We start from the raw sequence: 47514 nt of genomic DNA, 5'->3' as shown, positions 1-47514 counted from the left end.
TGCGCGGGACCGGATTCGAACCGGCGGACCCCTACGGGACAGCGTCCTAAGCGCTGCGCCTTTGGCCTGGCTCGGCAACCCGCGCGCGGACCACCGTACTCCCATGACCCAAAAATAGCTGTCGCTACCGCCCGGCGCGGTCCCGGATGCGTGCGATGAGCCCCTCGAAGTCGTCTCTCCGTTCGAGCACCGACACCTCGTCGCCGACGCTGATCTCGCCGGGCGCCTCGACGCGGGCGCAGATCCCGCCGCGGCCCTCGCCGAGCGCGCGCATCAGGCCCTCGGCTCCGGTCAGCTGTTCGATGTACCGACACGGCGGCCGCGGGCGGGTGCCGACGAGGACGGCGCCGCCGAGGGCGAACCGACAGTCCAAGAGGTCGTGGACGTCGCCGCCGCGGACGACGAGGTTCCGGCGGTGTCGGCCCTCGGCGAGGTCGATCCCGGCCTCCCGTTCGATCGCCTCGATCGCCTCGGCCCGGACGAGCGTGATTTCACAGACGTCGTACGGCGAGTAGTGTCCGTCGCCGCTCCGGTAGCGGTCGCCGGCGAGCCCGCCCTCGAGGGCGTCGATCGAGTCGTGTCGCCGCATGGGTTCCCCGCCCGCCGGCGCGGTGTAGACCTCCTCGAGACGCATACGCGATTGAGAGCCCCGAGGGACAAAAAGACTCGACACCAAGACATATGCCCGAGGGCGGGCCAGATCCGGTATGTCACCGAACCACGCCTCCCAGCGGGTCGCCGTTCTCGCCGACTCCCAGAACCTCTATCACACCGCGCACACGCTGTACTCCCGGAACGTCGATTACACCGAGATGCTCGCCGCCGCCGTCGGCGATCGGGATCTCGTCCGGGCCATCGCGTACGTGATCAGGGCCGACTCGCCCGCCGAGGAGGAGTTCTTCGAGGCGCTTCACGACATCGGCTTCGAGACGAAGATCAAGGAGATCAAGACCTTCGCCGACGGGTCGAAGAAGGCAAACTGGGATCTGGGGATGTGTCTCGACGCCGTCACGCTTGCCTCGAAGGTCGACACCGTCGTGCTCTGCAGCGGCGACGGCGACTTCGCGCGGTTGTGTACGCACCTCCGACACGAGGGCGTCCGGACCGAGGTGGTCGGGTTCGGCTCCTCGACGGCCGAGGAACTGCTCGGGGCCGCCGACTCGGCGCTCGATCTCAGCGAGGACGAAGAGCGCTTTCTCCTGTGACCGGGCGGTCCCCGTCGGCTCGGGGCGCCCGACGCGCCCGGCGTGAATAAAGAGTTTTGCGCCCCCGGCGCCCAGAGTGACCATGACCACGTTCGAGTACGACGTCGCCATCGTCGGGGCCGGGACCGCCGGCTGTTACGCCGGAGCCACCGTCGCCGACGCGGGGTACGACGTCGTCATCGTCGAACGGAAGACCGAGTCGGAGGCCGGACACATCGCCTGCGGCGACGCGCTGAAGGGCGCCGACAAGTTCCCGGAGTCGATCCCGAAATCCCACATCGAGGGCGCGTTCACCAACACCGACGTCGACCACGGCCAGTTCGAGATCCCCCGTGAGGGGGCCGTTCTCGACATCCCCGTGCCGGGCGAACTCGCCGTCATCGACCGTCTCGAGTACGGCCGGCGGCTGATCGACGGGGCCGAACGCGCCGGCGCGGAGTTTCACTACGACACGGTCGTTCAGGACGTCCTCCAGGGCGACGACGGTCGGGTGTTCGGGTTCGAGGCGACGACGGAGGGCGATCACCGCCGCTACGAGGCCGAGATCGTGCTCGATGGGGCCGGGGCGCTGTCGCTGCTGCAGGACAAAGCCGACTTCGCCGGGACGACCTTCGACACCAACGTGCGGTACTCGCAGTTCTCCTCGGCGTACCGCGAGGTCATCGAGGTGGACGAGCCCGTGTCGTGGTCCGACGCGTTGGTGTTCAAGCCGACGAAGCGCTCGGCGGGCTACCTCTGGTACTTCCCGCGGACGCCGACCGAGATCAACGTCGGGTTGGGCTTTCAGATGAACGAGGAGCCGATGCAGCTCGTCTCCGACCTCCGGGAGGACGTCAGCCGGCGGCCGGAGCTGAAAAACGCGACCGTCACGGACAAACTCGGCGCGGCGCTGCCGACGCGACGGCCCTATGACTCGGCGATCGCGCCCGGATACATGGCCATCGGCGACGCCGCCGCCCACGTCAACCCCTGTACCGGCGGCGGGATCGCCGGGGCCGCCTACGCCGGTCAGTACGCCGGCGAGCAGGCGATCGAGGCGATCGAGGACGCCGACGTCGGCGAGGACAGCCTCTGGCGGTACAACGAGCGCGTCATGGAGCACTACGGCGGTCGCTACGCCGCCCTCGACGTGTACAACGTCTTCTCGACGGCGTACGACATCGACGAACTGCTCGGCCTGCTGGCCGCCCTTCCGGCCGAGAAGCTCTCCGACGCGCTGTACTCGGGGTCGGCGAGCATCGATTGGGGGCTCAAGCTCCGGGTGCTGATAAAGAGCTTCGGCCACTGGGGGACGTTAAAGAGCCTCTACGAGACGAAGTCCCTCGCCGACCGCCTGCTCGAACACTACGAGTCGTACCCCTCGACGCCGGCGGCGTTCCCCGAGTGGCAACGCGAGCGCGACGCGATCATGGACGACATCTACGCCGAGACCGGCGCGGACCCGAAGTACTGACCGCGACGCGTCCGTATAAGATATCCGGTGGGCCGGACGATCAGTTGCCGACGTCCATCGCCCGATCGACGACGTCCTCGTCGTACAGCTCCGCGAGGCCCTCGTGTTGGTCCGGGCGGTTCTCGTAGACGTCCTGGAACAGCGTAATCGGCGTTTGTAACGCCTGGTAGGTCGCCTCGTCCCACATCCGATCGGTGCTGACGTCGACCCGGACGCCGTCGATCTCGACTGTCGCCGACCGCGTCATCGCGATCGCGCCCTTGCCGGCCTCCTTGGCCGCCTCGAACTCCTCCATGGAGTCGACGATGTCGTCGAGGCTCGGCACGTAATCCAGCAGGTCGAGCAGCTCCTCTCTGAGTTCCGCCTCGTCGAGTTCGAGGTCGTCGTTCCCGACCGAGAGGACGTAGCCGTCGTCGGTCTCCACAAGCGAGACGCGGTCGCCGCCGTAGACCTCGACGCCGTCCCGACGGTCGAGTTCGACCTCCCGTCCGTCGGCGTCGAAGAGCCAGTACCCCTCCTGGGGCGGGAGCGGGGAGGTGTTGGCCTCGACGACCTGTCCGGGCGTCAGCGACCAGATGCCGAGCATCCCCTTGGCCTGGTTGTCCGTCATCCGCTCGTGGTAGCCCTCGACGTCGCGGATGTCGTCGTATGGGCCATCAACGGCGATGAGCCCCGCCGCGCTCGCGGCTCGGGAGGTGTTGTGACGGAGCTCGGGCCACGGCGGGAGCGCGCCCGTCGGCGTGATCGCGCGGGCGTCCTTCGTGTAGTCGACCTCGCCGATCACGAGCATGAACAGCCGTTCGAGGTTGTTCGTCGGCTTGCCCATCTCGTCGCGGAGCTTCTCCATGGCGAGTTCGGACTGACCGCTCTCGACGATGACGGACATCTTGATCGAGCCCTCGTCGAAGCCGTACTCGTTTTCGATGATCGTCAGGAACTCGTCGGCCTTCTTCCAGTCGTCGATGTCGCCGACCTCGGGGATGACGAACCCGTCGATGTACTCGATGGCGCCGTTGTCGGGGTCGGTGATCTCGAGCATCCGCTGAAAGCCCTGATATCGGGTCTGTGGGCTGTCGCGGTGCCAGACGACGCGAGGGTGGATCTCGCCGGGGTAGTCGGCGCCGTGCTCGGAGACGACGTCGATGATGTTCTGTGCGCCCTCGTCGCGCATGTTCGGCGCGGTGGCGTCCTCGTTGTCGGGCACCCAGACGTCCGGCGCCTCCATGCCCGAGAGCCCCGCGGCTCCCTCGAGCATCTTCGCCGAATCGTCCTCGCCCTCGACCGCGGTCGGGGTGGTAAAGAAGGTCCGAACGAACTTCCGCTCGTGCGTACGCTTGTCTATTTCCGTCATATAGTCACTAATACGGTCGGTTCGGGGCGTCTTAAAGGTGGCCGAATCACCTCACGGCTCGGCGTATCGCGGGCTCCGCTCGGCGTAAAACCCCGAGGCGGCGCTCCGTCCGGCTCCGCACGTCTCAGAAAAATACCGGCGTCGGCCCCGCGTTTGGGAGCTCCGAAGCTCCCGGTCTGTGGGTCTCGTCTCAGTCGTCGTCGCCCGAGGTCAGCGGGTCGCTCTCCTCTTCGGTGAAGCCCGCGGACTGCTCCATCCGGGCCTGCGCTTCGGGGTCGAACTGCGCCTCGATGTCCTGGAACCGCGAGACGAACGAAAGCTCGTGGTGGCTCTCGGTCTCGTGGCCGAGGTAGCGGTCCTCGAGGTCGAACTGCGCGCGCTCGTCGTTGTCGGCGATGTTCTTCATGTCCTCGTACACCGCGTGAGCGCCGGAGTGAAGCGCGTACAGCGTGATGAAGATGTACTGGTACCCGAGGTCGCCGAGCTCCTGGAAGGTGAGCGGGTCCTCCTCCTCGGACCACGCGAAGGAACTCGAGTAGTTGAACGCGAGATCCAACTCGGGGTGGGTCTCGTGGATCGTCTCGGCGTACGCGACGGCGTCCTCGCGGGAGGGGTCGGGCATCTCGGGCCAGACCAGATCGACGCCGGCGTCGGCGTAGATCCGGCCGCGCTCGAGGTGTTCCTCCCAGTCGCCGTTCGCGGAGCCGTAGGCGTCGGTTCGGGCGATGACGATCGTGTCCTCCGATTGCTTCGCGTCGACGGCCGCCGAGAAGCGGGCCTTCGCCTCCTCGCGGGGGACGATCTGCTTGCCGGCGATGTGCCCACAGCGCTTCGGGGTTGTCTGGTCCTCGATGTGGACGGCGGCGACGCCGGCCTTCTCGTACTCCCGGACGGCGCGGCGGACGTTGTGGACGCCGCCGTAGCCGGTGTCGCAGTCGGCGACGACCGGCAGGTTCGTCGCCTCGACGATCCGCTTTGCGTTCTCGACCATCTCGGTCATCGTGACCATCTCGAGGTCCGGGAAGCCGAACTGTCCCAGGACCGTCGAGTAGCCGGACATGTACGCGGCGTCGAGGCCCGCCATCTCGGCGAGGCGGGCGTCGAGGGCGTGATACAGGCCGGGCGCGAAGGTGAAGTCCTGCTCGTCGAACTTCCGTCGGAGTTCGCGGGCGGCCGGGTTGTCGACGTCTCTGGTGATCGATTCGGTGTTCTGGACGCGGCTTGCGACCTCGTCCGTCTCGTCGTTGTCGTGTGCCATAGTTAGGTAGTGAGCGTGCCGTCTTCGACGGGAGATCCGTTCGGTCCGACGGCGGTGGTTCCTGAGTGAGAGCGGACGACGGCGCCGACGCCGCGTCGGGCGCGGGTCGGGCCGTTCGTCGTGTCACTCGTCATGCGCGTGTGGGGGGAGTGCCGACTGGTACAAAACTGTTATGAATTATAATGTTAATATCGGGTATACTGTTTTCAGTCATTAATGGAGAGTGAGTCTCTAGCAGGTTCCGGGTCACAACGCGCCCGACGCGCCGGGTCCGGGGCGGGACCGACACCCCGATTTATGTCGCTGGCGGGACAGGGCCGTGTATGGGAGACACCACAGACGACACGACCGATGGACCGTCGCGGCTCGGGCGGGCGCTGTTCGGCCTCGGCCTCGCGCTTCAGGCCTCCGAGGACTTCCGCGACATGGAGGACACCGTGGCGTACGCCGAGTCGGCCGGCGTGCCGCTGCCCGGCGTCGCCGCCCCTCTCGCCTCGGGGATGATGGCCGTTGCGGGACTCGGGGTGGCGCTGTGGCGGTTCCCGAGGGTCGCGACCGGCGCGGCCGTCACCTTCCTCGCCGTCGTGACCGCGACGATGCACGACTTTTGGAACGCCGATCCCGACGACCGGGACGGCGAGCGGCTCGCCTTTTTCGGGAACCTCGCGATGTTCGGGGCTGCGCTCGTGTTCCTCAGAGAGGCGTACGACTGACCGGACCGCGGCGTCCGAACGGCGTTATCGACGCCGCGTCGGGCGCGGTCGGGCCGTTCGGCGTTCGGGGAGACGGGCGGTACCGGCAGGTCTTTTAGGAGCCGAAACCCACCACAACGCATGGTAGCGCTCGGACTGGTGGTCGCGCAGTTCAACAAAGAGCGGCCGGTGACCCACGAGATGGAGACCCGGGCTCGGGAGGCGGTGGCCGGGGCCGGCGCCGACGCCGAGATCGTCGAGACGCTCGAAGTCCCGGGATCCTACGACGCGCCGCTCGCGGCCGACCGCCTCGCCCGGCGCGACGACGTCGACGCGGTTGCGGCCCTCGGAGCCATCGTCACCGGCGACACCGAACACGACCGCGTGATCGCCGACGCGGCGGCACAGGGGCTCACCGACGTCTCCCTGCGGCGCGATACGCCCGTGACCCTCGGCATCACCGGGCCGGGGATGAGCCACGCGGAGGCCGAAGAGCGGATCGAGAAGGGCGCGAGCGCCGTCCGAAGCGCTATTGCACTCGCCGAGGAACTCGAACAATCATGACACGACAACTTGACTTTGCGGACCGCGTCGAACGGGTCGAACCGAGCGCCACGCTCGCGATCAGCAACCTCGCCTCGGAACTGGAGGCCGACGGCGTCGACGTCGTCGATCTCTCCGTCGGGGAGCCGGACTTCCCGACCCCGGAGAACGTCGTCGAGGCCGGCAAGGCCGCCCTCGACGCCGGCCACACCGGCTACACGCCCTCGAACGGGATCCCGGAGCTGAAACGCGCGATCGTCGAGAAACTCGAGGGCGACGGCCTCGGGTACACGACCGACGAGATCATCGTCACCCCGGGCGGCAAGCAGGCGCTCTACGAGACGTTTCAGGCGCTGATCGACGACGGGGACGAGGTCGTCCTCCTCGATCCGGCCTGGGTCAGCTACGAGGCGATGGCGAAACTGGCCGGCGGGAGCCTCTCGCGGGTCGATCTCTCCGGGTCGGACTTCCAGCTTGAACCGGCGCTCGGCGAGCTCGCCGCGGCGGTCTCGGACGACACCGAGCTGCTCGTCGTCAACTCGCCGTCGAACCCCTCGGGCGCCGTCTTCACCGACGCCGCGCTGAAGCGGGTCCGCGACATCGCCGTCGAGCACGACGTGACGGTGCTCTCCGATGAGATCTACGACGCGGTCACCTACGGCGTCGAACAGACCTCGCTCGGCGCGCTCGAGGGGATGGGCGATCGGACGGTCACCATCAACGGCTTCTCGAAGGCGTACTCGATGACCGGGTGGCGGCTCGGCTACGTCGCCGCGCCCGAACCGCTGATCGAACAGGCCGGGAAGCTCCACTCCCATTCGGTCTCCTGTGCGGCGAACTTCGTCCAGCACGCCGGCGTCGAGGCGCTGCGGAACACCGACGAGGCCGTCGCCGAGATGCGCAACGCCTTCGAAAAGCGCCGGGATATGCTCGTGGACCTGTTCGCCGAGCACGGCACGGACGTTCCGGTCCCCGACGGCGCGTTCTACATGATGCTGCCCGTCGACGACGACGACCAAGCGTGGTGTGAGGGCGCGATCGAAGAGGCCCACGTCGCGACGGTCCCCGGGAGCGCCTTCGGAACGCCCGGCTACGCGCGGCTGTCGTACGCGGCGAGCGAAGAACGGCTCCGGGAGGGCGTCGACCGACTCGCCGAGGCCGGCTACCTCTGAGCGGTCCGAACAGGGGTTTTTTCAGCACTCGCCGGTGTAAAAAAGTTCGCCCGGAACGGGGCCTTACTCCTCTAAGGCGTCAGCGATCCGCTCGATCTCGCGGCGGATGTCGTGCAGTTCGTCGCGGACCTTCCGGACCTCTCGGACGACCTCCTCGTTGTCGCTGCTGTCGCCCTCGGCGGGCGGGCCGCCGCCCATGCCCGGCGGGCCGCCGCCCATACCGCCCATGCCACCCGGGCCGCCGCCACCGCCGCCGCCCATCATACCGCCCATCATCTGCGCGAAGGGGCTGCCGCCCATGCCGCCCGGGCCGCCACCGCCGCCCATCATCTCTTCCATCTTCTCCTCGCGGCTCATCCCCTCGCCGTCGCCGTCGCCCTCGCCCTCACCGCCTTCGGCGCGCTGTTGTCTGATCTCCTCGACGCGCTCGCGGAAGGACTTCTCGTCGCCGTCCTCGGCCTCGTCGTCCGGTGTCTCTTCGTCCGTCATGCACCCTTCTTTTGGCTTCCGACGGAAAAGTTCACAGGTTCTGCGCCCCGGGGCGACTCAGCCGAACGAGCCCAGACTCGACTGGAGGCGTCCGGAGTACGCGCCGCTGGTCAGTTCGTGGCCGACGAGCGAACGCATGTCCACGGCGATGGCCTGCCCGCTGCGTTCGAGGACCAACACGCGGCCTTTCGTGCCGCGGACGGTGCCGGCGGCGAACGTCTCCTCGACCGGTGCGGCCTCGAGGCCGAGCCCGTACTCGAAGGGGCCGGCCGGTTCGGCGTCGAACTCCGACAGCAGCCGCCGCCAGGCGTCCTCGTCGACGGACCGCCCCATCCCCTCGATCTTCCGTGCGACCCGGACGGAGTCGGGGATCGGCGTCGCGCTCGCGATCTCGGCCTCGATCTCGCGCGCGATGCGCCCGTTTGCGACCCGGCGGACGATCGCCCCCCGGTCGGCCCCCTGTTCGCGCAGGCGGACCGTCGGGTCCGCCCGCTTCGTCACGCCGACTTTGAACGTCGCCGGCGCGAACGCCGCGAGGTAGATCGCGTGTTCGTCGTAGCAGTCCATCTCGCGTTTCAGGCACGTCCCGGTGCAGCGCGCGCAGATCCACGTCCGGTCGTGGTCCTCGCAGTACGGGGCGGCCGGGCGCTCGCACTCGCGGTGTTCGTCGCCGTCGACCGTCCCGGCACACCGGCGATCGCCGAGCGCGTAGGCCAACTCCCGGCCGGCTCTCAGGGGGATCCGCTCGACGGTGCCCTCCCGGGCGACCGAGAGCGCCGGCTCGGCCGACGCTTTGACGCCCGTGTCGTAGCCGACGACCTGCACACGACGGCGTAGTGCCCCGGTCGGCTTAGGGGTTACTACCGGGCGAGCGGGCGTCGAAACGGGGCGAGAGGCCCACAGCGGGCACAACTGTTTTGTTACGCAACGCCAAATGACGGTATGCTTGAAGCGGCGCTCGAGGTGACCGTCGGGGACGACGTCGAGTTTTCTTTCTCCGTCGTCAACGCCGGCGATACGCCCGTCGAACTCACCTTCCGGGACGCCTGTCGGGCCGACTTCGCGGTCTCGGACGACGCCGGGGAGCGCTGGCGGTACAGCGACGGGCGGGCGTTCGCACAGACGCTCTCGACGGCGGAGTTCCAACCCGGCGAAACGGCGACGTTCGAGGCGGGTTGGCCGGACCCCGAACCCGGCGGGTACACGGCCGAGGCGACCCTCCGCGTCAGCGAACGACGGGTGAGCGCGCGGACGCCGTTTTCGGTCTGAACACCGCCAGCCGGGTCGCCGCCGACCGTAACGCCCCTAACGCGGGGCGACGAAGCGAGCGCATGAACGACCGACCGGAACTCGCCGTCCTCCGTTTGGGTCACCGACCCGGGCGGGACAACCGGATGACGACGCACGTGGGGTTGACCGCGCGCGCGCTCGGCGCCGACCGGGTGATCATCGCCGGGGACGCCTCGGAGCCGAAAGCCACCATCGAGGACATCACCGCCCGGTTCGGCGGCCCCTTCGGGGTCGAACTGACGGACGACCACCGGCGGGTACTCCGGGAGTGGCCGGGGGTCGTCGTCCATCTGACGATGTACGGCCTTCCGGTGCAGGAACTCGAAGGCGAACTCAGAGCCGAGGGCCGCACGGCGCCGGTGCTCGTCGTCGTCGGCGCGGGGAAGGTCCCCTTCGACGTCTACGAGCGCGCCGATTACAACGTCGCCGTGACGAACCAGCCGCACTCGGAGGTGGCGGGGCTGGCCGTCTTCTTGGATCGGTTCTTCGGGGGGTCGGAACTCGACCGCGAGTGGCGAAACGCCACGCGGCGGGTCGTCCCGAAGGCGACCGGCAAGGAACTTGAGCCGATCGACCGCGAGTAGGCCGGCGGTCGCCGCTCAGATGTAGCCTTCCTCGAGCAGCAGTTCGCCGTTGAGCACGCTCGCGCCCGCGGCCCCCCGTATCGTGTTGTGAGCGAGGCAATTGAACTGGACGCCGTGGGTCGTCGTCTCGACGCCGCCGGCGGCGACGGCCATCCCGTCTCCGAGGTTCCGGTCCAGTCGGGGCTGGGGCCTGTCGGGGGCGTCGAACACCTCGATGAGCCGCTCGGGCGAGGAGTGGAGATCGACGCCGCGCGAGGACTCGAAGGCGTCGACGACCGCGTCGGCCGTCGGGTCCTCCGAGAGGTCCGCCCAGACGTTCTCGAGGTGGCCGTCGAGCGTGGGGACGCGGTTACACGAGGCGGACACGTCGGCGTCGTGAAGAGAGACCTCCGCGCCGTCGAAGGAGCCGAGCAGCTTCCGGGACTCGGTCTCCATTTTTGACGCCTCACCGCCGATGTGGGGGATGACGTTGTCGATGATCTCCATCGACGCGACGCCGGAGTACCCCGCCCCCGAGACGGCCTGAAGCGTCGAGACGTCGACCCGCTCGAGGCCGAACCGGGTGAGCGCAGCGAGGGTCGGCACCATCGTGATCGTCGAGCAGTTCGGGTTCTTGATAAGCGCGCCGTCCCACCCGCGCTCGTCGCGTTGGACCTCGATGAGCCCGAGGTGGTCGGCGTTGACCTCCGGGATCGTCAGCGGGATGTCGGCGTCCATCCGCCCGTTCGAGGAGTTCGAGGAGACGACGTAGCCGGCCTCGACGAACGCCGGTTCGACCGCCGCGCCGACGTCGGAGGGGAGCGACGAGAAGAGCAACTCGACGCCGTCGGGGACCGCCTCCGGATCGGTCTCGACGACGCTGATGTCCGCGACGTCGTCGGGGATCGGCGAGTCGATGCGCCACTTCGCCGCGTCGCTGTAGGGCCGACCCGCGCTCGACGGTGAGGCGGTGAGCGTCGTGACCTCGAACTCCGGGTGCGGTACGAGCAGTTGGACGAGTCGTTGCCCGACGGCACCGGTCGCGCCGAGGATACCCACGGTAGTAGACATTGACACCGATACGTCGAGACAATAAAAAACGGTTGTGGAAAACGACTGCCGTCGCGGGCGTCGTTACGGACGGATGTCGGGTTCGCCCGGAGCGAGGCCGACGGAGGCGAGTCCGAGGAGGCGGCATCGGCCGGAGCGATCGGATAGGAGGCCGCTGATGAAAAAACGGGGCTCGAGAGGACGCCCGGTGTCGGGCGGGCGCCGCCTACGCCGCCTCTTCGGGGACGCGCTGCTTGCTGGTGACGTATCCCGCGATCCGGTTGCGGACGCCCTTCGACTCGACGTTCGTCAGCTCCGTGACGACCTCTTTGTTGTGCTCGAAGTCGTCGCCGAAGGCGTCGGGATACCGTTCCATCAGCAGCGCGGCGGTCTTCTTGACGTAGGCGGGTTTGATAGCCATCGTTACCGTGTGATACCGCTGTAGCACTCAAAAAAGGTTCGAATCGGTCGGCGAGGGGTCCCCGGGGCGGTCGGGCCCACCGGCCCGTGGGAACATTTAGGGTCCTGTGTCGTTCCCGTAGGGGTATGTCACGGCTCGACGGAAAGGCGGCACTCGTCACGGGCGCAAGCAAGGGCATCGGGCGCGGTATCGCGATCGGCCTCGCCGAGGCCGGCGCGACGGTCGCGGTGAACTACCCCCCGACCGAGGGCGAGGCCGGGGCCAGGGAGGTCGTCGAGTCGATCGAGGCCGACGGCGGATCGGCGTTCGCTCTGGGGGCGGACGTGAGCGACGAGTCGGACGTCCGGGCGATGATCGAGGCGTTCGAATCGGCGGAGGGGGCGGTCGACGTCCTCGTCAACAACGCGGGGATCCTCACCCAGTCCGAACTCGCGGAGATGCCGGTCGAGATGTGGGACGAGACGATGGCGGTCGACCTCCGCGGCGTCTTCCTTGCGACCCGCTTCGCGCTGCCCGGGATGCTCGAACAGGGGTCGGGCAGCGTCATCAACGTCGCCTCTCAACTCGGGATCAAGGGCGCCGAGGAACTGGTCCACTACTCGGCCGCGAAGGGCGGCGTGATCGCGATGACCCGCGCGCTCGCCCGCGAGGTCTCGCCAGAGGTCAACGTCAACGCCATCGCGCCGGGACCGATCGAGACGTCGCTTCTCGACGACATCACCGAGGAGTGGCGCGAGCGCAAGGAGGCCGAACTGCCGATGGATCGCCTCGGATCGGTGTCGGACGTCGTCCCGACGGCCGTGTTCCTCGCGAGCGAGGAGAGCGACTACTACACCGGCCAGACGCTCTCGCCGGACGGCGGCGACGCGATGCACTGAGCGTCGGAGGTTCGCACTGAACGAACGTGGTCGAATCCCCGAACGACACCCGCGTTCGTTCGGATCGATCGGGGATCGGGTTCCGGATCGTCGCCGGAGTATTGCTCGGTAGGCAACTAATAAGTACCACGAGCGCAAGCGGGCATTGTATGGAGGAACCCAGCAGAAGAAACTTCGTAAAGTACGCCTCCGGTGCGGCCGCAGCGGCGATGCTCGCCGGATGTTCCGGGAACGGAAACGGAAACGGCGGTAACGGCGGCGGCAACGGCGGCGGTAACGGTGGCGGCAACGGCGGCGGCGACGGCGGCGACGGCGGCGACGCCGCCAGCCCCGTCGAGTGGATCGGCCCCGCCTGGGCGGCCCGCGAGACGCAGGGCGATCTCTTCGAGAGCGTGACCGGTCGGGAGATCAACATCACGACGGCGACGATCCCGACGACACAACAGCGCATCCTCGGCGGCGAGAACGAGACGATCGACGCCATCTCGGTCGACACCGCCGGCAGCGGCGCGATGACGATCGACAACGACGTCACGGAGCCGGTGCCGGTCGATGACCTCGAGAACTGGGACACGGACTCGATCACCGACGCGCTGCTCAACCCCGAGGAGCGCCTCAGCCACCTCGGCCAGCAGGCCGCCACGCTGACCGAACAACTGTGGGAGGACGACGAGCGGACGCAGCTCCGGTTCCCCCCGCACGTGTACAACTTCGACGCCATCGGGTACAACCCCGGCTTCGTCGACGACGTCTCGCTTTGGAGCGCGATGTTCGACGACCAGTACGAGGGCGAGACGATCATCGGCGAGACGGCGGCGATCACGATCCCGGAGGTCCTGATGCACCTCCTCGACACCGACCAGCTCGACGCCGAGGTCGGCGGGCTCAACAACCCGACGCAGGACCAGATGGACGCCGCGATCGACTTCCTCATCGAGGAGGCCGAGGCGGGGCAGTTCCGGTCGTCCTGGGAGGCCTACGGCTCGTCGGTCACGACGATGTCCAGCGAGGAGGCCGTCCTCGGGGACGTCTGGCAGCCCGCGGCGATGGACATCCGGCGGGACGGAACGCCGTGTACATACGCGACGATGTCCGACGGTATCCAGGGGTATCGGTTCTGGTACGGCGGCGTCGTCCCGACCAGCCCCGGCGCGTCGAGCCGGGGCAACCTCGAGGCCGTCAAAGACCTGATCGACGTCCACTACGGGGCGGCCTTCCCCGGGTTCATCCAGGGCTACGGCTACTCGGTGCCGCACTACGAGAACACGGAACTCGTCCGCGACGGCTCGGACGACACCGGCGAGGGCATGGGTCCGGAGTACTACGACTGGGCGTACAACGGCGAGGCGACCTACCAGGCCGTCGAGGAGCCGGCGCTGTTCGATCCCCAGGAGTACGAGTGGGCCGACGAGGAGGGCGAGCCCTCCTCGGACGGCGGCGTCCGCGACAGCGGCCCGATCGACGAACGGTTCGATCGGAGCGGGTTCTTCCAGATCTGGCCGGACGAAGCCGACTACATGACCGACCGCTGGCGGGACTTCCTCTCGGCGTAACCGCCGACCCCGCCGCGTCCCGCTTTCGGTTGACGCTCGTACAGTGATCCGACGGATCGCCGATCGATCCACACGTTTCGGCGCCGTCGTTCACCGGATCGGAAGGTATAAACCGAATCGCTAACATCTTACGCCCGAATGAGTACCGAAACCGAGTCGAACGAATCGAGCCCGACCGCCGGCTCCCGCTTTTCGGGGGAGAGTTGGTTCGGACTACAGGAAGCGCATCTGCTGTCGGTGCCGACCATCGTCTGGTTCCTGGTGTTCCTGATCGCTCCGCTGGGGGTCGTCGTCGTGTACAGCTTCATGAGCTACTCCAATTTCAACGTCGTCTTCGAGTTCACGCTCGATCCCTGGACCGAGGTCGTCTTCTCAGGGACCGTTCTGCAGGTCTTCGCGCGGACGCTCGTGGTCGCGCTGGCCGTGACGGTGATCACGCTGATCTTCGGGTACCCCCTCGCGTACTTCCTCCGGTTTTACACCGGCGAGATCACCGGGATCATCCTGCTTCTGTTCTTGGTTGTTCCCTTCTGGACATCGGGAACGATCCGGACACTGGGGTGGTTCCCGATCCTCGGCACGAACGGGGCGATCAACTATACGCTTTTGAGCCTCGGGCTCACCTCCTCGCCGGTCGAGTGGCTGCTGTTCTCGCCGTTCTCGCAGATCGTCGGCTACCTCCAGAACTTCATCGTGTTCATGGCGGCGCCGATCTACATCTCGCTGTCGCAGATCGACAAGGACCTGTTGGACGCCTCGAACACGCTCCGGGGCGGCCCCCTCGAGACGTTCAGAAACGTGACGCTCCCGTTGAGCGTCCCCGGGGTCGCGATCGGCTGTCTGTTCACGTTCGTGCTGTCGGTTGGTAACCTGACCATCCCGCAGTTCCTCAGCGGCGGTGAGCGGACCGTCAGCATGCTGATCAACGAGGAGGTCAGCCGGGGGCTTCAGTACCCGAACGCCTCGGCCATGTCGGTCGCGCTGTTGGTCGTCATCTTCGTGTTCGTCTTCGCGCTGCTCAGGTTCGTCGACATCACCGACATCGCACAGACCTAACGCCCGACGGACATCGATCGAAGGGGAGATCCGAGTCGGACGCGGCACTGATCGGTTTTGGTTTTCGTTTTAGAACGGACGTCCCGAATGTGGCGGCGCTACGTCTCCTCGGCCATCTCCATCTGTTTTTTCTTCCGATCCGGGTAGATCGACTCCTCGGGATCGACGGGGTCCTCGGAGAACTCCGCGTCCAGGGCGTCGTCGATCCGCAACACGAGCGACGCGACCTGGACGGCCTTCTGGTACGAGGTCCGGCGGCGATCCGTCGGGTCGAGGACGCCCGCCTCGAGGGCGTCGCCGACCGCGCCCGCCGGGAGGACGAACCCCGCGGCGTCGCCCCACGTCTCGGCGCCGGCGCGGACGTCTGCGGTCACGCCGAGCGGGTCCGCGCCGGCGTTTTTCGCCAGCGCATGGACGATCGTTTCGGCCGCGTCGGCGAACGCCTCGACGGCGAGTTGCGACCGGCTGTCGAAAGAGGGCGCCGCGTCGCGCACCTCGCGGGCGATCGCGGCGTCGATAGCGCCGCCGCCGGGGACGAACCCGGCCCGCCGGTCGGCCTCGCCGCGGGCGATGGCGACGGCGGCCGCGGCCTTCCGCAGCTGTCGACTCGCCTCCTCACCGATCTCGCCGACGGACCCCGAGAGGTGGACGGTGACCGAATCGGGGTCGGGACAGTCCTCGAAGACGACGATGTTGCGGTGCTTCCGGCGGTGCTGGCGGCGCTGGATCCGGCGCTGTTCGACGCGCCCGGCCGTTCCGGCGTGTTCGGCCCGGATATCCCCGGAGTCGTTGACGATCGTCGCGCCGGTCGCCCTGGCGAGTTGCCGGAGCTTCAGGCGGTTGACGCCTCTGATGCCGGCGATCCCGCGCTCGGAGAGCAACTCCAGAAACTCGTTGGAGATCCCGAGCCGCGTGGCGACGACGTCGATGTCGGCCTCGACGATCGAGGCGACGATCTCGTCGCGCCGGGAGCCGTAGAGCTCGTCGAAGGCCTCGATGTCGGCGGGGGACTCGACGTCGAGCGTCGCGTCGACGCCCAACTGCGGGTCCCGGAGGCCGCCGCTTCGGCCGTCGCTCGCGGTGTCGCGTTCGTACCCGCCCAAGACGAGCACCGACGCGTCGTCGATCGCCGTCGGCATGTGGTCTCTCGCGATCTCGTTGCGGTCGAGGATCGTCCCATAAACGAGCCGCGAGTCGTCAAGCGAGCCGTGTTTGATCCGCCGAACGGCGAGGGAGTACTGGTTCGGCATCCCGACCTGATCGACGGCCTCGACCGCGAGCCGCGCCCACGCGTCGCGGTTCCCGCCGACGTCGTTGCCGGTCATCGCCGTCCGGGCGATCGCCGTCTCGGGTTCCCGGTCGCGGTCGGCGTCGTCGGGGAGTTGCCGCGTGGCGTCCGTGAGGGTCTCGAGGGCGATCGAGAGGGCCTCGTCGTACCCCGAGACGACGTCCGTCGGGTGGAGGCCGCGCTCGATGAGCGTCACGGCCTCGTCCAACAGCGCCGCGGTCAGGAGGGTCGTCCCGACGACGCCGTCGGGGATGTCCTGTCCCTCGACGTCGGTCCGCCCGGGGCGTTCGGGACCGATCAGCCCCTCGACGAGCGGCGCGATGGGGTGTTCCAAGGGCATCTTCTCGAGTATCGTTCCCCCGTCGTTCGAGACGATGTAGTCGTCGATCGCGACCTGTTTCGGGTCGGGTTTCTCGGCGGTCGAGACCTCCGTCACGACCAGTTTGTCCATCGACACCGGGCCGTACGTCGTGGCCAACGCGCCGGCCAGCTGTCGGACCGCAACGACGTTCGCCTCCGGAAAGCTGATGTCGTCGCCGACATCGTCACCGCCCTGTAGCGACATACCGGCCGTTAGCCGACCGGCGCATATAACCGATTGGATACGGCCGCCCCGACGGCGCCCGGCCGTCCGTAACCGCCCGCGGGTGCAGTAATGTCCACCTCGGGTGTGCGATCGTCCATCACAACGTTTTATATTGTACCGTTATCTAAGAGTGCCAATGGCAACGCAGCAACGGACGGACAGGTCGTTCCTCTCGGGACTGACAGAGCGCGTCACGCTGAAGCGCGCGCTGGTCGTGTACTTCGGGATCGGCGCGCTGTACATCTACGCGCCGATCATCTCGCTCATCGTCTTTTCGTTCAACGAAGGCGGTATCACCGCCCCGTTCGCCGGGGTCACCTTCGAGGCGTACGCCGAACTGTTCAGCAACGAGGCCGTCAGGGAGTCGATCGTTCGCTCGCTGCAACTCGCGCTCGTCGTCACGGTCATCACCACGGTGCTCGGGACGGCCGCCGGCCTCGCGTACCGGTACGACTTTTGGGGCCAGCGCGGGCTGCTCTATCTCATCATCCTCGGCATCATCACGCCCGGCGTCACGTACGGGATCGGCTCCCGGCTGTTCTTGGCCGAACTCTTAGGCTTCTCCAGGGGGCTGTGGCTCGCGATCCCGGTCCACGTCGTCTGGACGCTGCCGTTCGCGGTGATCGTCATCCTCGCCGGGTTCCCGCCGAACCTCAAACAGAACGAGGAGGCGGCCCAGGTGATGGGCGCGAGCACGCTCACGACCTACAAGGAGGTCGTGCTCCCGCAGGTCCTCCCGACGGTCCTCGGGGCCGCCGTCTTCGCGTTCACCCTCTCGTACAACGAGGCCGAACGGGGCCTGCTGTTGGTCGGCCAGGAGACGACGATGCCGATTCAGGTGTTTTCGGCCGCCGCCTCCGACAGGCCCGAGCCGGAGCTGTTCGCGCTCGGAAGCGTCACGACGGTCTTTTCGACGCTGCTTCTCGTGATCGCCGGGCTGATCGTCCTCAGGGCCGTCCGGAAGTAATCGCCCGACCCCGCGGCCGTTGGGGTTGGGATTCGGTCCATCGCAAGGACTATTCGGGCCTGCGTCGCAGTTGCCCCATGACCGACACGATCAGAGTTCTCAGCACGGGCGGCACAATCGCGAGCACCGGCGGCGAGGCGGGCGCGTCGCCGAGCAAGCGCGGCGAGGAGCTCGTGGCGTCGGTTCCCGAGCTGGGGGACCACGCCGACCTCTCAGTCGAGGAGATCGCACAGATCCCCAGTTTCGACATGGGCTGGACGACGATAGACCAGGTCATCGAGGCCGCCGAGGCCGCCGGCGAGGAGGCCGACGGCGTGGTCGTCACGCACGGCACCGACACGATGGAGGAGTCGGCGTACGTGACCGACGTGACCTTCGACGGCGACGTTCCCGTCGTGTTCACCGGCGCACAGCGGCGGCCCGACGAGCCGAGCCCGGACGGCCCGTCGAATCTGCTCACGGCCGTCCGCGCGGCGGCGGACGACCGGTTCCAGTCGGCCGGCGCCGCCTACGTCGCGTTCGACGAGCGGGTGCACGCGGCCCGGGACGTCACGAAGGCGCACACGAGCGATCTCGGGACGTTTCGCTCCCCCGATAAGGGTCCCGTCGCGGCCCTGACCCGATCGGACGTGCGGATCTACCGCTCGCCGGGGAGTCGCTCGGTGGATCTCCCTCGGTCGGTCCCCGAGGCGACGGTCCGGGTGGTAAAGAGCGGCCTCGGCGTCGCCGGCGAGTCGCTCCGGGAGGCCGTCGACGCCGGGGCCGACGGGATCGTCCTCGAAGGGACGGGGCTTGGCAACGCGACCGCGGCGCTCGGCGATGCGGTCGCCGAGGCCATCGGTTCGGGCGTTCCCGTCGTCGTCACCTCTCGCTGTCAGGGCGGGGCGACGGCCCCGGTGTACGGGACGGGCGGGGGCGGCGAGACGCTGAGCCGACACGGCGCGGTCTTCGCCGACGACCTGCCGGCACACAAGGCGCGTCTCAAACTCGCGCTCGCGCTCGAGGCGGCGGGCGACGGGGACGGCGAGTCGGTCGCCGAGCGGTTCGGGTCCTACCGGTAGCGGCCGACCGTAGCCGACCGGGACCGACCGCGGCGGCGCCGGTAGCTATTTGATCTCGCCAGACGGACCGTCGAGCGGTATGTCAACCGAGCGCCTCGCCGGGCGGACGGCACTGGTGACCGGAGCGAGTTCGGGGATCGGCAACGCCATCGCGGCGGCCTTCGGCCGCGAGGGTGCGAACGTCGCGGTCGCGGACATTCGGCGGGAGCCGAAACTCGACGACGAGCGGTCTGTCTTCGATCGGCTCTCGGCGGTCGACGCGGAGAGTCACTTCGTCGAGACCGACGTCAGCGACGACGGCTCCGTCGAGGCCGCAATTGAGAGCACCGTCGACCGCTTCGGCGGTCTCGATGTCCTCGTCAACAACGCCGGGATCTACTACCAGAACCGGGCCCACGAGACGCCGACCGAGGAGTACGACGAGATCCTCGACGTCAACCTCCGGGGGGTGTTTCTGTCCAGCAAGGCCGCCGTCCCGGCGCTCAAACGGAGCGACAACGGGAAGATAATCAACCTCGCGTCGATCTACGGGCTCGTCGGCGGCGAGAACAGCGCCGCCTACTGCGCCTCGAAGGGCGGCGTAGCGAACCTGACGCGGCAGATGGCGTTGGACTACGCCGAGGACGAGATCAACATCAACGCCCTCGCACCGGGGATCATCAAGACCGCACAGAACGTCGAGTGGCGCGAGAACAACGAGGAGATACTCGAAGCGTGGCATCGGGACACGCCGTGGCCCCGCTTCGGCGAGCCGGACGACGTCGCCGACGCGGCGCTGTTCTTGGCGAGCGACGAGAGCGACTTCGTCACGGGAACGGTGCTGTCGGTCGACGGCGGCTGGACGGCGCGGTGAGACGCGACGAGAAAACCTCGGGCCGAACCGACGGGCCGGCTACTCCCCGAGGACGTCCTTTTCGAGGTCGATGTCCGGGAGGACGCTCGTCCGTTCGAGCATCGTCGCGTGCTCGGCGTCCCAGCCGATCGTCACCGTGTCCTCGTCGAAGGTCGCCTGCTCGGTCAGCTTCACCTGGAGTTCGGAGACGGCGCCGTCGGCCCCGTTTGCCTCCAACAGCAGTTGGGTCCCCGACCCCGGCTGGTTGATCACGTCCAGGATGTCGCACTCGAGGGTGTTCTCGGCCGCGTCGTCGATCCGGATGTACTGCGGGCGGACCGAAAAGGGGATCTGCTCGCCGACGACGTCCGCCGGGGCCGACTCCAGGTTGGCCGTCGACGCCTCGAAGCGCCCGAAGTTGGTGTCGATGCGGGCCCGCGAGCCGTCCTCGGAGATCTCGGCGACCTCGCCGCGGAAGATGTCCGAGTCGCCGACGAACGTTGCGACGAACGCCGTCGCGGGGGCGTTGTACACGTCGTAGCTGCTGCCGGACTGTTCGACCTTCCCGTCGTTCATCACGACGATCTGATCGGCCAGACGCATCGCCTGCGTCTGGTCGTGGGTCACGTAGACGAACGTCGTCTCGAACTCCCGGTGGATCCGGAGAAGCTCGCGCTCCATGCGTTTCTGGAGCTTGTAGTCCATGTCCCCGAGCGGCTCGTCGAGGAGCAGGAGCTTCGGTTCGAGGACGAGACTGCGGGCCAGGGCGACCCGCTGTTTCTGTCCGGCCGAGAGCTCCTCGGGGGAGCGCTCGAGCATGCCGTCGATCTGCATCGTCTCGGCGAGCTCCGAGACCTTGCGGTCGATCTCGTCGCCTGGCCGTTCGAGCCGTTCGAGCCCGTAGCGGATGTTCTCCTCGACGGTGAGATGCGGGAACAGCTGGAAGTCCTGAAACACCAGCCCGATGTCGCGTTTGTACGTCTCGGTGTTGGTGATGTCCACGCCGTCAAGGAGGACCTCGCCGTCCGTGATCGGGAACTTCCCGACGAGCGAGTGCAGCGTCGTCGACTTCCCGCAACCGGAGGGGCCGATCAGCACGCAGAAGTCCCCGTCGGCGATGCTGAAGCTGATGTCCTCGACCGCGACCGTCCCGTCCGGATAGACCTTCGTGAGGCCGTTCACGTTGAGGATGTCCTCGGTCGCCGGTGCGCCGGTCGGTTCGTCGGTCGGTTCGTCGATCGTCTGTGTCGTTTCAGCCATTGTTAGATCTCCAGTAGGTCGTCTATCTGTACGGTGTCGGTCACGCTCAGCTTCTCGAAGAACTGGGTGTCGGCCGCGTTCCAGCCGACCAGGACGGTCTCGGAATCGGGGAGGGTTCGCTGCCCGGGTTCGGTCGCGAGCAGCTGCCGGGAGAGCCCCGGGATCTCGACGGCCATCTCGGTCTCCTCGCCCATGTACGTGCTACCCGCCGGCGTCGCCTCGAAGGTGTTGTCCGCGTCGGCGGCGTCCTCGCCGATCGCGACGTTCTCCGGCCGGACGGTCGCGATGCCCGTCGCGTCGACGCCCGAGCCGTGCATCGGCGTTGCGAGCATCTCGCCGACGTCCGTATCGAGCCGGACGGCGTCGCCGGTCGTCCCGGTGACGGTGGTCTTGAAGGCGTTGCTGTCGCCGGCAAAGCGGGCGACGAACGCCGACGCCGGTTGGTGGTACACCTCCGACGGGGTGCCGATCTGCTCGACGCGGCCTCCGTTGAGGATCACCAGTTTGTCGGCCAGCTTCAGCGCCTGGTCCTGGTTGTGGGTCACGTAGACGAAGGCGCTCTCGAGGTCGGCGTGGATCCGCCGCATCTCGATCTCCATGCGCTTTTGAAGCTTGTAATCGAGGTCGGCCAGCGGGTCGTCGAGCAGCATGGTGTCACAGCGCCGAACGAGCTGTCTGGCGAGTTCGACGCGCTGTTGTTGTCCGCCGCTCAGTTCCGGCGGGGCGTCGTCTTTCGTGTGCGCGATCGCGAGCAACTCGAGCATCTCGTCGGTGCGGCGCTCGATCTCGTCGGCGTCGACGCCCTGCCGTTCGAGGCCGAAGGCGATGTTCTCGCCGACGCTTCTGTGCGGGAACAGCGTCTCCTCGAACTCCTGGAAGACGAAGCCGACGTCTCTGTCGGCGACCGAGAGCCGCGACGCGTTCTCGCCGTTGAGAAACACGTCGCCGCTATCGGGTGTCTCCAGGCCGACGATGCTTTTCAGGAGCATGCTCTTTCCGGAGCCGCTCGGGCCCATGATGACGCAGAACTCCCCCTCCTCGACCGTCAGGTCGACGTCCCGAAGGACGGTCTCGTTCCTGAAGGAGAGATCGAGTGAGTCAACTGTGATTGCCGCGGCCATTATGTGATGTGAACTGTCGTGGGGCTACATAGTTCTGTTTACTCGGCGGACCGATGGAATCCCGAACGAGCGTCGAACCGGCGCGTCTGGGATGATAAAACGTGCTATTCCATGCCGATCGTACACGGGACGTCAACCGAACGGAGCACGGACCCAGAGACGCTTCCAGTGACAGCCTTTGTGACGGGCGCCCGGCGGCGTCCTCCGAGGACGACATGGTCGATCCCGTCGGTCTCGACGCGGTCAGTAATCTCTGCCGCTGGATCGCCGGTTTCGCCGACGACATCCGGGCGGACACCGCGGTCAGCAAACTCCGACGCACACGCTTCAACGACCTCGTGTCGCCTGGCGACGTCATCGGGGTCGCTCGAATCATAATCCATTCGATCGAGGTACTCCTCGAACTCCTCGCGACCGTAGACGTGAATCAAGACCACGTCGGCGTCGAGAGCACCCGCCATCTCGGCGGCGTGTGATGCCAACGGTACCATTCTGTCCCTGTTATCTTCGACCGCAAAGAGGATCTTATCGATCATCGCGTGTCCCTATCGGGTAGGAGGGCCCAGTTCGTCTAAGTCTCACCGGTTCGCGGCGGCGGCGGCTACTGCGGGGGCGCCTCGAGGTACGTTAGGACCTCCTCGAGTGGCCGGACGTCGCCGTACTTCGAGTGGATGTCGAAGAGGTTCGCCTCGTGTGGCCCCTCGGCGCGGTCGCCGACGCCCTCCTCCGGGACGATCGGGCGGTAGCCGTGCGAACAGGCGTCGACGGCCGACGCCCTGATGCACCCGCTCGTCGTACAGCCGCTGACGACGACGGTGTCGACGTCCCACGCGGTCAGCATCGAGTCGAGTTCGGTCTCGTGGAACGCGCTCGCCTGCTTCTTATCGAGGCGGTAGTCGCCGTCGGCCCGCGGGAGTCTCTCGTCCAACTCGGCCCACTCGCCGCCGGCGGCGAGGACATCGAGCGTGGGGATCTTCTCGATCCAGATCCCCAGGTCCGCGCCCTCGGGGTGGTCGGTGACGATGCGCGTGAGGACGACCGGCACGTCGCCGGCGTGTGCGGCCTCGATCAGTCGGCCCGCGCGCTCGACGACGGCGGTCAGATCGCCGCCGAGGGCGCACTCGGGGTCGGTAAACCCCTTCTGGAGGTCGACGACGACCAGCGCGGGGCTGTCGCCGTAGCCGATCGCGTTGTCCATCCCGGCCCGCTCGTAGATCCGCTCTCTGTCGTCTGACATGGCTCACCACTCGGGGATGTCCCGCTCGACGAACTCGCCGTAGCCGGCGTCGCCGACGACCGCGCCGTCCTCGGCGACCACCTCACCGCGGACGAACGTCTTTGTCGGTCGGCCGGTGACCGAGCGGCCCTCGTAGATGCTGAACTCCGCATTGCCGACGTTGTCCTCGGCGGTGATCGTGTACTCCGCGTCGGGGTCGAACAGGACGATGTCGGCGTCGTTGCCGGGCTCGAGCGTCGCCTTCTCGGGCATGCCGAAGATGCGGGCGGGGTTGGCGCTCATGTGCTCGACCACGAAGGAGGGGTCGTGCCCGCGGCGGTTGACGGCCTCGTCGTAGAACACCGGCAGGCTCGCCTGGAGGGCGTTCGCCCCGAAGGCGCTGTCCCACCAGTTGTCGACGTTCTTCTGATCGAGGCGGTACGCGCAGTGATCCGTCGAGACCACGTCCAGTACGCCCGAGCCGAGCTGTTCGAACATCGCTTCGACGTCGTCTTCCGCGCGGATCGGCGGCGCGATCATCGGCTTGTTGCCCATCTCCGCGTAGATCGAGTCGTCAAGCGTCGTGTAGTGGGTGCAGGTCTCGGCCCTGACGAGGCCCTCGCCGTACTCCTCTTGGAACTGTTCGAGGACGTCCGCGGACTTCCGGCAGCTGGTGTGGATGCCGTAGTACTTCATGCCGGCCTCGGTCGCCATCCGCACGGCGTCCTCGGCGGCCATCGCCTCCGCGTAGTCCGGGCGGGACTTCGGGTACCACTCGGGGTCGCCTTTCCCCTCGGCCTGGAACTGCTCGGTCAGGGCGTCACAGACCGATCCGTCCTCGGTGTGAAACACCCCGACGGCGTCGTTCGCGGCGATCTCCTGCATCACCGTGTTCATGAAGCCGTTGCCGAGCCCGATCTCGTAGGCGGTGAACATCTTAAAGGAGGTGACGCCGGCGTCGATGACGTCGGGGATCTCCTCGAGGACGGCGTCGTCCTCCCGCGTGATCGCGCCGTGAAGCGAGAAGTCGACGAGCGCGTCCTCGCCCTTCTCGATCTTCCGTTCGACGCCCTCGAGGAGCGTTCCCTCGCCGTCGAAGATGCTCAACTCGCCCTCCCAGGCCTGCCAGGCGAAATCGACGTAGGTCGTCGTGCCGCCGACCGCGGCTGCGCTCGTCGCGGTCTCGTAGGTGTCCTCGGAGAACATGTCGTCGATGTGGACGTGGACGTCGACGGCCCCCGGCATTACGAGGTGTCCGGACGCGTCGACGCGCTCCTCGGCGTCCGGAAGCGACCCCTCGTCGGCCACCGCGGCGATCTCGCCGTCGTCGATGGCGAGTCCGGCCTCGAACTGCCCGTGTTCGGTAACGATAGTTCCTCCCTCGATGACCGTGTCGACTGTCATACGTACGGCGGTCTCCGCAGACGGTATTAAAGATTCCTCCGGGAACGCGGGGCCCTCGCGGTCCCTCTCCGAGCGCCGACGTCCTCGGGAGACCGTCCGCCGGGGAGTCGGCGCTTGCATCGGTGTTTATGGTTGCGCGCGAAACAGCCTTCGACGGAGCGTTCAGCGACGGTCCACCCCAAAACCCAGAGATGACAGACACGAACGAGGACGCGGACACCGGAGCACAGCGCCCGAGGCGGCTCGCGGAGGGCTGGCACGGGCGGTACTTCGAGGACTTCACCGTCGGGGACGTGTACAAACACCCGTTCGGACGGACGGTGACCGAGACGGACAACGTCTGGTTCACCAACCTGACGATGAACGCGAACCCGATGCATTTCAACGAGGCCTACGCCGCCGGCACGGAGTTCGGCGAGCGCCTCGTCGACGGCACCTACGTGATCGCGCTGGCCGTCGGGATGAGCGTCATCGACGTCTCGGTCAACGCGACGGCGAACCTCGGGTACGACGACATCAGACACCACGCGCCGGTCTTCCACGGCGATACCCTCTTCGCCGAGAGCGAGGTGCTCGACACGCGCGAGAGCGACTCGAGGGACCACGTCGGCATCGTCACGACGGAACTGCGGGCGTACAACGAGTCGGACGAGCTCGTGCTCTCCTTGGAGCGGACGCCGATGGTGCTGAAACGCGAGTACGCCGAGCCGAGCGCGGCACAGCCGCCGGGATGGCCGGAGGGAGTCGGCACGCAGCCGGCTGATCTCGAGTGACGACGACGCCCGAGTCCCGGATCGCGGGGCGGGTGCCGGAGCTCTCCGCGACCGAGGCGGCCGAGTGCGTTCCGACCGACGGGACGGTCCTGACGAGCGGGTTCGGCCGGGTCGGCTACCCGAAGGCAGTCCCGACCGCCATCGCCGAGAGCGACCGCTCATATGGGCTCACCGTCGTCAGCGGGGGCAGCGTCGGCGAGGAGATCGACACCGCCCTCGTCGAGAGCAACAGCGTCGATCGCCGGTTCCCATACCAGGCGACGGCGGCCGCGCGGGCGGCGGCGAACGACAACCGGATCGCGTTTCACGACCGCCACATCGCGGGGCTCGCCGACGAGGTGCAGTTCCGCCACCTCGCCGATCCCGACGTGGCCCTGATCGAGGCCGTCGCGGTCGGCGAGGACTGGCTGATCCCCTCGACGTCGATCGGGCAGACGCCGGCGTACGTCGAGGCCGCCGAGGAGTTGATCGTCGAACTCAACCGGGCACAGCCGCGCTCGCTCGCCGCGTTCCACGACGTGTACCGCCCGGCGCCCCCGCCGCGACGGGGGCCGGTCCCGCTGACGGCGCCCTGCGAGCGGATCGGCGACCCTCGGATCCGCTTCGGTTCGGAGACGCTGCTCGGCGTGGTCGAGACCGAACAGCCCGACTCGCCGTACGAGTTCCGCGATCCGACCGGGACGGACGAGGCGATCGCGGCGAACCTCGGCGCGTTTCTCGAAGAGGAGATCGAGCGCAACCCCGCGCTGGCGTCGGCCGTGCGCGTCCAGTTCGGCGTCGGGAGCCTCGGCAACGCGCTTGCGGGCGCGCTGTCCGACGTGTCCTTCGGCGACCGGACCGTCACGTACTACGGGGAGGTGTTTCAGGACGGCCTGTTGGATCTCGTCGAGGACGGCGACATAGCGGGCGCGAGCGCGACGTCGCTCGCGCTCAGCAGGGACGGCCAAGACCGGCTGTTCGAGGACGTCGAGCGGTACGCGGAGGACGTCGTTCTCCGGCCGGCTGACATCTCGAACCGCGCCGAACTCGTCTCGCGGTTCGGCGTCGTCTCGATAAACAGCGCCCTGGAGGTCGACGTGTACGGGCACGCGAACTCGACGCACGTCGGGGGCTCGCGGCTGTTGAACGGCGTCGGCGGAAGCGGCGACTTCGTTCGGAACGGGCTCGTGTCGATCGTTGCGCTCCCCGCGACGGCCGTCGAGGGATCGGTCTCAACGATCGTCCCGTCGGTCCCGCACGTCGATCACACCGAACACGACATCGACGTCGTGATCACCGACCACGGGGTCGCAGACCTCCGGGGGCGGTCGCCGATGGAGCGAGCGAACGCGATCATCGGGTCCTGTGCCGCGCCGAAGACGCGCGAGGCCCTCGAGGCGTACCTCGAGTCGGCCGGCTCGTCGGGCGGGCACATCCACCACGATCCCGAGGCGGCGGCGGGGTGGGAGTGGCGATGACGCGACCCGATGCCGACGCCGAACTCGCCGCGTTCGTCGAGGAGCTCTCGTTCGAGGAGGTGCCCGAAGCGGCCGTCAGGACCGCCGAGCGCGCGATCGTCGACACGGTCGGTGTCACGCTCGCCGGCGCCGAGGAGGGGGCCGGCGACGTGGCCGGTCGCGTCGCCGCGACGCTCGGCGCCGGCGGCCCGGCGTCGCTCTTCGGGGACCGTGGAACGGCGTCGGTGACCGATGCCGCCTTCGCGAACGCGACCGCCGGCCACGCGCTCGATTACGACGACGTCGCGTGGGGGGTCTGGCACCCGAGCGTCCCGATCGTCGCCCCCGCGCTCGCGCTCGCCGAACGCGAGGGCCTGTCGGGCCGCGACGTGATCGCCGCGTACGTCGCCGGCTACGAGACGCAGGTGTATCTGGCCGAGGCGCTGTTGCCCGCACACTACGAACGCGGCTGGCACGCGACGGCGACGTTCGGCGCCTTCGGGGCGACGGCGACGGCCGCGAGCCTGCTCGGGGTGGACGCCGCGCAGGCGAGACACGCGTTCAACGTCGCCGCGTCGACGCCCGCCGGGCTGAAGCGGAACTTCGGAACGATGACGAAGCCGATGCACGCCGGACAGGCGGCGCGGTCGGGGACGACCGCCGCGCTTCTCGCCGAACAGGGCTTTACCGCGGCGGCGGGGTCGGTCGACGGCGAGGGCGGGTTCTGTGACCTCTACGGCGGCGGCCAAGCGCCGTCGGTCGGGGCGCGACACCGCCTCGGCGAGCGGTGGGCGCTCCTCAAGGACGGCGTACAGATCAAGAAGTACCCGTGCTGTTACTTCACGCACCCGGCGATCGCGGCCGTGCGGGCGATCGTCGAGGCCGAATCGCTCGCCACGGAGGCGATCGCCTCGATCACCGTCGTCGGATCACAGGGCGCGGCCGACGCGTTGCACTACGACGATCCGACCACGGGGCTCGAAGCGAAGTTCTCGATGGAGTACACCGTCGCCTGCGGGGCGGTTCGCGATCGGGTCGGGCTGGCCGCCTTCGACGACGAGGCCGTCGACGACCCAGCGGTGCAGGCGCTCCGAGAGCGCGTCTCCTTCGAGATCGACGCCGACAGCGAGTACGACCCCTACGAGACGACGGTGCGGGTCCGAACCGAGGACGGCCGGACGTTCGAGCGGGTACAACAGGAGCCGCCGGGAACGCCGCAAAACCCCCTCAGCGACGAGGAACTCGAGGCGAAGTTCCTCGGGTGCGCCCGGCGGGCCGGCACCGAAAACGGAGAGGAACTGTACGGACTGCTGAACGACATCCGAGAACTCGGCGACGTCGGGGAGGTCTTCGATGCGGTCTGAGACCGCCCTAGCGCGGACCGCCGCCCCGACCGCGAGAACCGCGGGCGGAGCCGACAGCCGACGCCGAACGCACGGAGAACTCACATGACACTCACGCTCGAGACCGACGAGTACCGGTTCGAAGCCGAACTGCACCCCGAGGCGGCCCCCGAGTCGGTCGCCGCGCTCGAGGAACTGCTCCCGCTCGAATCCGAGTTGATGCACGTCCGCTGGAGCGGCCACGCGACGTGGATCAACATCGACGAGATCGACCTCCCGGAGATCCCCCGCGAGAACCACACCGTCTACCCCTCTCGCGGCGACATCCTGCTGTATCCGGGTTATAAGAACGAACAGGAGATCCTCGTCGCCTGCGGGCCGACGTGTTTCAAAAGCCCGGCCGGCGAGTTGGCCGGCAACCACGTCGGAACGCTCGATGCGGACGCGGAGACGCTCGCCGAACTCGAGGAGAAGACGCTTCGGGAGGGCGTTCTCGACGTCCGTCTGGAGTGATCGGGGCGGGGATCGATCGGGACGACCGGGTCCCAGGCGGGGGTTCCGGTCGCCCCACAGCGGTTTAGACCGTCTGTTTCGTGACCGTCCGGATCGCGTCGGTGATGACATCCATGCCGATCTCGGCCTGTTCTTTCGTGGTGACGAGCGGCGGCAACAGCCGGAGGACGTTGCCCTCGCGGCCGGCCTTCCAGACGAGAACGCCGTTCTCGTAGCACTCCGTGCGGATCTTCTTGACGGCGCTCGCGTCCGGCGTCCCGTCGGCGTCGACGAACTCCACGCCGATGAACAACCCCTTGCCGCGGACCTCGCCGATGCGGGGGTTATCGACGTCCCGGAAGCGCGCTCGCATGTACTCGCCGACCTCGGTCGCGTGATCGAGCAGGTCGTGGCTCTGGATGTACTCGATCGCCGCGGTCCCGCCGCGCATCGCCGGGATGTTGCCTCTGAACGTGCCGATGTGGCCGCCGGCGTCCCACGTGTCGTACTTCTCGTGGTACATCATGCCGCCGAGCGGGAGTCCCGCGCCGCCGATCCCTTTGGCCATCGTCATCGCGTCGGGCGTGACGCCGTAGTCCTCGCAGGCCCACCACTCGCCGGTTCTGCCGAAGCCCGATTGGATCTCGTCGGCGATGAGCATCGCGTCGTTGTCGTCGGCGATGTCCCGGAGCCCTTTCAAAAAGCCCTTCGGCGGGACGACGACGCCGCCCTCGCCCTGGATCGGTTCGACCCAGATCGCGCCGGGCGTCTCGTGGCCGCCGTAGGGGCCGTCGAACTTCTCTTTGACCGCTTCGAGCGCCCGGGCACAGGACATCTGTCCACAGCAGTCCTCGCGGGGGCAGATCGCGGTCGCGCCGCCGTTGTCGAGTCGCTCCCGGAACGGGTACGGGTAGGGGGTGTGTACGACATCGTTCAACAGCGGTTCGTACCCCTCCTTGTACGCCTTGCCGGCGGTGAGGCTCAACGCGCCGGCGGTGCCGCCGTGGTAGGACCCCTCGAAGGCGAGCATCCCGTGGCGGCCGGTGTTGTGCCGGGCGAGTTTGATCGAGCCCTCGATGGCGTCGCTCCCCGTCGGTCCGCCGAAGACCATCCGGTTTTGCCCCTGTAGGCCATCGGGGGCGATGCCGTCCAGCGCCTCGATGAACTCCAGGCGCGCTTCGGTCGGGAAGTCGATCGTGTGGACGAGTTTGTTCGTCTGTTCGTTGACCGCCTCGAGCACGTAGGGGTTCGAGTGGCCGACGTTCATCACGCCGATCCCGGCGAAGAAATCGAGGAAGACGTTGCCATCGGCGTCCTTGAGCGTCGAACCGCGGCCCTCCTCGAGGGCGATCGGCACGTCCTTCGGGTACGCGACCGCGCTGCTGTCTATCTCCTCTTGTTTCCGGAGGAGCGTCCGGGAGTTCGGGCCGGGGATCGACGTCTCGACGTGGGGCGCTTCATCGAAGTGGAGTTCGTGTATCGGTGGTCCGACTGTCATACTACCGGTATCTGGTAAGCGGTGTCAAAGTATTTTTGGGAGACGCCGACGGCCCGGACTCACGGGGGACAGACCGGACGCCGCCTCACTCGAGGCCATCGAACTGCCGATCGAGGTACTTCGTCGTGTGCTCGTTGTCCCGGAACCGGTCGTCGTCGAGAACGGCGAGGTGAAACGGGATCGTCGTCGGGATCCCCTCGATCTCCGTCTCCTCGAGGGCCCGCCGGCCGCGCGCGATCGCCTCGGTGCGGTCCCGCGCGGAGACGATGTACTTGCCGACCATCGAGTCATAAAACGGCGCGACCGCATCGCCCTCGTCGACCCCGTCGTCGATCCGGACGCCGATGCCGGTGGGCGGGCGGTACGTCTCGACGGTCCCCGGCATCGGCGCGAAGTCGTTCCGGGGGTCCTCGGCGTTGATCCGGAACTCGATCGTCGACCCGCGGGGCTCGATCTCGCCCTGTGAGACGCCAAGCGTTTCGCCGGCGGCGATCCGGAGTTGCTCCTTGACGATGTCGATCCCGGTCGTCGCCTCCGTGACGGTGTGTTCGACCTGGATCCGGGCGTTCACCTCGAGGAAGTAAAACCGGTCCTCGCTCTCCTCGTAGAGGAACTCGACCGTGCCCGCGTTGACGTATCCGGCCTCGCCGACGCCCCGGGTCGCGGCCTCACAGAGCTCCTCGCGGGTGTCGTCGTCCAGAGAGGGCGAGGGCGACTCCTCGATGAGTTTCTGTTGGCGGCGCTGGATCGAACAGTCCCGCTCGTAGAGGTGGACGACGTTGCCGTGCGTGTCGGCGAGCACCTGCACCTCGATGTGCCGGGGGTTCTCGAGGAACTTCTCGACGTAGACGGCGTCGTTGTCGAAGTACGATTCGCCCTCTCGTTTGGCGGTTGCGAACTGCTCGTCGACCTCCTCGGGGCCCTCGACGACCTTCAGGCCGCGCCCGCCGCCGCCGCCGTCGGCCTTGATCGCGACCGGGTAGCCGTGCTCCTCGGCGAAGGCCCTGACCGCCTCGGGGTCCTCGACGGGGTCTGTCGTCCCCGGCACGATCGGCACGTCCGCGCGGTCCATGATTGCGCGGGCTTTCGTCTTCTCGCCGAAGTCCGACATCGCGTCCGCCGGCGGCCCGACCCAGACGAACGCAGAGTCGCCGACCCGCCGGGCGAAGGACTCGTTTTCGGCGAGAAAGCCGTACCCCGGGTGGATCGCGTCGGCGTCGGCGCTGCGGGCCGCCTCGACGATCGCCTCCTGGTCGAGGTAGCTCTGTGAGGCGACGGGCGGGCCGATCCGCTCGGCGTCGTCGGCGTGACGGACGTGTTTCGCGTCCTCGTCGGCGTCGCTGTACACGGCGACCGTTCCGATACCGAGTTCCTGTGCGGCCTGGATGACGCGCACCGCGATCTCCCCGCGGTTGGCGACGAGTACCCTGTCGAACATCGTCGGGTAATCGGGCAGTCGGTACTTAGTTGTTCCACGTCCCCCGCGGACGCCGGGCACCGATCCGCCCGCAGAGAGCGACCTTTGAACCGCCCGCGGGGAGCGGCCCGATCGCCGCGGCGATCGGTCCCGGAGGGGGCGCCGACCGCCCCATCGGCAGTATTAATACCTCTCGTGGTCACCGCTGGCATACTAATGTCAGACGCTCGAATAGAACGGACGGAGCTCCCCGACGCGCGCTACGAGCACGGCGGGGACGACCACGTCTTCGTGGAGTTGGACGAGTCGATGAGCTTCGACGCGAACTTCAGGGCGATGGCGATCACACAGCAGATCCGCGAACGGGACATCGAGGGGATCAACGAGATCGCGCCGGCGAACGCGTCGTACATGGTGCAGTTCGATCCGGACGTCATCCGCCCCGAGTCCGTGCTCGGAGAGCTCCGCGAGATCGCCGCCGAGACCGACATCGAGGAGTACTCCTGGGAGACGCGGATCATCGACGTGCCGGTGCTGTTCAGGGACCCCTGGACCCACGAGACGCTCATGGAGTTCCGGGACCGCCACCAGACGCCGGACTCGACGGATCTGGAGTACTCCGCGGAGCTCAACGGGTTCGACTCCGTTGAGGCGTTCATCGACGCGTTCGTCTCGGCGCCGCACATGGTGACGATGGTCGGGTTCGTTCCGGGCCTGCCGTGGTGCTTCCAGATGGTGCCACAGGAGGACCAAATGGAGGTCCCGAAGTACAAACAGCCCCGGACCGACACCCCAAGCCGGACGATCGGCTTCGGCGGCGCCTTCTCTGTCATCTACCCGGTACAGGGGGCCGGCGGCTACCAGATGTACGGCCGAACGCCGATCGAGGTCCTCGACGTCGATCAGGAGCTCCCTGGCTTCGAGGAGTCGATGGTCTTCCCCAACCCCGGTGACATCCTCAACTACCGCCCGGTCGACCGCGAGGAGTACGACGCGGTCCGCGAACGGGTCGAGGCCGGCACCTACGAGTACGACACGGCGACGGCCGAGTTCGAGCCCGACGAGTTCTTCGAGTCGCCGTACGAGTACAACGAGCGCCTCTCGGAGGTGTTGTACGAATGATGCGGATACTCGAGGGCGGGACGTCGACGACCGTCCAGGACCTCGGCCGGTTCGGGCAGTACCACATCGGTATGCCGCCGTCGGGCGCGATGGACCAGTTCTCACATAGGGTCGCGAACGCGCTCGTCGGCAACGACGAGGACGCGGCGGCGCTCGAGATGACCTATCAGGGCTCGACGATCGAGTTCACCGAGGACGCGGTGATCGCTCTGACCGGCGCGGAGATGCCCGTCGAACTCGACGGCGAGCCCGTGCCGATGTACAGCGCGGTCCGCGTCGAGGCCGGCCAGACGCTCGACGCGGAGTTCGCCACGGAGGGCGCACGGACCTACCTCGCCGTCGCCGGCGGGATCGACGTGCCGGAGGTGATGGGGAGCAGATCGACGTACACCCTCGTCGGGATCGGCGGGCTCGAGGGCCGGACGCTCCAGGAGGGCGACGAACTCCCGGTCGGCGACGGCGGGGCGGACGCCGAGGCGGTCCTCGGAAACAGCGTCGCCGAGGAACGCGTCGCCGGGGTCGCCCCCGAGGAGGGGGTGCGCGTCATCGTCGGCCTGTTCGATTACCGCCTGACAGACGAGAGCCGAGCGGAGCTCACCGACGCCGAGTGGACGGTGACCCCCGAGGCCGACCGCGTCGGGTACCGCCTCGAGGGGCCGGAGTTGGACTTCGTCGAGCGCGAACAGCCGTTCGGCGCCGGAACGGACCCTTCGAACGTCGTCGACGTCGGCTACCCGATCGGCTCGATCCAGCTTCCGCAACAGCCGATCGTCGTCATGCGCGATGCGGTCACCGGCGGCGGGTACGCGACGGTCGGGACCGTCATCAGCACCGATCGAGACGTCCTCGCACAGCGGCGCACCCACGAGACGGTGTCGTTCGAGGCCGTCACGTTAGAGGAGGCCGTCGAGGCGAGAACGGCCCGAAACGAGCGCCTCGAGGCAATCGTCGAGTCCCTCGATCCGTGAGTTCCCGGTAACGATATATGACAGCGGAACGGGAAGCCGCGTATGGCAACCGAATCCGTGACTGCCCCGATGCCAGGAGTGTTCTACAGACGGCCCGACCCCGAGGAGCCGCCGTTCGTCGAGGTCGGCGACGAGGTCACAGAGGGCGAGAAGGTCGGCCTGGTCGGCGTCATGAAGAACTTCCACGACATCAACGCGCCGACCGACGGGACGATCGCCGCGATCAACTTCGAGAACGAGGAGGCCGTCGAGGCGGGCGACGAGGTAATCGAGATCGAGACCGCATAGCGGTCCGACCGGCGGTCGCGGCGGCGTATCGAAGCCCCCCAGCCCGGACACGCGGAAGATACAAGTCGGGACGCGCCGACCCCTCCCGTATGTCGACGATCGATATCAACTGCGACATGGGCGAGAGCTTCGGGAACTACACGATGGGGCGCGACGAGGAGGTCATGCCCTACATCAGTTCCGCGAACGTCGCCGCCGGGTTCCACGGCGGCGATCCCCACGTCCTCCGGGAGACCGTCTCGCTGGCCGCCGAACACGGCGTCGGCGTCGGCGTCCACCCCGGGCTCCCCGACATGATGGGCTTCGGCCGCCGGGAGATGGACGCGACCCCGGAGGAGGTGCGCGACTACGTCGTGTACCAACTCGGCGCGCTGATGGGGTTCGCAGAGCACGCCGGCGTCGACGTTCAACACGTCAAGCCCCACGGCGCGATGTACTCGATGCTCTCCGCGAGCGAGGAGCACGCCCGCGCCGTCATGGAGGCGATCCTCGAGGTCGATCCCGAACTCGTCTACCTCGCGACCGACATGAACATCTACGAGGTCGCCGCGGAGTACGACGACCTCGACGCCGTCTTCGAGGGGTACGTCGACATCGATTACCGACCGGACCGGACGCTCATCGTCGAGAAGTCGGTTTCGGCCAAGGAGCCCGAGGAGGTCGCCGAACGCGTCGTCAGCATCGCAACGCGGGGCGAACTCGAGGCGGTCGACGGGACGATGATCGACGTTCCGGCCGACAGCATCTGTATCCACGGCGACAACCCGAACGCGGTCGAGGTTCTCGAGGCGACGCACCGCCGCCTCGAGGAGGCCGGCGTCGAGTTGGCGAGCCTGTCTGAGCAGGTCTGAACCGCCGACCGCGCGGTCTCCGGTTTCGACCCCGAAGGGCCGCGACCCGCGGCGGCCCGGCGGGCGATTTTATATTGTTCGGGACCGACCGATCGGTATGGCATCTCGATTGCGCGGGTCCGTCGAACTCTCCGAGACCCAACAGCTCGTGCAGAACGCGGTCCGGGACGTCTGTACCGACTTCGACGACGAGTACTGGCGGACCTGCGACAGGGAGGGCGAGTACCCCGCGGCGTTCGTGGACGAACTCGCCGCCGGCGGGTGGCTGGGGATACTGATCCCCGAGGAGTACGGCGGCGTCGGGATGACGACCGAGGAGGTCGTCGTCATGATGGAGGAGGTCGCGGCCGGCGGCGGCGGCTTTTCGGGGACCCAGGCGATACACGGGACGATCTACAACAGCGTCCCGCTTGTCAAGTACGGAAGCGAGGAGCTGAAAGCCGAGTTGCTGCCCGAGGTGGCGACCGGCGAGGCCGCCGTGCAGTCGCTGGCGCTCACCGAGCCGAACGCCGGGTCGGACTCGCTGTCGATCGAGACGCGGGCCGAGCGGGACGGCGACGGGTACGTCATCAACGGACAGAAGATCTGGACCTCGCGGGTCGATCAGACCGACTACGCGTTGGTCATCGCGCGGACGACGCCGAAGGCGGACGTCGAGAAACGGACTCAGGGGCTCTCGATGTTTCTCGTCGACGTCGAGGAGGCGTTCGATCGGGGCACCCTCCAGATGGAGCCGATCGAGAAGACGGCGAGCAACGCGGTCCACGCCTTCGAGCTGTGGTTCGAGGACCTCCGCGTGCCCGAGTCGGCCCTCGTCGGCGAGCGTGACAACGGCTTCTATCAGCTCTTGGACGGCCTCAACGAGGAACGGCTCGTCATCGCAGCCGAGTGCATCGGGCTTGGGGAGCTCGCCTTGGAACGCGGCACGGAGTACGCGGACCAACGGGAGGTCTTCGGTCGGAAGATCGGCACGAACCAGGCGATCCAACACCCGCTCGCGAAGGCGTACGCGCGGGTCCAGGCGGCAAAGGAGGTCGTGTACAACGCGGCCGGACGCCTGGAGACGAGCGAGCGGACCGACGGCGGCGTCCAGGCGAACCTCGCAAAGTTCCTCGCCGCGGAGGCCTGCCACGAGGCGGCCGACATCGCCGTCCAGGCCCACGGCGGGTTCGGCGTCGCCCGCGAGTACGACGTCGAGCGGTACCTCCGGGAGGCCCGCCTGACCAGGCTCGTCCCGATCGCACAGGAACTGGCGCTGAACTACATCGGCGAGAACGCGCTCGACCTCCCGCGGTCGTACTGACCCGCCGAACGCCCCCGTCGAGGGACGGACGCGATCGGAGAGCAAAGGCCGAAGACCGAAGACGAACGACGAACCCGACCGATGACCGATACACACGAACGCGAACACGAACGCGGACGCGCGATCCGCCGAACCGACGTGATAGCGCACGGCTCGCGGCTGGGGATCGACCTCTCAGAGACCGAGGCCGAGCGGATCGCCGAGGAGGTATCGAGCGGGCTCAAGGGGTACGACAGGCTGGCGGCAAACGCCGCCGAATACGCCCCCGGATCGGACCGGGCGGCGTTCGACGTCGAGACGACCCGCTCGGAGCCCGGCGAGCACAACGCGTTTCTCGCTCGCTTCGAGCGATCGGGCGGTGCCGGGGCGCTCTCGGGGCTCGACGTCGCGCTCAAGGACAACATCGCCGTCGCCGGGGTCCCGATGACATGCGGTTCGGCGGTGTTTGAGGACGCGGTTCCGGGGTGTGACGCGGCCGTCGTCGAGCGGCTCCTCGACGCTGGCGCGCGGTTGATCGGCAAGACGAACATGGACGAGCTCGCGTACGGACCGACGAGCGAGACGAGCGCGTTCGGGCCGACGCCGAACCCGGTCGACACCGACCGCGTCGCCGGCGGCTCCTCCTCGGGAAGCGCCGCCGCGGTCGCCGCGGGCGACGCGGACGCGGCGCTCGGGACCGACACCGGCGGGAGCGTCCGCATCCCGGCGTCGTTTTGCGGGCTGGTCGGCTTCAAGCCGACGTGGGGCGTCGTTTCGCGGTTCGGCGTCGTCGAGTTGGCGTACTCGCTCGATCACGTCGGACAGTTCGCCGCGGACGTTTCGACCGCCGCGTCCGTGTTCGATGCGCTCGTCGGGTTCGACCAGCGCGACGGGGCGACGGCCGCCGCGGGGCGGATCGATCGGTCGGCGGCCGGGGCCGTCGAGGACCCGCCGTCGATCGAGGATCTCTCGCTCGCCGTTCCCGCGGAGTTTTTCGGCCCGCACGTCAGCGACGCGGTCGGCTCGCACGTCCGCGAGCGGATCGACGCGATGGAGCGAGCCGGGGCGAGCGTCGCGTCCGTCTCCGTTCCGCTGTTCTCCGAGGCCGTCGACGTCTGGAACGCGATCACGAACGTCGAGTTCGCGACGTCGCTTCGGCTCTCGGGCGCGCCGCTGGCGAGCCGCGGGCCGATCGATCCCGAGTGGCACCGCGCCGCGGCTGCGGGGATCGGGGACCCGGCGCGGTCGTTCGGCCCCGTCGTTCGGCGCAAGGCGATCGAGGGGAGCCACCTCATCGAGGGGGCCGACGCGCGCCACTACGTCGCCGCCAGAAACGTCCGCCGCGCGTTCACCGAGCAGTTCGCGTCCGCCCTGGAGGGTCACGACGCCGTGGTGACCCCGACGATGCCGGTGACCGCCCCGGAGTTGGGCGAGTGGTCGCCGCACTCGTACTCGTCGGCCGGCGGGGACGCGCCCCCGCCGCTGGCGGTCAACACCCGCCCCGCGGACATCGCCGGCGTCCCGGCGGTCACCGTCCCCGCGGGCCGGATCGACGGGCTTCCCGTCGGGATCCAGTTCGCGTGTGGACACTACGAGGACGCCGAGACGCTCGCTATCGGCGCCGCGTTCGAGCGGTTCCGCGAGGGGGGTGAATAAAAAGCGAACGCGGGCGAGCGCGCCGTCGGGGCCTCGGGTCCGTCGGGTGGGACATACGAATATTAATTACCGAGTGAGATGAAATCGGGGCCATGGCGCTGGAACTGAACGAGGAACGGTTCGTCTCGACGATGAAAGAGCAAGCCGAGATCGGCGGCACCGACGGCGGGGGCCTGCACCGACTCGCGCTCAGCGACGACGACAAGCGGATCAGAGACTGGTTCCTCGAGCGGATGGAAGAGGCCGGTCTCGACGTCCGCATCGACGAGTTCGGGAACATGTTCGGCCGCCGGGACGGCGAGGAGTCGGGGGAGCCGGTGATGGTCGGCTCGCACCTCGACTCCCAGCCGTACGGCGGTATCTACGACGGCGCGTTGGGCGTGATCTCCGCCCTCGAGTTCGTCAGGGAGCTCAACGACCGCGACATCACGACCACCCGCCCGATCGAGATCGTCAACTGGACCAACGAGGAGGGCTCGCGGTTCCAGCCCGCGATGCAGGGAAGCGGCGTCTGGGCCGGCGCCCACGACATCGACGAGGAGTACGCCAAGACCGACACGGACGGCAACACCCTCGAGTCCGAACTCGAACGGATCGGGTACAAGGGACAACAGCCGGCCGAACCCGCCGCCGAGTACGACTCGTACTTAGAGCTCCACGTCGAGCAGGGGCCGTACCTCGAGGAAAACGACAAGAGCGTCGGGATCGTGACCGGCATCGTCGGCTTCAAGTGGGGCGCGATCACCTACCGCGGCGAGGCGGACCACTCGGGGCCGACGCCGATGCACCACCGGAGCGACGCGCTCGTGCCCGCCGCCGACGTCATCACGCAGATCCGGCGGCTCCCGGGGACGCTCGGCGATCGGACCGTCGGGACCGTCGGCTACGTCGACGTACAGCCGAACTCGATCAACATCATCCCGGAGGAGGTGACGTTCACCTGGGGGGTCAGGGACCCGACCAGCGAGGTCCTCGAGAAGGCCTACGACCACGTCCTCGCGGAGGCCGCGGCGGCGGCCGAACGAGAGGGCGTCGAGTGGGAACACGAAGACCGGATGGACGCCGATCCGGTGTACTTCGCCGACCGCTGTGTCGACGCCGTCGAGGACGCGACCGAGTCGCTCGGGTACGACGCGATGCGCGTTTTCAGCGGCGCGGGCCACGACGCGACCCACGCCGACTCGGTCTGTGACACCGCGATGGTGTTCGCCGTCAGCGAGAACGGCAAGAGCCACAACGAGGACGAGTACACCTCCTGGGAGGACTGTTACAAGTCGGCGAACACGCTCGCCTCCGCGGCGTTCGAACTCGCACAGGAGTAGGAGTGATCGGAGGCCTCAGCCGTCCTCGCGAAGCGCCGCCGTCGCCGCCCCGTCGATCTCGCGGTCGTCGGTGAGGACGACGCCGTAGACCGCTTCGGCGCGCGCGTCGCTCACCAACCCGTCGAGGACGTCCTCGCGGACCTGCTGGGGGTCCCGGTCGGTCGGATCGCCCCACCCGCCGCCGCAGGGGCCGACCATCCGGATGTGTTGGCCCTCGTCGATGGCCTCGTTCGACATCTTCGAGCGCGGCGTGGACTCGTCGATCTCGCCCTCGACGACGACCGCGCCGGGCGAGCCGTCCTCGCCGCCGGCGAAGCCCCACGGCGGGTACTTGCTGCCGTCGCCCTCGATCGAGACGCGGCCGTCGCTGCGGTACTGGAACTCCCGGATCGGCCCGTACCCGCCCCGGAACTCGCCCGCGCCCTCCTCGTCCTCGCGGAGTTCGTACCGCGTGACGCGCATCGGGTAGTGGCTCTCGATGTCCTCGATCGGGTTGTTCCGCGTGTTCGCATAGAGGGTGTCGACGGCGTCGAGTCCGTCCTTCGTCGGGCGCGCGCCGTAGCTGCCGGAGATGATGTCCATGTACACCCAGTACTCGTCGTCGTCGGTCATGCCGCTGTTCGTGGCGATCTTCAGGTTCCCGATGCCCGCACACGTCTTCTCGGGTACGACCTCCGCGAGCGCTTTCATCGTCAGGTCGGCCAGGCGGTTGCCGGGGCAAAAGCGCGCGATCGTCGGGGCCGGGAACCGGGGGTTCGCGATCGAGCCCTTCGGGGCCTCGACCGAGACCGGGCGCGTGATGCCGTTGTTCTGCGGCACCGCCTCGAACGTCTCCGTGTCCAGAAGCGTCGATCGGACGACGAGGAGGACGGCCGGAACGACGGTTCCGGCGAAGGGCATGTTGATCGGGCGGTTGTCGAGTTGGTCGTCACAGCGCGAGAGGTCGACCTCGATGTCGGACCCTGAGACCGTCAGATCGACCCCGAGGAACACGTCCTTTTCGGCGTCGCTCTCGGCGTCGAGGTAGCCGTCGATCCGGCCCTCCGCGGAGTAGGTTCCGTCGGGGAGCGCCTCGATCTCGTTTCGCAACACGCGCTCGGAGTAGTCCATCATCGCCGCGCCGGCCGTCTTGACGGTGTCGTGGCCGTGCTCGTCGAACAGCCCCGTCAGCCGCTCGGCGCCGACGCGGGCGGCCGAGATCTGCGCTTTGATGTCGCCCATGACCATGTCCGGAACGCGGATGTTATCCGCGATGAGCTGCCAGGCGGTCTCGTTGCGCTCGCCGGCCTCGATGATCTTGATCGCCTCGAGCCGGACGGACTCGCTGTAGGCGTCGACGGTGTCGATGATGCAGGTCCCCGGCTTGTCGGCCCCGACCTCGAGGTGGTGGGCGGTGGTCACCGAAAAGCCGGTGAGCTCGCCCGCCCGGAAGACCGGGACGACAACGGCGAAATCGGGGGCGTGGCTCGCGCCGTGGTAGGGGTCGTTGTGGAGGATCACGTCGCCCTCCTCGAACGTCTCGTTGCGCTCCTCGAAGATCTCGATGACCCCCCGGACGTACGCCGGGATCGGCCCCATCTGCAGCGGGGTGCTGTCGGTCTCACAGAGCTGTCGCGCCCGCTCGTCGAGCAGCGCACAGCCGAAGTCCTCCGACTCGCGGATGATGCTCGAGTAGCTCGTCCGGGTCAGCTTGTGCCCCATTTCGTCGCAGATGTTGACGAGGCTGCCGCCGACGACCCGGCGGGTGATCGGGTCGATCTCCGATCCGGGGTCGTCGGGGTACTCGTACCACCGGGTCTGCTCGCGGACCGTTCGGCTCGCTCGGCTCATCGCGCTTTCCCCCTCTGTCGCAGTTCGATGTCACCGTACCCGAGCACCGTCGCCTCGAAGTCCGGCGGGACCACGGTCGTCGAGTCCTTCTCGCCGACGACGGCCGGGCCGTCGATGCGGTGGCCGGCCCGCAGCGCGGTCCGGTCGAAAAAGCGCGTTTCGTACGCCTCGGTGTCGCCGTCGATCCGGAAGTGGACGTCGCGCTCGTCGAGGGCGTGCTCGGCGGCCGGCGAGTTCGCGTCGGGGAGTCCGACGCGCTCGGAGGAGGGCAACTCGCCGTAAGCGGTGACCCGGAGGTTGACGATCTCGACGGGGTTCTCCGGGAAGTTGTGGCCGAACTCCGCGTCGTGGGCGCGATCGAACCGCTCGCGGACCGCCTCGAGGTCGTCGAGGCCGCCCTCGCCGACGCCGATCGAGAGCTCGTAGCCCTGGCCCTCGTACCGGCAGTCGGCGGTCGTTTCGAGACCGATCCGCCCGTCGGGGACGCCGTCGGCCCGGAGCCGCGAGCGCGCCGTATCGAGCATGTCGTCGTACGCGCGCCGAAGCGCCTCGGGGTCGGCGTCCTCGACGAGCGTGAACTCGGTGGTGATGAAGTCGTACTGGATGTCCGTCGTCGAGAGGCCGACAGCCGAGAGCACACCGGGGCTGATCGGGACGATCGTCCGCGGGATGTCGAGTTCCCGGGCGACGTCGGCGGCGTGCATCGGCCCGGCGCCGCCGAAGGCGACGAGGGTGAACTCCGTGGGATCTCTGCCCTTCTGGATCGTCTTCGATCGGATCGCGTTGGCCATGTTGTTGTTGACGATATCGAGGACGCCGAGGCTCGCCTCGACGGTGTCCATTCCGAGTTCGTCGGCGAGTTCGCGATCGATCGCCGCCCCGGCCCGGTCGCGTTCCAACCCCATCTCGCCGCCGAGGAAGAACTCCTCGCGGATCCGACCCAACGCGACGTGTGCGTCGGTCACCGTCGGCTCCTCGCCGCCGCGCCCGTAGCTCGCCGGGCCCGGAACCGCGCCCGAGGAGCGCGGCCCGACGCGGAAGGCCCCGCCGGAGTCGACGTAGGCGATCGAACCGCCGCCGGCACCGATCGTCTCGATGTCGATCATCGGGATCATGACCGGGTACCCGCCGATGTCGGTCTCTCTGACGTTCGCCTCGACGATCTCGCCGTCGGCGACGATCCCGATGTCGGCGCTCGTCCCGCCCATATCGAGAGTGATCGTGTTCGTCCCGTCGGCCCCCGGCGTCGCCTCCTCGCTTCGCCACTTCCCGCCGAGTATCCCGGCGGCGGGCCCCGAAAAAAGCAGGTTCACGGGGGTCCGCCTGATGCTCTCTTCGGTGCCGATCCCGCCGTTGGACTGCATCACGTGGAGTTCGGCGGTGACGCCGAGATCGCGGAGCCCGCGCTTGAACCGCTCGATGTACTCGACGACCGGCGGGCCGACGAAGCCGTTCATCGCCGTCGTCGTGAACCGCTCGAACTCCCGGAACTGCGGGTACACCTCGCTCGAGGTGGTGACGAACGCCTCGGGGTGCTCCTCGGCGACGAGCTCTTTTGCCCGCCTCTCGTGGTCGTCGTTGAGATACGAGAACAGAAAACAGACCGCGACCGACTCGACGCCGGCCGCCCGCAGGTCTCGCGCCGCCTCGCGGACCGCCGTCTCGTCGAGCGGCGTCTCGACCGTTCCGTCCGGCGAGACCCGCTCGGGCACCGTCTTCCGGTGGCGGCGCTCGACGAGCGGGGCCGCCTGCCAGGGGATGTCCTGTTGGACCGAGTAGTTCTGCGGGCGCTGGTGTCGGCCGATGTGCGTGATGTCGCGGTAGTTCGCCGTCGTTATCATCCCTGTCTCGACGCCGTCGTGTTCGAGGACGGCGTTCGTCGCGATGGTCGTCCCGTGGAGGACGTAATCGAGATCCGAGGGGGCCGTCCCGAAGCGCTCGCAGGCCTCCTCGACACCCCGGAGCGCGCCCGCCGCGGGGTCTTCGGGCGTGGTGCTGACCTTGTGGACGTGCTGTGTCCCGTCGTCGTTGTCGACGAGATAGACATCGGTGAACGTGCCCCCGATGTCGATGCCGATGATGCGCATGTGAGCGGACCACGACGCGGGCGTACAAATAATCTGCCGTCGGGCGGCCGCGGCCGATCAGTCGTCCGTCCGCGCGGCCGGTTCGGCCGGATCGGAGACCTGGTAGATCTCGGGGTAGCCCTTGATCTCCTTCGACTCCGGTCGCTTGTAGGTCATAACCTTGCTGGTCGACTTGCCGAGGCGGACGACGCCCTCGGCGAGGACGGCGGCGGCGGCGACGCTGTCGATGACGGGGACCGGCAACTCCGGTTCCAACTCGGCGTCGAGACCGCCCATCCCGGCACAGCCCAGACAGATCGCCTCGGCGCCGTCCTCCTCGATCGCCGTGCGGCTGGCCTTCAAAAGCGCCTCGGCGGCCGCCTCGCGGGTCGTTTCGGTCTCGACGACCGTCAGGTCCGTACACCGGACCGAGGCGCACTGGCCCTCTAAGCCGGTGGTTCGGACCCGCTCTTCGATGAAGTCCCTCGCGCGCGGGAGGATCGTCGCGACCGAGAAGTTCGCCCCGAGCATGTTGGCGACGTACATCGAGCCCTCGGCGATCCCGACGACGGGTTTCTCCGTGATCTCCCGGCAGCCGTCGATGCCGGGGTCGCCCCAGCAGGCGTTGACGAAGGCGTCGTACTCGTCGGCGTCGGCCCGGATCTCCTCCATCAGCCCCGGGATCGCGAGGTAGTCGTCGTAGTACGACTCGATGCTTATCGGACCCTTCTCCGGGGAGACGGCGTCGACGGTCGTCGCCTCGCTCGTGTACTCGTTTGCGACCCGGCCGATGTTCTCGGTCATCTCGAGGGTCGTGTTCGGGTTGATCGCCTTGATTTTGATCGTCATGTCATCTCGTGGTTGCGTGACGCCGGTATTATACCTTGTGACGCGGTATCCCGAGACTCGGTTTCGGGACGCGACGCCACAGCGGCGGTCGGTGCCCGGCGAGGCGTCGCGTTCAAGTGAGCCCGCGGCGTCGACACGCGCATGGATGAAGCCGAGCGGATCGAGCGGTTCGTCGCGGACGCCGAGGGCGCGTCCGTGACGGAAGAACGGTTGTCGGAGTCGGTCGGCTCCCGGCGGCTACACGCGATCGTAGGCGACGACGAGCGGCCCCACCACGTCCTTCGCGGGCGGCTGTTGGACATCTTCGACGTGAGCGGCGGGACGGTCGTCGAGGAGAGCCAGACCCGAAAGATCCCCTCGAAGGGAACGGACCTCATCACCGTCGTGACCGACCGGCGGGTGCTCGTCGTCGTCCAGCGGCCGGCGGAACCGGACGTGATCGAGGTTCCGGTCGGGGATCTTGAGGAGGCGACCCACGAGGCCGCCCTCGGTACGAACACGCGGCTCCGGCTGCTGACCGGCGATCGAGCCTACCTCATCGACACGTCCGGATCCGAGGAGGCCCACGGCGAGGACGCCGTCGAGTTCCTGCGGGGGCTCGGAGAGCGGACCGAGGGGGCCAAGCCGTCGGGGGCGCGAGCCGAGACGAACGCCGAGGTGGAAACGGAGACGGGGGCGGGCACGGATGTCTTCGAGGCGATCGAGAGACTCGCCGACCTCAACGAGCGCGGCGCGCTCACCGACGCGGAGTTCGCCGAAAAAAAGCGGGAGTTGCTCGACCGGCTGTAGCCGTCGGTCGTCTGTCGTCGGTCAGTTGTTCTGTCGGAACTCGTGGGCGACCGTGTCCATCTCCTTGAACTCGACGTCGTCCTTCTGCATCATGTGCTGGACGAGCTCCTCCAGCCGGGAGATCCGGTGGCCCTGCCCGATGACCTGCGGGTGCATCGTGATGATGAACACGCCGTCGTCGACGTGTTCGTGCATCCAGTCGAACTGGTCGTAGTAGCGCTGGAACAGCGAGTCCTCGCTGACGTAGCCCATCCGGTGGGGACGGGACCACGTGAACGTCAGCGCCGGCCAGTCGTCGCGCTGCCAGGAGACCGGAAGCTCGACGATGTCGGTGGGCTCGCCGCGGTCGTACGCGCCGTCCTCGGGGGCGCTCCAGCCGCCGTAGACCCAGTGGGGCTCGAAGTCCGAGGCCATCTTGCTGGAGTCCCACTCGATGCCGACCTCGTCGAGGATGTCGAGCGTGTTCGCCGAGTAGTCCCACGCCGGCGAGCGGTACCCGGTCGGCTTCTCGCCGGTCAGATCGACCATCGACTCGATGGCGCGATCGACGTCGGCCTTCTCGTCCTCCTTGGACTCGTAGGTCGCCGGCCCGGTGTGGCTCCAGCCGTGGTGTTGGATGTCGTAGCCCCGGTCGTGGACCTCGCCGCAGATCTCCGGGAAGCTGTCGATCGTGTGGCCCGGAACGAACCACGTCGCCGGAACGTCGTACTTGTCGTGGAGATCGAGCAGTCGCGGTGCGCCCTTTTCGACGCCGAAGACGCCGCGGGAGTGTCGCGTCGGCATGTCCCACGAGTCGTAGGACCACAGCCACGTCGATACCGCGTCGAAGTCGTACGAGAGGCAAACTGTAGATGTCATACTACGAGCGTGTGGTCCTACGGACAGAACTAAAGCTTTACTCACGCGCTCGACGGGGCCGGATTCCACCGACGGGAGTACGACGGAGCGGCGAAGGTTCGGATCGAAAGACGGGCTCGCCGCGCGAAAACGGGGTGGGTCGCCGGGACGCGTCGGCCGCGATCGGCCTCACCCGAGCATCTTGCCGTCGGAGTGCTCAAGCGCGTCGTCGAGCGCCGAAACGGCCTCGTCGACCTCCGCCTCGCCGACGCCGAGCGGCGGCGTGATCACGACGGTGTTCATCGACGTGTAGAAGTAGACGCCGTTGTCGTACGCCCTGGCGCCGACCTCGTCGACGACCGTCGTCCGGCCGGAGACCTTGTCGATCCGCTCCTCGAAGGGGACGCGCTTGTCCGGATCGCGGGTGAGTTCGATGCCCTGATGCAGGCCGATGCCGCGGCGCTCGCCGGCGCTCGGGTGGCGCTCGACCAGCCCCTCGAGTTCCGATCTGAGGTACGCGCCGATCTCGCCGGCGTTCTCGACGAGGCCCTCCTCGCGGTACGTCTCGATCGCCGCCGATCCGGCGGCGCACGCGACCGGGTGCCCGGAGAAGGTGTGCCCGTGGTTCAACAGCGTGTCGTCGAAGTGCTCGGCGATCTCCTCTTTGACGATCGTGCCGGCGAGGGGCTGATACGAGCCGGTCAGGCCCTTCGCCATCGTGATGATGTCGGGTTCGACGTCGTAGAGGTCCGAGGCGAACCACTCGCCGGTGCGGCCGAAGCCGGTCATCACCTCGTCACAGATGAGCAACGCGTCGTGGTCGTGGACGATCTCGGCCAGCCGGGGCAGGTAGTCGTCCGGCGGCGTGAGGACGCCGTTGGAGCCGACGAGCGGTTCGACGAGGACCGCCGCGACCGTGCCGCCCTCGAGCATCAGTTGCTCGTCGATGTACTCGAGGCTCTCGTCGGGGTCGAGCGACGAGCCGTAGGCGTAGGGATCGGGGGCTTTCACCATGCCGGGGACGTCCGGCTGGACAGACGAGGAGACGGCGGTGCGGCGGGGATCGCCGGAGGCGCTGAGCGAGGCGGCCGTCGCGCCGTGGTACGAGCGGTACCGCGACATGATCTTCTCCTTGCCGGTGTAGGAGCGGGCGATCTTGAAGGCCGCCTCGTTGGCTTCGGTGCCACTCGTCGAGAAGAACGTCCGGTTCAGCGTCCCCGGCGTGATCTCGGCGAGCTTCTCGGCCAGTTCCCCGCGGTACCGCGTCGAGTTACCCGGTTGGGTGTAGGGGATCTCCTGGATCGACTCGCTGACGGCGTCCTTGACGCGCTGTGCGTCGTACCCGAGGCTGGTACAGACCAACTGGCTGCTGAAATCGAGAATCGAGTCCCCCTCGGCGGTGACGAACCGGAACTCCTCGGTGTCGACGATCTCGGTCGGGTCGAAGTCGCGCTGCCGGCACCACGTCCCAAGCGTGTGACGCTTGTCGCGGGCCTCGGCCTCGGTTCGCTGTGGTTTCTGTTTGGACATCGGTTGTCCGTCGTTAGCGCACGGGCCGTTATTAACTTTCTCACGTCCGCGGCGAGATTCGGGCGACGGCGCGCGGATCGGACGAACCGAGCCCGACGGCGAGGCCGTCCCCGGCGCCGTCGGGTCGGTTTCGGAGGGTTCGTCAGTTCCGGGGACCGATACCGTCCGATACTCGAATTTTTCCACCGATCGATCGATATATCTCACGCTCGTCCGGGTTCGTCGGGTTTTCATGAAAATATCGCCCGAACGCTCACCTTATCAAAGGCCTGTTCGGTTGTAGGCGTATGTTCGCGTTACCGCTGCATACGGGCACAGAACATCCGAACCTCCTGTTGATGGTCGTCTCCGGGCTCGCGGCCTTCGCCGCGGGGCTCGGCGTCGGAACGTTCGGAACGCGGTTCCGCGAGTTTCTGCGGGGCCTCGCTCCGGAGCCGGACGCGGCGGAGTGAGGCG

At 67.9% G+C, this 47514-nt stretch carries 46 protein-coding genes and 1 tRNA gene; 26 read left to right on the top strand and 21 right to left on the bottom strand.

Going from position 1 to position 47514, the window contains the following annotated elements; genetic code table 11:
• Both Q0916_RS00750 and Q0916_RS00745 read right to left on the bottom strand, forming a co-directional pair.
• Positions 1–85, bottom strand: a tRNA-Leu gene (locus tag Q0916_RS00750).
• Between the two features lie 39 nt (positions 86–124).
• Complete coding sequence (locus tag Q0916_RS00745; RefSeq protein WP_299232977.1) at positions 125–634, bottom strand: MOSC domain-containing protein; 510 nt, start codon at positions 632–634, stop codon at positions 125–127.
• Between the two features lie 73 nt (positions 635–707).
• Between Q0916_RS00745 and Q0916_RS00740 the strand changes: the two genes are divergently transcribed.
• Both Q0916_RS00740 and Q0916_RS00735 read left to right on the top strand, forming a co-directional pair.
• Positions 708–1205: an NYN domain-containing protein gene (locus Q0916_RS00740; protein WP_299232974.1), complete on the top strand. Its 498-nt coding sequence runs from the start codon at positions 708–710 to the stop codon at positions 1203–1205.
• 82 nt (positions 1206–1287) lie between these two features.
• A complete protein-coding gene (locus tag Q0916_RS00735) occupies positions 1288–2658 on the top strand; it encodes a geranylgeranyl reductase family protein (protein ID WP_299232970.1) in 1371 nt (456 codons plus the stop codon).
• Positions 2659–2698: 40 nt separating this feature from the next.
• Here Q0916_RS00735 and aceB read toward each other — a convergent pair whose 3' ends face one another.
• Positions 2699–4009 carry a malate synthase AceB gene (gene aceB, locus Q0916_RS00730; RefSeq protein WP_299232965.1) on the bottom strand — a complete coding sequence of 437 codons (1311 nt, stop codon included), beginning with the start codon at positions 4007–4009 and terminating at the stop codon, positions 2699–2701.
• A 190-nt stretch (positions 4010–4199) separates the two neighbouring features.
• Entirely contained in the window at positions 4200–5267 is a 1068-nt protein-coding gene (gene aceA, locus Q0916_RS00725) for an isocitrate lyase (RefSeq protein ID WP_299232963.1), read from the bottom strand.
• A gap of 323 nt (positions 5268–5590) precedes the next feature.
• Between aceA and Q0916_RS00720 the strand changes: the two genes are divergently transcribed.
• The 3 genes from Q0916_RS00720 (at position 5591) to Q0916_RS00710 (ending at position 7674) form a co-directional block, all read left to right on the top strand.
• Positions 5591–5980, top strand: a complete 390-nt coding sequence (locus Q0916_RS00720) for a DoxX family protein (protein ID WP_299232961.1) — start codon at positions 5591–5593, stop codon at positions 5978–5980.
• Between the two features lie 120 nt (positions 5981–6100).
• Positions 6101–6523, top strand: a complete 423-nt coding sequence (gene ribH / locus Q0916_RS00715; protein WP_299232959.1) for a 6,7-dimethyl-8-ribityllumazine synthase — start codon at positions 6101–6103, stop codon at positions 6521–6523.
• Positions 6520–7674: a pyridoxal phosphate-dependent aminotransferase gene (locus Q0916_RS00710; protein WP_299232957.1), complete on the top strand. Its 1155-nt coding sequence runs from the start codon at positions 6520–6522 to the stop codon at positions 7672–7674. Before ribH ends, Q0916_RS00710 begins: the two co-directional genes overlap by 4 nt.
• Before the next feature lie 63 nt (positions 7675–7737).
• On the opposite strand, the gene Q0916_RS00705 is transcribed toward Q0916_RS00710, so the two are convergent.
• Complete coding sequence (locus Q0916_RS00705; RefSeq protein ID WP_299232955.1) at positions 7738–8163, bottom strand: hypothetical protein; 426 nt, start codon at positions 8161–8163, stop codon at positions 7738–7740.
• 57 nt (positions 8164–8220) lie between these two features.
• Complete coding sequence (locus tag Q0916_RS00700; RefSeq protein WP_299232953.1) at positions 8221–8988, bottom strand: DUF2797 domain-containing protein; 768 nt, start codon at positions 8986–8988, stop codon at positions 8221–8223.
• Positions 8989–9105: 117 nt separating this feature from the next.
• On the opposite strand from Q0916_RS00700, the gene Q0916_RS00695 reads away from it, so the two are divergent.
• Positions 9106–9432: a BsuPI-related putative proteinase inhibitor gene (locus Q0916_RS00695; RefSeq protein ID WP_299232951.1), complete on the top strand. Its 327-nt coding sequence runs from the start codon at positions 9106–9108 to the stop codon at positions 9430–9432.
• 62 nt (positions 9433–9494) lie between these two features.
• Positions 9495–10037, top strand: coding sequence for a tRNA (cytidine(56)-2'-O)-methyltransferase (locus tag Q0916_RS00690; RefSeq protein WP_299232949.1), 543 nt, complete (start codon positions 9495–9497; stop codon positions 10035–10037).
• A 15-nt stretch (positions 10038–10052) separates the two neighbouring features.
• On the opposite strand, the gene asd is transcribed toward Q0916_RS00690, so the two are convergent.
• Together asd and Q0916_RS00680 are read right to left on the bottom strand one after the other, a co-directional pair.
• Positions 10053–11087: an aspartate-semialdehyde dehydrogenase gene (gene asd, locus Q0916_RS00685; RefSeq protein ID WP_299232947.1), complete on the bottom strand. Its 1035-nt coding sequence runs from the start codon at positions 11085–11087 to the stop codon at positions 10053–10055.
• A 205-nt stretch (positions 11088–11292) separates the two neighbouring features.
• Positions 11293–11487, bottom strand: a complete 195-nt coding sequence (locus tag Q0916_RS00680) for a 30S ribosomal protein S17e (protein ID WP_299232945.1) — start codon at positions 11485–11487, stop codon at positions 11293–11295.
• A gap of 125 nt (positions 11488–11612) precedes the next feature.
• On the opposite strand from Q0916_RS00680, the gene Q0916_RS00675 reads away from it, so the two are divergent.
• The 3 genes from Q0916_RS00675 to Q0916_RS00665 all read left to right on the top strand — a co-directional run bounded on the left by Q0916_RS00675 (position 11613) and on the right by Q0916_RS00665 (position 14974).
• Positions 11613–12365, top strand: coding sequence for an SDR family NAD(P)-dependent oxidoreductase (locus tag Q0916_RS00675; RefSeq protein ID WP_299232943.1), 753 nt, complete (start codon positions 11613–11615; stop codon positions 12363–12365).
• Positions 12366–12514: 149 nt separating this feature from the next.
• Positions 12515–13918 (top strand): twin-arginine translocation signal domain-containing protein, encoded by a 1404-nt coding sequence (locus Q0916_RS00670; protein WP_299232941.1) that lies wholly within the window; start codon positions 12515–12517, stop codon positions 13916–13918.
• 138 nt (positions 13919–14056) lie between these two features.
• Positions 14057–14974, top strand: coding sequence for an ABC transporter permease (locus tag Q0916_RS00665; protein WP_299232939.1), 918 nt, complete (start codon positions 14057–14059; stop codon positions 14972–14974).
• Positions 14975–15072: 98 nt separating this feature from the next.
• Here Q0916_RS00665 and Q0916_RS00660 read toward each other — a convergent pair whose 3' ends face one another.
• Complete coding sequence (locus Q0916_RS00660) at positions 15073–16827, bottom strand: TCP-1/cpn60 chaperonin family protein (RefSeq protein WP_299232936.1); 1755 nt, start codon at positions 16825–16827, stop codon at positions 15073–15075.
• 157 nt (positions 16828–16984) lie between these two features.
• Between Q0916_RS00660 and Q0916_RS00655 the strand changes: the two genes are divergently transcribed.
• The 3 genes from Q0916_RS00655 to Q0916_RS00645 all read left to right on the top strand — a co-directional run bounded on the left by Q0916_RS00655 (position 16985) and on the right by Q0916_RS00645 (position 19729).
• The gene (locus tag Q0916_RS00655; RefSeq protein ID WP_299232934.1) at positions 16985–17815 is read left to right on the top strand and encodes an ABC transporter permease; all 831 of its coding nucleotides are present in this window, start codon (positions 16985–16987) and stop codon (positions 17813–17815) included.
• 77 nt (positions 17816–17892) lie between these two features.
• Positions 17893–18876: an asparaginase gene (locus tag Q0916_RS00650; protein WP_299232931.1), complete on the top strand. Its 984-nt coding sequence runs from the start codon at positions 17893–17895 to the stop codon at positions 18874–18876.
• A gap of 79 nt (positions 18877–18955) precedes the next feature.
• Complete coding sequence (locus Q0916_RS00645) at positions 18956–19729, top strand: SDR family NAD(P)-dependent oxidoreductase (protein WP_299232928.1); 774 nt, start codon at positions 18956–18958, stop codon at positions 19727–19729.
• A 39-nt stretch (positions 19730–19768) separates the two neighbouring features.
• On the opposite strand, the gene Q0916_RS00640 is transcribed toward Q0916_RS00645, so the two are convergent.
• From Q0916_RS00640 to Q0916_RS00620, 5 genes are all read right to left on the bottom strand, one after another.
• Complete coding sequence (locus Q0916_RS00640; protein ID WP_299232925.1) at positions 19769–20968, bottom strand: ABC transporter ATP-binding protein; 1200 nt, start codon at positions 20966–20968, stop codon at positions 19769–19771.
• Positions 20969–20970: 2 nt separating this feature from the next.
• Positions 20971–22089 (bottom strand): ABC transporter ATP-binding protein, encoded by a 1119-nt coding sequence (locus tag Q0916_RS00635; protein ID WP_299232922.1) that lies wholly within the window; start codon positions 22087–22089, stop codon positions 20971–20973.
• Between the two features lie 104 nt (positions 22090–22193).
• Complete coding sequence (locus tag Q0916_RS00630) at positions 22194–22625, bottom strand: universal stress protein (RefSeq protein WP_299232919.1); 432 nt, start codon at positions 22623–22625, stop codon at positions 22194–22196.
• Between the two features lie 65 nt (positions 22626–22690).
• Positions 22691–23326, bottom strand: coding sequence for an isochorismatase family protein (locus Q0916_RS00625; protein ID WP_299232916.1), 636 nt, complete (start codon positions 23324–23326; stop codon positions 22691–22693).
• A 3-nt stretch (positions 23327–23329) separates the two neighbouring features.
• Positions 23330–24709 carry a dihydroorotase gene (locus Q0916_RS00620; protein ID WP_299232911.1) on the bottom strand — a complete coding sequence of 460 codons (1380 nt, stop codon included), beginning with the start codon at positions 24707–24709 and terminating at the stop codon, positions 23330–23332.
• Positions 24710–24900: 191 nt separating this feature from the next.
• Between Q0916_RS00620 and Q0916_RS00615 the strand changes: the two genes are divergently transcribed.
• The 4 genes from Q0916_RS00615 (at position 24901) to Q0916_RS00600 (ending at position 28774) form a co-directional block, all read left to right on the top strand.
• Positions 24901–25482, top strand: coding sequence for a MaoC family dehydratase (locus Q0916_RS00615; RefSeq protein ID WP_299232909.1), 582 nt, complete (start codon positions 24901–24903; stop codon positions 25480–25482).
• A complete protein-coding gene (locus tag Q0916_RS00610) occupies positions 25479–26939 on the top strand; it encodes an acetyl-CoA hydrolase/transferase C-terminal domain-containing protein (RefSeq protein ID WP_299232906.1) in 1461 nt (486 codons plus the stop codon). Before Q0916_RS00615 ends, Q0916_RS00610 begins: the two co-directional genes overlap by 4 nt.
• On the top strand, positions 26936–28282 hold the full coding sequence (locus tag Q0916_RS00605; RefSeq protein WP_299232903.1) for an MmgE/PrpD family protein: 1347 nt from the start codon (positions 26936–26938) through the stop codon (positions 28280–28282). Before Q0916_RS00610 ends, Q0916_RS00605 begins: the two co-directional genes overlap by 4 nt.
• An 84-nt stretch (positions 28283–28366) precedes the next feature.
• A complete protein-coding gene (locus tag Q0916_RS00600; RefSeq protein ID WP_299232900.1) occupies positions 28367–28774 on the top strand; it encodes a DUF3830 family protein in 408 nt (135 codons plus the stop codon).
• A 64-nt stretch (positions 28775–28838) separates the two neighbouring features.
• Here Q0916_RS00600 and Q0916_RS00595 read toward each other — a convergent pair whose 3' ends face one another.
• Positions 28839–30251 (bottom strand): aspartate aminotransferase family protein, encoded by a 1413-nt coding sequence (locus tag Q0916_RS00595; RefSeq protein WP_299232897.1) that lies wholly within the window; start codon positions 30249–30251, stop codon positions 28839–28841.
• A gap of 85 nt (positions 30252–30336) precedes the next feature.
• The gene (locus Q0916_RS00590; RefSeq protein WP_299232894.1) at positions 30337–31689 is read right to left on the bottom strand and encodes an acetyl-CoA carboxylase biotin carboxylase subunit; all 1353 of its coding nucleotides are present in this window, start codon (positions 31687–31689) and stop codon (positions 30337–30339) included.
• Between the two features lie 195 nt (positions 31690–31884).
• On the opposite strand from Q0916_RS00590, the gene Q0916_RS00585 reads away from it, so the two are divergent.
• The 7 genes from Q0916_RS00585 (at position 31885) to Q0916_RS00555 (ending at position 39157) form a co-directional block, all read left to right on the top strand.
• Positions 31885–32790 (top strand): 5-oxoprolinase subunit B family protein, encoded by a 906-nt coding sequence (locus tag Q0916_RS00585; protein ID WP_299232891.1) that lies wholly within the window; start codon positions 31885–31887, stop codon positions 32788–32790.
• The gene (locus Q0916_RS00580; protein WP_299232889.1) at positions 32787–33758 is read left to right on the top strand and encodes a biotin-dependent carboxyltransferase family protein; all 972 of its coding nucleotides are present in this window, start codon (positions 32787–32789) and stop codon (positions 33756–33758) included. Before Q0916_RS00585 ends, Q0916_RS00580 begins: the two co-directional genes overlap by 4 nt.
• Before the next feature lie 42 nt (positions 33759–33800).
• Entirely contained in the window at positions 33801–34046 is a 246-nt protein-coding gene (locus tag Q0916_RS00575; RefSeq protein WP_299232887.1) for an acetyl-CoA carboxylase, read from the top strand.
• Positions 34047–34135: 89 nt separating this feature from the next.
• Positions 34136–34897, top strand: a complete 762-nt coding sequence (locus tag Q0916_RS00570) for a LamB/YcsF family protein (protein WP_299232884.1) — start codon at positions 34136–34138, stop codon at positions 34895–34897.
• A 97-nt stretch (positions 34898–34994) separates the two neighbouring features.
• Entirely contained in the window at positions 34995–36200 is a 1206-nt protein-coding gene (locus tag Q0916_RS00565; protein WP_299232881.1) for an acyl-CoA dehydrogenase family protein, read from the top strand.
• Positions 36201–36281: 81 nt separating this feature from the next.
• Complete coding sequence (locus Q0916_RS00560) at positions 36282–37835, top strand: amidase (RefSeq protein ID WP_299232878.1); 1554 nt, start codon at positions 36282–36284, stop codon at positions 37833–37835.
• Between the two features lie 92 nt (positions 37836–37927).
• Entirely contained in the window at positions 37928–39157 is a 1230-nt protein-coding gene (locus Q0916_RS00555) for a Zn-dependent hydrolase (protein ID WP_299232875.1), read from the top strand.
• A 15-nt stretch (positions 39158–39172) separates the two neighbouring features.
• Here the strand turns inward: Q0916_RS00555 and Q0916_RS00550 are convergent, their stop codons facing one another.
• The 3 genes from Q0916_RS00550 to Q0916_RS00540 are packed head-to-tail and all read right to left on the bottom strand — an operon-like array spanning position 39173 to position 43902.
• Positions 39173–40987, bottom strand: coding sequence for a hydantoinase B/oxoprolinase family protein (locus Q0916_RS00550; protein WP_299232872.1), 1815 nt, complete (start codon positions 40985–40987; stop codon positions 39173–39175).
• Entirely contained in the window at positions 40984–43074 is a 2091-nt protein-coding gene (locus Q0916_RS00545; protein WP_299232869.1) for a hydantoinase/oxoprolinase family protein, read from the bottom strand. The genes Q0916_RS00550 and Q0916_RS00545 overlap by 4 nt, the downstream gene beginning before the upstream one ends.
• A gap of 57 nt (positions 43075–43131) precedes the next feature.
• Positions 43132–43902, bottom strand: a complete 771-nt coding sequence (locus Q0916_RS00540) for an aspartate/glutamate racemase family protein (protein WP_299232866.1) — start codon at positions 43900–43902, stop codon at positions 43132–43134.
• Positions 43903–44043: 141 nt separating this feature from the next.
• On the opposite strand from Q0916_RS00540, the gene Q0916_RS00535 reads away from it, so the two are divergent.
• Entirely contained in the window at positions 44044–44691 is a 648-nt protein-coding gene (locus Q0916_RS00535) for an SHOCT domain-containing protein (RefSeq protein WP_299232863.1), read from the top strand.
• A gap of 21 nt (positions 44692–44712) precedes the next feature.
• Here the strand turns inward: Q0916_RS00535 and Q0916_RS00530 are convergent, their stop codons facing one another.
• Both Q0916_RS00530 and Q0916_RS00525 read right to left on the bottom strand, forming a co-directional pair.
• Positions 44713–45549: a polysaccharide deacetylase family protein gene (locus tag Q0916_RS00530; protein WP_299232860.1), complete on the bottom strand. Its 837-nt coding sequence runs from the start codon at positions 45547–45549 to the stop codon at positions 44713–44715.
• 168 nt (positions 45550–45717) lie between these two features.
• The gene (locus tag Q0916_RS00525) at positions 45718–47058 is read right to left on the bottom strand and encodes an aspartate aminotransferase family protein (RefSeq protein ID WP_299232857.1); all 1341 of its coding nucleotides are present in this window, start codon (positions 47056–47058) and stop codon (positions 45718–45720) included.
• Between the two features lie 287 nt (positions 47059–47345).
• Between Q0916_RS00525 and Q0916_RS00520 the strand changes: the two genes are divergently transcribed.
• Positions 47346–47510 carry a hypothetical protein gene (locus Q0916_RS00520; protein ID WP_299232856.1) on the top strand — a complete coding sequence of 55 codons (165 nt, stop codon included), beginning with the start codon at positions 47346–47348 and terminating at the stop codon, positions 47508–47510.
• Positions 47511–47514 lie beyond the last annotated feature (4 nt).

Origin of the sequence: Natronomonas sp. (assembly GCF_028274965.1) — an archaeon.
GTDB lineage: Archaea > Halobacteriota > Halobacteria > Halobacteriales > Haloarculaceae > Natronomonas.
Note: the sequence above shows the minus strand (reverse complement) of the source record. Positions and strands in the feature narration are given on the sequence as shown.

Coding starts and splice junctions, on each gene's coding strand:
- Q0916_RS00595 (WP_299232897.1), bottom strand. CDS start 30,251: ATGACAGTCGGACCACCGATACACGAACTCCACTTCGATGAAGCGCCC.
- Q0916_RS00630 (WP_299232919.1), bottom strand. CDS start 22,625: ATGATCGATAAGATCCTCTTTGCGGTCGAAGATAACAGGGACAGAATG.
- Q0916_RS00565 (WP_299232881.1), top strand. CDS start 34,995: ATGGCATCTCGATTGCGCGGGTCCGTCGAACTCTCCGAGACCCAACAG.
- Q0916_RS00710 (WP_299232957.1), top strand. CDS start 6,520: ATGACACGACAACTTGACTTTGCGGACCGCGTCGAACGGGTCGAACCG.
- aceA (WP_299232963.1), bottom strand. CDS start 5,267: ATGGCACACGACAACGACGAGACGGACGAGGTCGCAAGCCGCGTCCAG.
- Q0916_RS00720 (WP_299232961.1), top strand. CDS start 5,591: ATGGGAGACACCACAGACGACACGACCGATGGACCGTCGCGGCTCGGG.
- Q0916_RS00600 (WP_299232900.1), top strand. CDS start 28,367: ATGACACTCACGCTCGAGACCGACGAGTACCGGTTCGAAGCCGAACTG.
- Q0916_RS00705 (WP_299232955.1), bottom strand. CDS start 8,163: ATGACGGACGAAGAGACACCGGACGACGAGGCCGAGGACGGCGACGAG.
- Q0916_RS00735 (WP_299232970.1), top strand. CDS start 1,288: ATGACCACGTTCGAGTACGACGTCGCCATCGTCGGGGCCGGGACCGCC.
- Q0916_RS00590 (WP_299232894.1), bottom strand. CDS start 31,689: ATGTTCGACAGGGTACTCGTCGCCAACCGCGGGGAGATCGCGGTGCGC.
- Q0916_RS00540 (WP_299232866.1), bottom strand. CDS start 43,902: ATGACGATCAAAATCAAGGCGATCAACCCGAACACGACCCTCGAGATG.
- Q0916_RS00620 (WP_299232911.1), bottom strand. CDS start 24,709: ATGACAGTCGACACGGTCATCGAGGGAGGAACTATCGTTACCGAACAC.
- Q0916_RS00650 (WP_299232931.1), top strand. CDS start 17,893: ATGACCGACACGATCAGAGTTCTCAGCACGGGCGGCACAATCGCGAGC.
- Q0916_RS00580 (WP_299232889.1), top strand. CDS start 32,787: ATGATGCGGATACTCGAGGGCGGGACGTCGACGACCGTCCAGGACCTC.
- Q0916_RS00585 (WP_299232891.1), top strand. CDS start 31,885: ATGTCAGACGCTCGAATAGAACGGACGGAGCTCCCCGACGCGCGCTAC.
- Q0916_RS00665 (WP_299232939.1), top strand. CDS start 14,057: ATGAGTACCGAAACCGAGTCGAACGAATCGAGCCCGACCGCCGGCTCC.
- Q0916_RS00655 (WP_299232934.1), top strand. CDS start 16,985: ATGGCAACGCAGCAACGGACGGACAGGTCGTTCCTCTCGGGACTGACA.
- Q0916_RS00660 (WP_299232936.1), bottom strand. CDS start 16,827: ATGTCGCTACAGGGCGGTGACGATGTCGGCGACGACATCAGCTTTCCG.
- asd (WP_299232947.1), bottom strand. CDS start 11,087: ATGTCTACTACCGTGGGTATCCTCGGCGCGACCGGTGCCGTCGGGCAA.
- Q0916_RS00615 (WP_299232909.1), top strand. CDS start 24,901: ATGACAGACACGAACGAGGACGCGGACACCGGAGCACAGCGCCCGAGG.
- Q0916_RS00745 (WP_299232977.1), bottom strand. CDS start 634: ATGCGTCTCGAGGAGGTCTACACCGCGCCGGCGGGCGGGGAACCCATG.
- Q0916_RS00575 (WP_299232887.1), top strand. CDS start 33,801: ATGGCAACCGAATCCGTGACTGCCCCGATGCCAGGAGTGTTCTACAGA.
- Q0916_RS00670 (WP_299232941.1), top strand. CDS start 12,515: ATGGAGGAACCCAGCAGAAGAAACTTCGTAAAGTACGCCTCCGGTGCG.
- Q0916_RS00645 (WP_299232928.1), top strand. CDS start 18,956: ATGTCAACCGAGCGCCTCGCCGGGCGGACGGCACTGGTGACCGGAGCG.
- Q0916_RS00560 (WP_299232878.1), top strand. CDS start 36,282: ATGACCGATACACACGAACGCGAACACGAACGCGGACGCGCGATCCGC.
- Q0916_RS00675 (WP_299232943.1), top strand. CDS start 11,613: ATGTCACGGCTCGACGGAAAGGCGGCACTCGTCACGGGCGCAAGCAAG.
- Q0916_RS00570 (WP_299232884.1), top strand. CDS start 34,136: ATGTCGACGATCGATATCAACTGCGACATGGGCGAGAGCTTCGGGAAC.
- Q0916_RS00545 (WP_299232869.1), bottom strand. CDS start 43,074: ATGCGCATCATCGGCATCGACATCGGGGGCACGTTCACCGATGTCTAT.
- Q0916_RS00605 (WP_299232903.1), top strand. CDS start 26,936: ATGACGCGACCCGATGCCGACGCCGAACTCGCCGCGTTCGTCGAGGAG.
- Q0916_RS00640 (WP_299232925.1), bottom strand. CDS start 20,968: ATGGCTGAAACGACACAGACGATCGACGAACCGACCGACGAACCGACC.
- Q0916_RS00550 (WP_299232872.1), bottom strand. CDS start 40,987: ATGAGCCGAGCGAGCCGAACGGTCCGCGAGCAGACCCGGTGGTACGAG.
- Q0916_RS00680 (WP_299232945.1), bottom strand. CDS start 11,487: ATGGCTATCAAACCCGCCTACGTCAAGAAGACCGCCGCGCTGCTGATG.
- Q0916_RS00690 (WP_299232949.1), top strand. CDS start 9,495: ATGAACGACCGACCGGAACTCGCCGTCCTCCGTTTGGGTCACCGACCC.
- Q0916_RS00695 (WP_299232951.1), top strand. CDS start 9,106: ATGCTTGAAGCGGCGCTCGAGGTGACCGTCGGGGACGACGTCGAGTTT.
- ribH (WP_299232959.1), top strand. CDS start 6,101: ATGGTAGCGCTCGGACTGGTGGTCGCGCAGTTCAACAAAGAGCGGCCG.
- Q0916_RS00740 (WP_299232974.1), top strand. CDS start 708: ATGTCACCGAACCACGCCTCCCAGCGGGTCGCCGTTCTCGCCGACTCC.
- Q0916_RS00525 (WP_299232857.1), bottom strand. CDS start 47,058: ATGTCCAAACAGAAACCACAGCGAACCGAGGCCGAGGCCCGCGACAAG.
- Q0916_RS00520 (WP_299232856.1), top strand. CDS start 47,346: ATGTTCGCGTTACCGCTGCATACGGGCACAGAACATCCGAACCTCCTG.
- Q0916_RS00625 (WP_299232916.1), bottom strand. CDS start 23,326: ATGTCAGACGACAGAGAGCGGATCTACGAGCGGGCCGGGATGGACAAC.
- aceB (WP_299232965.1), bottom strand. CDS start 4,009: ATGACGGAAATAGACAAGCGTACGCACGAGCGGAAGTTCGTTCGGACC.
- Q0916_RS00555 (WP_299232875.1), top strand. CDS start 37,928: ATGGCGCTGGAACTGAACGAGGAACGGTTCGTCTCGACGATGAAAGAG.
- Q0916_RS00635 (WP_299232922.1), bottom strand. CDS start 22,089: ATGGCCGCGGCAATCACAGTTGACTCACTCGATCTCTCCTTCAGGAAC.
- Q0916_RS00530 (WP_299232860.1), bottom strand. CDS start 45,549: ATGACATCTACAGTTTGCCTCTCGTACGACTTCGACGCGGTATCGACG.
- Q0916_RS00535 (WP_299232863.1), top strand. CDS start 44,044: ATGGATGAAGCCGAGCGGATCGAGCGGTTCGTCGCGGACGCCGAGGGC.